Raw genomic sequence first — 57,671 nt, 5'->3', positions numbered from 1 at the left:
CGCCCGTTGATCGTCGTCACGACCACGCCATCCCCGGCGTCGTCGAGCAGGGCCATCGACCACGACGTGGTGCCCGCTTGGTCGCCGAACGCGTCGTACCGCACGACAGCGACGTGGCGCAGCGCCTCCGACAGCCCCAGCCGCAGATCGTCCAGCCCCGCATGCAGCCGCTGCAAGGCCCGCGCGTCGTACTGAGCATGCGAGATCTCCGCCTGGCGCAGCCTTCTGACCTGCCCCAGCGCGATGGCGCCGACGACCAGACCGGCCAGCCCTATGGCCAGTCCGCCGAACGCGAGAACCATGACCGGCACTCCGGACATGCCGGAATCGTAGGCCCTCAAGCGCTCTACGTGATCACTCCACCCCGTTCCGTAGTCGCCGGATCGGTGAGCCCCATGCCCAGAGGCAGCTGGCAACCGTGCCGATGGCGGCGACGAACAGCGTGGGTCGAACGCCCACGAGCTCGGCAGCCTGCCCACCGACGAGCGCTCCGAGTGGCACCGCTCCCCCAGCGATGACCGTCATCGTGGCGGTGACACGCCCTTGCAGGCTTGACGGAACGAGCATCTGCCGCAGGCTGGACTGGCTGATGTTGTAGAGCGGTTGCGCTGCCCCATTGACGAAAGTCGCGGCGAGGATGACCGCGATCGGCGCCAGCGGCAGTGCCAGGTTGCCCAGCCCGGCAATCGCGAGGCCGGCGATCATCGTTGGTCCGAGCCCGAGCCGGCCGCTCACCCGGACCGCGAGAGCCGCGCCGAGGAGGCCGCCCGGCCCCGCGGCGGCGAGGACCAGCCCGAGCTGTGCGGGCGTCAGGTGGAGCTGGCGGGTCAGGTAGAGCACCTGCAGGGCGAGGATCGCTGCGTTGAAGAACGAGTACGTTCCCGCGCTCAGCGCGCTGGCCCGCAGCAGTGGTTCCCGCCAGACCAGCGCGAGGCCGGCGCGGATGGAGCGATCGCGCCCCGCGATCGGGGCGTCAGGGAGCCGGCGGAGGAGCAGTGCGGAGCCGACGTACGAGACCGCGTCGACCAGCAACGCGAACGGCGCGGTCACCACTTGGACCACCAGCCCACCAAGGCCTGGGCCAGCGAGCTGCATGACCGCTCGGGTCTGTGTGAGACGTGCGTTGGCGGCGACGAGGCGCTCTGCCGGCACCAGACTCGGGAGGACGGCCGAGATCGCGATGTTGAAGACCACCGACATCGAGGCCACGACGAACGCGACGCCGAGCAGGATCTCGAGGCTGATCGTGCCGGTGGCGAAGGCGATCGGGATCACCGCGAGGGTGGCGGCGCGGGTGAGGTCGGCGGCGATCAGGAGGCGCCGGCGGCGGGTGCGGTCGACCCACGCTCCGGTCGGGAGGCCGAAGAGAAGCAAGGGCACGCCGGCGACGGCGGTGAGGAGACCCACCTCGGCCGGGCTGGCTTGCAAGGTCACGACCGCGACGAGCGGGAGAGCGATCAGCGACACCTGGTCGCCGAACAGCGAGATGCCGTTCGCCAGCCAGAGTCGGTGGAAGCTCGCGAGCCGCACGACACCCTCCCGCGTCAGGTCGATCCTGACAATTCCGTCAGGGTAAGCCTGACACGGGAGGGGGGCAACTAGGTACAGCTCTCCTTCGCCAGCAGGCTTCCGGTCGCGTCGATCCGGATCCGGCACATGAGCGCGTTCGTCTCTGAGCGGTACTCCACGGTCAACTGGGCTGGCGTGACGGTCGTGTCGATGTCGAAGACGCCGAACGCTCGGCGGAGTTGGCTGTCCAGCCATTCCACGCCGGGCCCGGGGGTCGGCGGGGTGCGGGTTCCGGCGGCGATCGGCGTCGCCATGAACTCGTACAGCGGGTAGCTGGCTGCGCCGTCGATGCGGACCGCGGCTGACCAGTGTTGGTCGCCGGCCACCAGGACGACGCCGGGGATCGCTTGGTCGCGGATGTACTGGAAGATTTCCGCACGTTCGGTCCGGAAGCCGCTCCACGAGTCCGATCCCGTGGTGCCGAACTCGTTGAAGGGCACCGCGGTGACGATGAGCTTGAACGCGCCGGTCGACTGGGACAGCCAGGTCTTCAGAGCGGCTTTCTGCGTCGCGCCGAGCATCGTCTTGGAGGCGTTGTCCACAGCCCCGTTGGGACTGCGGTGGCTACGGACGTCGAGCACGAAGAAGTCCGCTTGGCCAGCGCGGAACGTGTAGTACAGCGCCCCCGGCGTGACGGGGGTCGTGCTGTGTCCGCGTTGGTAAGCGTCGAACGCGGCGCGTGCCGCGGGATAGGGCGCGGCGGCGCCTGCCGACCAGTCGTTGGCGATCTCGTGGTCGTCCCACATGACGAAGGTCGGACGGTTGCCGACGAACCGGCGGAAATGCGTCTGGGACCAGTTCTCGCGGTACTTGCCGAGATATCCAGCCAGGGTCGTCGCCGGCGTGCCGAAGTCGGCGTACATCTGGTCGCCGCCGAAGATGGCGAAGTCCGGGTCGTAGGCGGCTACGTGATCCAGCACGCTGAACGACCTGCCGAGGAACACGCTGGGGTGCTGGAAGTCCGCGCCGTAAACGAACCGGGTCCTGCTGGGTGTGCCGGCTGCTGGCAACGTTCGGAACCGGCCCGTCGTGAGCGGGTCGACCGCGCATCCGGTCACGAGTCGGTAGTCGTACGTCGTCTGCACGGTGAGGCCGGTGAGGCTCAGGACCGCGGTGTGGTCAAGGGCCGGATCGAACGTGACGGGCTGCGTCGTCGTCCACGCGGTCGTTCCGGCGACGCGGTACTGCGCGCGGAGCACGCTCGGGTGGGTCCCTCGGGCCCAGACGCGTACGGACGTGTCGGTCACCGCGCCGAGCCCCGCGCCGATCGACAGGTTCGCCCCCAGCCCGCTCACCACGGCGAGCGCTCCTCCCGCAGGGAAACCGTCGAGCGCCTCACCGGTCGCTCCCACCAGGACGTCCGTACGGCCGGTCGCCGCGCTGCGCCCAACTGCCAGCGCCGCACCGAACCGGTCGCCGGACTCACTGGCGGCCTGGAGCTGACCCTGTTCCATCCGCCGGCCAGCGTCGATCGCGCCGGGGCGACCACCGAAGACGAACACGGAGCCCGCGGACGACGGCGCCGCGTCCGGTCCCTCGCCGGGAGCGCCCGCGACGACGTCGGAGAACCCGTCGGAGTCGAGGTCCGCCACGGCGACCGACGTCCCGAGCGCATCGGAGGCCTCGGGGATGTCGCCCCCGGCGTACTCGGTGAGGACGATCCCCGTCTGGTCGAGAACGAAGAGCGCGCCCGCGTCGGCCGCGGTCGTGGTCGAGGTGACGGAGAGGTCCTCGCCCGGCGCGCCGACGACGATCTCGTCGACGCCGTCGCCGTCGAGGTCGCCCGCCGCGACGGCGGCGCCAAACCGGTCGCCACCTTCGGTGAGCCCCTGAGCCTGGCCCTGCTCGCGCCAGTATCCGCCGGTCAACCCCGGTCCCGGTAGAACCGACACCGCCCCACCAGCGGGTGCCGAGCCGGGCGCCTCGTTCGGTGCGCCGACGACGAGGTCGACGACGTCGTCGCCCGTCACGTCGCCCGTCGCCAGCGCGGCACCGAACGCGTCACCGGCCTCGCTCGCGCCAGCCGCATCGGCCTGGGTACGGAACGTGCCCGCGCCGAGCCCCGTCGCGGAGCCCCGCAGCACCGCGACAGCTCCGCCGGCGGCATCGGAGTTGGGCGCCTCCCCAGGCACGCCGACCGCGAGGTCGACGGTCCCGTCGCCAGTGACGTTGGCCGCGGCGAGCGCGGCGCCGAAGCGGTCGCCGCCCTCGTTCAGCCCGCCGGCGGACGACTGGTCGAAGTACCCCCCGACGCCGAGACCAGACGCGCTGCCACGAAACACGAAGACCAGCCCGGTGTCGACGACACCGTTGAAGTCCTCGGCCGGGGCCCCGACCGCGAGGTCGGCGAATCCGTCACCGTCGTAGTCGCCGGCCGCGAGCGCGGCGCCGAACGCGTCGCCGGCCTCGTCCGCGCCCCCGCCAGCCGCCTGCCCGATCCGCACCCCCGTGGTCGTTCCGGCGGCAGACCCGCGGAACACGTACACCGCGCCGGAACGGACACCGCCGATGTCGTCGTTCGGCGCGCCGACAACCGCGTCGACGTATCCGTCGGCGTCGAAGTCGCCAGAGGCGAGTACCTCGCCGAACCGGTCTCCGGCTCCAGCGGTACCGCCCGCGTTACGGGCAGAGACGAAGGCCCGGCGATAGGAGTCGACCGGGTCGCAGGCGTCCAGCGCGGCCCGGGCTCCGATGGCGGACTCGTTGGCAGAGGAGGTGGGCGTCCCGACCGCCACCACCGACCCGGCCACCACCACACTCGCCACCAACCACAGCGTCATCACCCTCGCCATCACAACGCTCTCCCCTCCACGCCGGGTTGGTCGGCAGGATCAAGGAGCTCCCGTCTCCGATATCTCGTACATATCTTCGACATGCCGATGGCACCGAGTGTGCCACCGACTGATGGCGCTGCGCTGGCGCTGATCAGATGTCGTCGACGTGGTCGATGTTGGCCCGGTCGTCGGTCTGGTCCGACGATGACTCCTCCGCGAACCAGGCGTCGAGGATCTCGATCAGCAGCGGCACGGAGGTGGCGCGGACGCTGAGCGCCAACACATTGGCGTCGTTCCACTTCCGCGCGCCCGTTGCCGTGTACGCGTCCGCGCACAGGGCCGCGCGGACGCCAGGCACCTTGTTGGCCGCGATCGACGCTCCGGTCCCGGTCCAGCAGCAGACGATGGCCTGGTCGGCGTGGCCGGTGGCAACGTCGCGCGCGGCGGCCGAGGCGCTCCAGGCCCAGTCGGCGCGGTCCTCGGCCGTCAGCGCCCCATGGAGCAGCACCGAGTGCCCGCGATTCGTGATCTCCGACGCGAGGACCGACGCGATCCCGTCCGGCATGTCGGACGACAGCGAGACGCGCATCAGGAGGCGTCCTGTTCGCTCTTGTCGCCGGACCAGTCGACGTGGAACGTGCCCTCCGCGTCGATCCGCTTGTACGTGTGCGCACCGAACAGGTCCCGCAGCCCCTGCACCAGCGAGGCCGGCAGCCGGTCGCGGCGCAGGCCGTCGTAGTACGCCAGCGCCGACGCGAAGCCCGGCGCCGGAACGCCAGCGGCCGCCGCGGTCGCGACCACGCGCCGCCAGGCCTCCTGCGCCTCGGACACGGCGGAAGCGAAGTACGGGTCGACCAGCAAGCTCGTGAGGTCCGGCGTCTTCTCGTACGCCTCGCGGATCCGGTCCAGGAACCGCGCCCGGATGATGCAGCCTCCACGCCAGATCGTCGCCATCGCGCCGAGGTCGATGTCCCAGCCGTACTCCGCCGCGCCCGCGCGGATCATGTCGAAGCCCTGCGCGTACGCCACGACCTTCGACGCGTACAACGCCCGCCGCACGTCCTCGACGAACTCCTCGCCGACCGTCACCGAGCCCGCCGGCCCAGGGAGAACGCCGGCAGCCGCCCGGCGCTGCTCAGCGTGGCCCGACAGCGACCGCGCGAACACCGCCTCCGCGATGCCCGACACCGGCGTCCCGAGGTCCAGCGCGATCTGCACCGTCCATCGGCCGGTGCCCTTCTGCTCGGCCTGGTCGAGCACCACGTCCACCAGCGCGCCCGACCCGGTCCGCGGGTCCGGGGTCGCCAGCACCTCGGCGGTGATCTCGATGAGGAACGACTCGAGGTCGCCCTCGTTCCACCCCTGGAACACCTCGGCCAGCTCCGCGGGCGTACGACCGAGCAGCGACCGCATCAGGTCGTACGCCTCGGCGATCAGCTGCATGTCGGCGTACTCGATGCCGTTGTGCACCATCTTCACGAAGTGCCCCGCGCCGTCCGCCCCGACGTGGACGCAGCATGGCGTGCCGTCGACGACCGCCGCGATCGACTCGAGGATCGGGCCGAGTGTGGAGTACGCCTCTCGCGTGCCACCGGGCATGATCGACGGCCCGTTCAGCGCGCCTTCCTCGCCGCCGGAGACGCCGGTGCCGACGAAGTGCAGCCCGCGCTCGCGCAGCGCCGCCTCGCGCCGCCGGGTGTCGGCATAGTGCGCGTTGCCGCCGTCGACGACGATGTCGCCCTCTTCGAGCAGGTCGGCGAGCTCGTCGATCACCGCGTCGGTGCCGGCGCCGGCCTTGACCATGATGATCACCTTGCGCGGCCGCTTCAGGCTCGCGACGAGGTCGGCGAGCGAGTCGGCCGCGACGAACGTTCCCTCCGAGCCGAACTGGGCGACCAGTTCGTCGGTACGCGCCTTCGTGCGGTTGTGGAGGCCGACGACGTGGCCATGGCGGGCGAGGTTGCGGGCCAGGTTGCGCCCCATGACGGCGAGGCCCGTGACGGCGATATCTGCGGTGGCGGTCATGCCCCGATCCTCTCCTCCGAACGCGCGGCCCGCCAGACCGGCCCTCAATCCGAGACGACTCGTAGAAGCGAAGGCATCGCCGGGGCCGGAGGCGGGAGACGAAGCGGGCCGACGCCGGGCGTGATGCTGCCCAACAACGACGGCGCCGACGCGCCCGTACAGGACGGCACGGTGGCTGGCAGGCCGTGGAACGTCAGGAAGCCCAGCAGGGCGAACAGGTAGGCCTCCTTCGCGTCCGACGGAATCCCCAGCGAGTCGATCGGCCGGAACGTCACCCCCGGAGCCAACGCCGCCAGCCGCTCCATCAGGAACAGGTTGCGGACACCGCCGCCCGAGGGCACGACCTCGGTGATCGCGTGCTTGGCCAGGTCGGTCGCGATCGTCCGCGCGGTGAGCTCGGTCAGCGTGGCCAGGACGTCGGCCGCGGACAGAGCGGGGAGCGAACCGAGGTAGCCGGTGTGGAACAGCTCCTTGCCGGTCGACTTCGGCGCTGGCTGGTCGAAGTACGGGTGATCGAGCAGCCGCGCGAGCCACGACTCGTCGACCACGCCGGCCCGGGCATGGGCGCCGTCGCGGTCGAAAGGCTCGCCGAGCAGCGACCGGGCGCACAGGTCGATCAGGGCGTTCGCGGGTCCCACGTCGAAGGCGAGCGGGTCGCCGGCCGGTGGGATCACGGTGAGGTTGGCGATGCCGCCGAGGTTCAACGCCGCGCGCGCCGACGGACCAGGGGGCAGCAGGAGAACGTCGAGGATCGAGGCAAGTGGCGCGCCCTGGCCGCCGACCGCGATGTCACGCGCGCGCAGGTCGGACACCACCGGCAACCCGGTCGAAGCGGCGATCCACGCGGGCTGGCCCAACTGCAGCGTGCCGAGGACGGAGCCGGACCACACCCAGTGGTAGACGGTCTGCCCGTGCGACACCACCAGGTCCGCGCCCCCGACCAGCTCGACCCCGGCGGCAGCCGCCGAAGCGAACGACTGCCCGAGCAATGTGTCCAACCGGCACACGTCCGCGAGTGTCGTCGACGCAGGCGGCAGCATCCCGGACAGCAGCGCGACGACCTCCGGAGAGTGCGGACGTTCGAGGGCGCCGAGCGGTCGCAGGACCACGTCGGCGCCCTCGAGAGCGAGGTCGGCGACCGCGACGTCGATCCCGTCGTACGACGTTCCCGACATCAACCCGACGACTCGCATCCCCCTAGTTTGCAGTTCCCACGAGCCGGGTCATCGCGCGGCGGTAGATCCGCTCCCCGATCAGGCCATAGATGACCCGGAGCGGCAGGGGCAGCTTCGCGAGCATGAACCTCCGCTCGGTCGGTGAAGCCTCGTCCAGCAACGCTCCCAGCGCGACGAACGGCTTCGTCCCCTCCTTCGGGATGCCCTCCTGCGCGCGCTTCCCGATCGCTTCCCACTCGTCCGGCGACAGGTGCTCGGCGACGAGCGGGAGGATCTCGCTCTCCTCCTCGCCCAGGTGCTCGTCCAACGCACCCGAAGCCTGCGCGATCACGTCGGCCAGCTCGTCGCGGACGGACGCCTCCGCCCGAGTACGCCACACAGGCAGCAGCTCGTCGATCCGGCCGAGGAGCACGGCCAGCCGTTCGTGCTGCCCCTCCATCCGGTGGATGAGCTCGGCCTGCAGGCTCACCCGCTCGAGCAGCTTCGGCCAGAGCAGCTCGTCCTCGGCGTGGTGGTGATGGTGCAGCCCGGCCGCGATGTCGGCCAGGTACGAGCCGATGAACTCCGCGCGCTCGGTGTCGCCCTCGGCCACGCCGAGGATGAGCCGTGGCGCCCGGCGAAACTCCCGCCGGAACAGTCGGTGCACGATGATCATGTCCGACGTGTCGGTGCGCTCCATGCTCGCCGTCATTGCTGTCCTCCCCTTGTTCCAGATCCCGCGATCCAGTGTCATCCCACGCGGGAGCCCAGGAGTGCGATTTCCACGACCTGCTCCTCTCCCCGTGCCCGGTGTACGTCCCGACGCTCGCGCACGCGACCTGCAACGACCTTGCGGCCGGCTTGCAAGGGCTGACGAAAGTGCCGGCGAAACGTGCCCAAGGTACGTATCGAGCGGCGGTTCGACCGGATTGACTGCGGTCATGGTCAGGAAGATCCTGCTCGCCGGCGCGCTCGCGCTGGCCCTCGTTCCCACCACGATGGCCTCGGCCAGCCCCACCACCAGCCACGAACCTGGCCGCGTCGAACGTCTCCTCAGCAAGCTGACGCTCGACGAGAAGCTCTCGTTCGTCCACGGGCTGGGTGACCCGCACAGCATGGGTCAGTCCGGCTATCTGCCCGGCGTGCCACGCCTCGGCATCCCGGAGGTCCGCATGGCCGACGGCGCGGCCGGCATCCGCGTCAACGAGCCGGCCACCTCGATGCCCGCGCCGGTGATGCTCGCGTCGGCGTTCGACGCCAACCTCGCGAAGAAGTACGGCGCCGCCGTCGGCCGCGATGGCAAGGCGCTCGGCATGGACGTGCTGCTCGGCCCGACCACCGGCGTGATCCGGATGCCGTACGGCGGCCGCAACTTCGAGTCGTTCAGCGAGGACCCGCTCGTCTCGGCCAACACCGTCGTCGGCCACCTCACCGGCGTGCAGTCGCAGGGCGTGATCGCGACGACGAAGCACTACGCCGAGAACAACCAGGAAGCCAACCGGGACGGTCTGAACGTCAAGGTCGGCGAACAGGCGCTGCGCGAGATCGAGCTACCCGCGTTCGAGGCGGCGGCGAAGGCCGGCAGCGGCGCGTTCATGTGCTCGTACAACAAGGTCAACGGCACCCAGTCGTGCCAGAACGACGACGTGCTGAAGACGATCCTCAAGGAGGAATGGGGATTCCGCGGCCGGGTCATGTCGGACTGGGAAGCCACGCACTCCACCGACTCGATCGTGCACGGGCTGGACATGGAGATGCCGGAAGGCAAGTTCATGGCCGACAAGCTCGAGGAAGCCATCGAGAAGGGCGACCTCCCGATCTCGGCACTCAACGCCTCGGTGACGAGAATCCTCAAGCAGTACGAGCGATTCGGCCTGCTCGACCACAAGCCGAGGCCGAAGCGCGATCAGGAGGGCAACGCGAGGGTCGCGAAGCAGGTTGCCGAACAGGGCGCCGTCCTACTCAAGAACGACCGCGGCACACTGCCACTGAAGGACAACGACGACAGCATCGCCGTGATCGGCCCGACCGCGAAGACCCCGAAGTTCAGCGGCGGCGGCAGCGGCAAGGGCAACCCGGTCAGCGTGAACGCGCCGATCGACACGATCGCCGCCCGCGCCGGCAAGGACCGCGTGACGTACGCACCGGGCGGCGACCTGTTCGGCGCACCGATCCCCGAGGCGTCGCTCGAGCCGAAGCTCCCGATGGAGGCCGACGGCACGATCGGCCTGAACCCGATCGAGCCGTACGTCGGCAAGCTCACCGTGCCCGAGGACGGCGACTACCGGGTCTCGATCCGGCCCGGCCCCGACCAGCTGGTCCAGCTGTACGTCGACGACCGCAACACGATCGGCGGCGCGTACGGGCTCGGCGACCTGTCGCTCGCGATGCACCTGGCCAAGGGTCAGCACGACCTCGTCATCCTCCCGATCGTCGGCCCCAAGCCCAGCAAGATGAAGCTCGGCATGGTGACGCCGGACGAGACCGCCGAGCTGATCCAGGACGCGGCCGCCGTCGCGAAGCAGTCGGACCAGGCCGTCGTGTTCGTGTACGACGAGGAGAGCGAGGGCGCCGACCGACCTGGCCTCGGCCTCACCGCGTACCAGGACGACCTCGTTTCCCAAGTAGCCAAGGCGAATCCGCACACCACCGTCGTGCTCAATACCTGCTCGGCGATCTCGATGCCGTGGCTGAAGGGCGTACGTGCCGTGCTCGACCTGTACTACCCCGGCGAGCAGGGTGCGGAGGCGACGGCGGCGCTGCTGTTCGGTGACGTCGCGCCGGGCGGGCGGCTGACGCAGACGTTCCCCGCGTCGGAGCAGCAGACGCCGGTCGCCGGCGACCCGAAGCGCTACCCGGGCGTGAACAAGGAGGTCGACTACGCCGAGGGCATCGAGGTCGGCTATCGCTGGTACGACAACCACGGCGTCAAGCCGCTGTTCCCGTTCGGCCACGGGCTCACCTACACGTCGTTCGACTACCGGCATCTCTCGGTCGCCCGGAACCCGTTCCGCGGCGGGCTCGAGGTCTCGCTGACCGTGCGCAACACTGGCAAGCGCGCGGGCAAGGCCGTGCCGCAGATCTACCTCGGCGCGAGCCCGAACGTGCAAGCCCAGCAGGCCAAGCGCAAGCTGGTCGGCTACCAGGCGATCACGCTGCGCCCCGGCGAGACGCGCCGCGTCCGGATCCACGTCGACCAGCGGCAGCTGGAGTACTGGAACGCCGGGAAGCACGGCTGGCAGCTCGGCACCGGCAAGCGCACGTTCCACGCCGCCTCGTCGTCGGCGGACCTGCCGCTGACAGCGACTGTTCAGGTCAGATAGGGCTTTGTAAGCTCCACCGCATGCTGGCCTGGCGCGTCCTCGGACCGCTGGAAGTGCTCGACGGGGGCACGCGGATCGACCTCGGTGGTCCGCTCCCCCGTCGGCTCGTCGCCACCCAGCTCGCGGCCGAGGGCCACGCCGTCTCCGACGACCGGCTCGCCGAGGCGATGTGGGACGGCGAGCCGCCTCCGCAGCCGGCGGTCGCGCTGCAGGCGTACGTGTCGCGGCTGCGCAGGGCGCTCGGCCGCGACACCATCGTCCGCTCCGGCGCCGGCTACCAGCTGTCGCCCGACCCGACCGACTCCACCGACGCCGCCGAGTTCGTCGCGGCGATCGGCCGCGGGCAGGCACAGCTCGAGAACGGCCAACAGAGCGCAGCGGTGACGACGTTCACGAACGCCCTCGCGCTCTGGCGTGGTGACCCGTACGCCGACCTGCCCGACGCCGGCACGGCCGGGACGCGGCTCCGCGAGCTCAGGGAGGTCGCCGTCGAGGAACGGCTCGCCGCCCGGCTCGGCGCCGGCGACGCCCCGAACGCGGTGGCCGAGCTCGAAGCAGCGGTCAAGGCCGAGCCGTACCGCGAACGTCGCTGGGCACTGCTGATCCTCGGCCTCTACCGCAGCGGTCGCCAAGCCGAGGCGCTCGCCGCCCTCCGCAGAGTCCGCGCGCTGCTCGCCGACGAGCTCGGCGTCGACCCCGGACCGGACCTCCAGCAGCTCGAGCAGCGCGTCCTCGGCCAGGATCCCCAACTGCTGCTGGCCGAGCCGCGACCGAGCCCACCCACCGGCCACAGGTTGAGCAAGCCGATCTCGTCGTTCGTCGGCCGCGAACGGGACGTCGCGACGCTCACGAATCTCCTTACTCAGCAGCGACTTGTCACGCTCGTCGGACCGGCGGGTGTGGGCAAGACGCGGTTGACGGTCGAGTACACAGTCGCGCGCGACGATCACGACGGACCGTGGTTCGTCCGGCTGGCCGACGTCCAGCGACCCGACGTGGTCGTGCCAGCCGTCGCCGAGGCGATCGGTCTCGCGGGAGTCACCGGCGACCCGCTGCCGCTCGTCGTCCGCGCCCTCGCGGAGACAGAAAGCCTGCTCGTCCTCGACAACTGCGAGCACCTCGTCGATCCCGTTGCCACGTTGGCGATCGAGCTGCTGAACGCGTGTCCCGGCCTCACCATCCTCGCCACCAGTCGCGAGCCGCTCGACGTCGACGGCGAGTCCGTGCTGCAGCTCGCGCCGCTCGAGGCAGCAGCGGCCGTCACTCTGCTCGTCGACCGCGTACGAGCCATGCGCCCGGGCTGGCGTCCGACCGACGACGAGTTGGACGAGGCGCACCAGCTCTGCGCGGCACTCGACGGCGTACCGCTCGCGCTGGAGCTCGCCGCAGCGAGGACCAGGACACTGTCCCTCGGCGAGATCACCGAGCGGCTCGGCAACCGGTTCGCGCTGCTGGGCAGCGTGCCGCGCGGTTCGCTCGCGCCGCACGCGACGCTCGAGACCGCGATCGCGTGGAGCGTCGACCTGCTCTCGCCGACGGATCGCGCGTTCCTGCTGCGGTTGTGGCCGTTCGAAGGCGGCTTCTCCCTCGACGCGGCCGAAGCCGTGTGGGACGGAACGGGCTCCGCGCTCGGCTCGCTGTCGTCGCTGGTGTCGCGGTCGGTGGTCGTCGCCGACACCACCTCAGCGCCGGCGCGCTACCGGCTGCTCGAGACGATCCGCGCGTACTGCCAGGCGACCGACCCCGAGCCCGACGCGACCCGTGAGGCGCACGCCGCCTGGGTCCGTACGCTCACCGCCCGCTGCCCCGAGCTGATGCAGGGGAGCCGAGGCGGCTGGTACACCCGCCTGCTGACGCACGAGCTGCCCAACCTCCGCGCGGGCATCCAGCATGACCTCGAGCTGGCGCCGAACGCCGCACTCCGATCGCTCGGCGATCTGCTCTGGTTCTGGGTGCGGCTCGGCCATACGAGCGAATGCGTCCGGCTGATCGACACCGCCGTCGCCGCCGCCGTCGACCCGCCGAAGCTCGAGGTCTTCCGCGCCCTGCTCGCCAAGATGTCCGCGGTGTACCAGGCCGGCGACCTGGTCACGGCGGTGGCGCCGCGCGACGAGATGTACGCGATCATGGACGGCGCGACCGACCCGGAAGACGTACGCCACCTCGGCTATCTCACCTACTACGACGCGTTCGCGCGGCTGGCTCTCGGCGACTTCGAGGCGCTTCGGGATCGAGCCAGGGCCGCGATCGACATCGGCGAGCGCCTTGGCGACCCCACCATCGTCGCCACCGGGCGGATGCTGCTCGGCACCGGGCTCGCGGACGCGGACCTGGTGCGGAGCGCGCGCGAACTCGCCGCCGCCCACGAGGTGAGCTGGGCGGTCACGATGGCTGACCTGCTGCTCGGGAACGTCCTCCTCGAGCGCTACCAGACCGGCGATCGGTCGGCCGCCAGCGACGCTCAGGCCGCCCTGCACCGGGCAGTGGAGTCGTTCCGGCAGCAGGAGTCGCCGGCGTTCGCCCAAGCGGCCTGCTACGCGAGCGTGCGGCTGCTGGCCCTGACCGGCGACCCGCTCCACGCAGCCCGGCTGTTCGCCGCGGTGGAGCGGCACGCGGCCCGGATGGGCATCCAGCCCGACTGGATGGGTGCCCGGCGCGTGACCACCGACGACCCGTTGGCCGGCCTCGATCCGGACGAACGGCGGGCCGCCGAGCAGGCCGGCCGGGAGCTGTCCTGGTCCGCGATGGTCGACGAAATTTCAGTCTTGACTTATATACGACCCGACTGAATGATGGTCGGCATGACCGACCTCGCCGAGTGGCTGCGCGCGACCGACCGTTCCCTGACGCGCTCGGGGCGGGCGCGTTCGATCGCGCTGCGCCGGACGTTCGCCGACGCGACGCCGGACGAGGTGTGGGCGGCCTGCACCGAGCCCGAACGGCTGGGCCGCTGGCTCGGCGTCGTCGCCGGCGACCTGATCGAGGGCGGCACGGTCACGGTCGACCTCGGCGGGCGGGACGACACCGCGACCTGCGAGGTCGTGCGCTGCGACCAGCCCCGCCGGCTGACGCTGACCTGGCAGTGGCCGGGTGAGGTCGACACCGCACTCGACCTGCGACTGCGCTCCGCCGGCGACGCGGTCGAGCTGCTGCTCGAGCACGTCGCGGCGGACTCCGCCCGGCTGGCGGCGGGCTACGGCGAGGGCTGGGAGAGCGGTCTGTGGAAGCTCGACCGGCTGCTCCGCGGCGAGCCGACGACCGAACCGCCGTGGCCCGAGATCGAGGCCGTTCTCGACCCGCACTGGCAGCCACTGCTCGAGGCCGACGCCGCGACGAACCGCTGGCCGCACGTCGAGGGCGGGACGATCACCGCGCGGTGCGCCTACGCGGCGCCGCCGGCCGAGGTGTGGGCGGCGCTGACCGATCCGGACCGCCTGAGTCGATGGTTCGGCACCGCCAAGGGCGACCTCCGCGAGCACGGCGAGTGGACGGTGACGTTCGACAACGGCTCGGCCCGCGGCACGGTGCGCGAGTGCGTGCCGGGCGAACGGTTCGTCACCAGCTGGCACTGGGACCACGAGCCAGCCGAACGACCCGCCGCCGAGGTCTCCGTCACGCTGACGCCGCAGGGTGACGGCACCGTGCTCGAGCTCCGGCACACCGGCGCCGACGAGGCGTCGGCGAAGGGCCAAGGAGCCGGTTGGTACGCGCATCTCGAGGGCCTCGGCCACGACCTGGACGGTCGCGCGGCGGACGACTGGTATGCCGATTTCACGGTCGCGCTCCAGGTCATGAAGGCCACTTCCGACCGATAGGCTCGCAGCGTGGAGTTCGTCCTCGATCCCGCGCTACGCGACGCGTCCGCCGCCGTCGCGGCCGTCCGCGCGAGCTTCACCGTGGTCGACGACGGCCAGCGCAAGCTCCAACGCCGCTGGTACGACACGTTCGACTGGCGACTGCATCGCGCCGGCTTGGTCCTCGAGCAGGTCGGCACCCAGCTCACCTTGACCCGCGACGACGGCGAGCAGCTCGTTCAGCTCGCGCACGCGCTCGGCGGACCGACGTTCGCCGACGCGCTGCCGGCCGGACCATTGCGCGACCAGCTCGCGCCGATCCTCGGCATCCGCGCGCTGCTTCCGGTCGCCGAGACGACCGGCGTCGCGACCGACCTCCGCGTCCTCAACGCCGACGAGAAGACGGTCGTCCGCCTCACCCACGACGAGTCCTTCCTCACCGTTCAGCCCGTCCGCGGCTACCGGGCGCAGGCCGACAAGGTCACCAAGGCGCTCGACAACGTCGAAGGCGTCGCGCCCCTGCGGGGATCCCGGCTCGCCGCCGTGCTGAACGGATCCGACCGCCAACCAGGCGGCTACACCGGCAAGGTCTCGATCCAGCTCGACCGCGACGACTCCGCCACCCACGCGGTCACCACTATCCTGCTCGACCTGCTCGACACCGCCGAGGCGAACGTCGAGGGCACGGTCGAGGACTGGGACACCGAGTTCCTGCACGACCTGCGCATCGCCGTACGGAGGACGCGCACCGCGCTGAAGCTCTGCGGCGACGCGCTGCCCGACGGCCTTGCCGCGCGGTACGCCACGCAGTTCAAGTGGCTCGGCGACATCACCACGCCGACCCGCGATCTCGACGTGTACGTGCTCGGCTTCGACGCGTTCGGCGGCTCGCCCGACCTCGAACCGTTCCGCGCCTTCCTCGAACACCAACGGGGCATCGCCCAACGCAAGCTCGCCCGGAGCCTGCGGTCCGTACGGTTCGGCAGGCTCCTGCGGACCTGGCGGGACAAGCTGGCCGCGGTCGAGGACACCGGCGAGCTCACCGCCGGCCAGCTCGCCGCCGCACGCATCAAGCATGCCCACCGGCGCGCGGTGAAGCGCGGCTCCGCGATCACCGCGGACTCCCCGGCCGAGTCGCTGCACGATCTGCGCAAGCGCTGCAAGGAGCTGCGCTATCTGCTGGAGTTCTTCGCCTCGCTGCACGATCCGGCGATCCATCGCGGGTTGATCAAGGACCTCAAGGGCCTGCAGGACTGCCTCGGCGAGTTCCAGGACAACGAGGTGCAGGCGCACGCGATCCGTACGTTCGCGGCCGAGATGATGACGGCCGGCAATGCCGCGCCGGAGACGATCCTGGCGATGGGCGAGTTGACGGGGCGCCTCGACCAGGGCCAGCACCACGCCCGGGAGGAGTTCGCGGGTCGTTTCGCCCGGTTCGCGAGCGCGGAGAACACCGACCGTGTCAAGGCGTTGTTGACGGGGAGCACGAAGTGAAGGTCCTCGCGACCTACAACATCAAGGGCGGGGTCGGAAAGACCTCGGCCGCGGTCAACCTCGGCTACCTCGCCGGCCGGGACGGGCTCCGTACGCTGCTGTGGGATCTCGACCCGCAGGGCGCCGCGACGTACATGTTCCGGGTCCGCCCGCGCGTCAAGGGCGGCGGCAAGGCGCTGATCCGCGGCACCCGTGCGATCGACGACGCGATCAAGGGAACGGACTTCGTCAACCTGGACTTGCTTCCGGCGGACTTCACGTACCGCAACATGGATCTCGTCCTGGACGCCACGAAGAAGCCGACGCGCCGGATCTCGCAACTGCTCGCGCCGCTGGCGCGGGACTACGACCTGGTGGTGCTCGACTGCCCGCCGAGCATCTCGCTGGTGTCGGAGAACGTGCTGCACGCCGCCGACACGCTGCTCGTTCCGGTGATCCCGACGACGCTCTCGACGCGGACGTTCGACCAGCTGACGTCGTTCGTCGCGAAGTTCAACGGCCACCAGCCGAACGTGATCGCGTTCTTCTCGATGGTCGACCGGCGCAAGACCCTGCACCGCAACCTGATCGCCTCGCTGTCGGAGGGCCGGTCGGACGTGGCGGAGGCCTCCGTTCCGGCGCTCTCGCAGATCGAGCAGATGGCCGTGCGGCGGGCGCCGGTGGTCGAGTGGGCGCCGCGCAGTCCGGCGGCCAAGGCGTACGAAGCCCTGTGGGCTGAACTGTTCGCTCGCGGCGCTGTCTAAGCTCAACAGCGTGACTGAGCACGACCCCGGCTACCGCGACCTCGGCTACGCCCGACTGGATACGCACAGGCTGCAACGAACCGGTGACCCTGAGGTCGTCTACGGCGCGGGCAAGACCGCCGAGCAGACGATCGGGCTGCTGCGCGCGCTGACCGAGGCGCACCCCGACCGGCCGGCGCTCGCCACGCGACTGTCCGCCGAGTCGCTGGCGACGGTCCGCGCGGCGTTCCCGGAAGCGACGGTCGACGACGTCGCGGGCGCGATCGCCGTCGGGCCGATGCCGACTCCGGTGGGGTTGGTGTGTGTCGTCGCGGCCGGGACGTCGGACGCCTCGGTGGCGGCGGAGGCGACGTTCACCGCGCAGGCGTTCGGCGCCGGCGTCCGGAAGATCGTCGACGTCGGCGTCGCCGGCCTGCACCGGCTGATGGACGTGAAGGACCAGCTCGACGAGGCCGACTGCCTCATCGTCATCGCCGGCATGGAAGGCGCCCTGCCTTCGGTGGTCGGCGGGCTGACCGGCGTGCCGCTGGTCGCGGTGCCGACGAGCGTGGGGTACGGCGCCTCGTTCGGCGGTGTGGCCGCGCTGCTCGCGATGCTGAACTCGTGCGCGCCGGGCGTCGTGGTGACGAACATCGACAACGGATTCGGCGCGGGCGTGTTCGCGGCTCGGGTCGCGCGGCGGGCGGGGAAGCCGGCGTGAACGAGCGGATCGGCTGGCTGGACTGCGCATCCGGGGCCAGCGGCGACATGATGCTCGGCGCGCTCGTGGACGCGGGCGTCCCGTTGGCCGTCATGCAGGCGGCGGTCGACGCGGTGGCGCCGGAGCCGGTGCGGCTGTCCGCCGAGCCCGTGCGGCGGAACGAGCTCGCCGCGACCCACGTACGGGTCGATGGCACCGAGTCCCATCATCACCGGACCTGGACCGACATCGCGAAGCTGCTCGCCTCGGCGCCGCTCGACGAGGCCGTCCGGGAGCGCGCGCACGCGACGTTCCTCGCGCTGGCCGAGGCCGAGGCCAAGGTGCACGGGACGACGACCGACCGCATCCACTTCCACGAGGTCGGCGCGCTGGACGCGATCGCCGACGTGGTGGGGGCATGCGCGGGCTTCGTCCACCTGGGCTTGGCGGAGCTGCACGCCTCGCCCGTGGCGGTGGGGTCCGGCTTCGTGCGGGCGGCGCACGGGCGGCTGCCGGTGCCGGTGCCCGCGGTGGTGGAGCTGTTCGCGGCGGCGGGCGTGCCTTCGTACGCGGGCGACGTCGCGATGGAGCTGTGCACCCCGACCGGCGCGGCGCTGCTGGTGAGCCACGTGACCGCGTGGGGCGCACAGCCGCCGATGGTGGTGTCCGCGCAGGGGTTCGGCGCGGGGACGAAGGAGCTCGAGGGGCGGGCGAACGCGTTGCGGCTGCTCGTCGGTACCGCCTCCGGCGCGGCCGCGAGCGAGCTGGTGCTGGAGACGAACGTCGACGACCTCGACCCGCGGATCTGGCCGGCCGTGCTCGCGCGGCTGCTCGCCGCGGGCGCGGCGGACGCCTGGCTGACCCCGATCCTGATGAAGAAGGGCCGCCCGGCGCACACGTTGTCGGTGTTGGTCGCCGCTCCGTACGCCGACGCCGTGCGGCGGGTGATCTTCACCGAGACGTCGTCGATCGGGCTGCGCTCGTACTCCGTCACCAAGGAGCCGCTCGCTCGGTCGATGCGGTCCGTGCGGCTCGCGGGCGGCGAGGTGCGGGTGAAGGTGGCCTCGTACGACGGCGCGGTGGTGAACGTGCAGCCCGAGTACGACGATGTGCTCGCGCTCGCGGAGGCGACCGGGCAGCCGGTGAAGTCGGTCCTGGCGGAGGCGTCGCGGCTAGCGGCGCAGGAGATCGACGAGCACTGACAGGTCCGCGTTGTCGTGGCCCTGGTCGACGGCCTCGTTCAGCAGGCTCTGCAGCGGCTTGAACAGGTCGGCCGAGACGCCCTGCTCGCCGGCGGCGTCGATGAGGTTGTGGAACGCGGCGGCCTGCATGCCGAGCGGCGAGACGACGTTCTCGGTGTGGTTGCCGGCGTCGACCTGCTGGGCGAACTCGGTGCTGAACGCGGCCATCGCCTTCATCCACGGGTCGAGGAGGTCGCGCATGAACCCTTCGGCCTCGACGCCCGCCGAGCGGATGAGCGCGAGGGCCTGGACCTGGCCGATCGTCTGGCCGTACATGCCGGTGAGCAGCGCGAGGTCGTAGAGCGCGGCGAGGCCGGCGTCGGCGCCGACGTACTTGGTGCCGCCGAGGGCCCGGAGGGTTTTCTCGAGCCGTTCGAAGACCGGCTGCGGGCCGCTGTAGAGGACATAGCCGGCCTCGGTGCCGATCATCGGCGGCACGGCCATGATGCCGCCGTCGAGGTACTCGGCGTGGTGCTTGGTCGCGCGGACGGCGAGATCCCTTGCCTGGTTGGGGGTTCCGTTGGTGAGGTTGACGATGGTCTTGCCTTGGATGGCGTCTTTCGCCTCGTCGAGGATCGCGTGGACGACGTCGTTCGTCACGACGCAGAGCACGAGGGTGTCGCTGGCCTCGATGGCCTGCTCGATGGTGCTGGCCTTGCTGGCGCCCTGCGCGACAAGGGCGTCGGCCTTGGCTTCGGTGCGGTTCCAGACGGTGGTCGCGTAGCCGTTCTTCAGGAAGGCCTTGGCGAGGGCGGAGCCCATCGCGCCGAGGCCGAGGACGGAGATCGTGGTCACGTTCTCGATCCTTGCTCGGCGCTGGCGGGTGGACAAGTACCGACTATTTGGTTCGGTACTTACGAACTGGTAAGAATTGGAGCATGGCGAAGATCGGTGGACCATACGCGTGCGGGCTGGACGCGGCGGCGGACGTGATCGACGGCAAGTGGAAGCCGCGCATCCTGTGGGCGCTGCACTACGGCCCGGTGCGCTTCGGCGAGCTGCGGCGGAAGGTGGCGGGGGTCAGCGAGAAGATGCTGATCCAGCAGCTGCGAGAGCTCGAGCACGACGGGATCGTGCACCGCGAGATCTACCGCGAGGTGCCGCCGAAGGTGGAGTACTCGCTGACGGACCTCGGCCAGTCGTTGAACGAGGCCCTGCTGCCGTTGGGTGACTGGGGCGAGAAGCACATGGCGCACATCGTGGCGGTCCGTGGCTAGTCCGGCGAGCCTGCCGGAGTCACGCCCTCTCGCGAACCCTCCCGTTCGAGACGCTCGCCACGACGACGAGCGGCAGCGCGGTCATCAACATCGTGGCCGGCACGACCAGCCCGGAGTCGTTGAGCGCGAACCCCACGATCGCGGCGACCACCACGGCCTGCAAGGACGGTTTGAGCGTGGGCCAGCTCTCGTACGCCTTGATGAGGCCGTTCGCGCGGAACCAGTCCGGCCGGAACACGGTCACGAAGACGGCGATGAAGACCGGGATCGCGATCAGGCTCAGCACCCCCGCGGCGACCGCGATGCCGAAGCTGGTCTCGAGCTTGCGGAGGAGGGCGGGCCAGAGCTCGCCGTCGAGGATCTGCTGGACGAAGCCGCCGAGGTGGGTACGGTCCGCGGCGGGGCGGAGCCAGTCGGCGACCGCGATGCCGCCGACGACGACCACGGCGGCGAGGCCCGCGAGGATGACGCGCAGCGGGGTGAGGCGGATGTTGGCGACGTTCGCGGCGAGCAGCAGGACGGCCGGGACGAGCGCGAGGACGCCGCCGAAGTCCGCGCCCCAGTCCGGCCAGCCGTCGACCGCCACCGCGAGCAGGCCGACGCCGAGCACGACGCCGCCCTTCGCCAGTCTGCCGTTCACCTGGGTGGCCAGCGCGCCCAGCAGCAGGAGGACGCTGGCGGCGAAGACGGAGAACGCGACGTTCCCGAAGCCGAAGAACCGGCCGGCGAGGATCGGCGAGACGCCGGAGCCGAGCAGCGTGGTGTGCTGGAGGTTCGAGCCGGTGATGACATCCGCGGCGAGCACGACGACGGTGACCGCGGCGACGGTGGCGGGGCCGACGAAGCGGAGGTGCGGCAGGGCGCGGCGGGCCCCGTACGCGAGCGCGGCGACCAGCAGGGCGCAGACCACCACGGCGATCCAGGCGGTGCGGGTCGGCGAGTCCGAGCGCCACCAGCCGATGAGGCCGGCCGCGTACGCCGAGACGGGGAAGGCCGCGCCGAGCAGACCGAGCGCGGCGGCGAGGTGGGACCTGCGGAGGACCGCGGCGCCGAACGCGAGGAGGACGACCGCCGCGATGACGGCGATGAGCGGGATCGCCTGCTCGCGGAGGACCTGGGCGGCGGTGTCGATGCCGGTGAGCTCGCGGGCGGCTTCGGCGGGCTCGGGACGCGGTTTGCCGTTCTCCCACTGGGTGTTGGGCTCGTCGTCGGTCTTGGGGAGAGCGAGGAGCTCGGTGACGGTGGCGCGGAGGTCGGGGAGCTGGACCAGGCCAGGCCAGCGGGTGGAGTGGCTGGTGAGGTAGTCGGTGTCGAAGCCTCGTCCGGTCGCGAGCGCTACGCGGAGGGCCGGTCCGGTGGCGTTCGGCTCGTCGGAGAGGCCGGCGACGAGAACGGTCGTGGGCCTGGTGGTGGCGCCGAGTGCTTGGCCGAGGCGTACGTCGGCTGCCTTGACCGCGGCCTCGCGACCGCTGCCGGCCGGGATCGCGCCGGCGTCGACGACGGTGAGCGGGCAGTCGTCGAGCGCGTCGATGGAGGGCTCCTCGACGTACCTGTCGACGTTGCCCTGCCGGTCGGCGAGGGCGACCGCGGCGCCCCTGCCGACGGCGGTGGCGCAGGTGACCTGCTCGCCCCAGCCGCCCGGGGTGGCTCGATAGCTGAACTGCTGCTGCGCGGCGACAAGCTCGGGCCAGCCCTCGACCTTGCCGCCGACGACGTCGGGTAGCTCGCCGCAGTCTTGGGGGCCGCCGGCCCGGCGGCCGGCGGAGAGGGTGAGCCAGCCGTCGAGCGGGCAGGCGCGTTCGTGCACGGCTCGTACCGTGACGGTGCCGAGGGCGGCGTTGCCGGCGAGCTTGGAGAGGTTGGGCGTCTGCTCGGGAGTGACGTCGGTCCAGCGCAGCCCGGCGATCCCGACAACGAGCACGGGCGCCGGGTCGGCGGCCGCCGCGGGGAGGGTCCCGGCGACCACACCGAGCACGGTGCACACGAGGGCAACGACGATCCGGCGCATCGCCGCTCACCTTAAAGGGCGACCACCGTTTGGTACGTCGTGTACACCGCCAGCGCGGCGCAGACGAGGCCACCGATCGTCTGGATGAGCGAGAGCTTCACGTGCTTGAGCAGCGTTCGGCCGGCCAGCACGGCGAGGCCGCTGACCGTGACGAGCGCGGCGAAGCTGCCCGTGAACACCTCGACCGGCGCGTCGAACCGCGCGCTCATGCCGGCGGTGAGCAGCTGGGACAGGTCGCCCCACTCGGCGGCGAACAGGATCAGGAAGCTCGTCCCCGCCGCGCGCCACCCGCCATTCGCGCCGTCGGTCATCTTCGCCTCGAAGGCGTGCTCCTGCTCGGCCTCGTTCTGGTCCGCCTTGCGCGCGCCCCTGAGCAGCACGAACGCCCCCACCGCGAACAGCGCCGCCGCCACGCCGTGCACGATCACCATCGGCAGCAGCGAGAGCAGCTGCCCGGCCGTGACGGCGACGACGGACTGGATCGCGAACGCGGCACTCACGCCGATCCACACCGGCAGCGCCCGGAACCGTGTCGCGAGCACGAGGGCGGCGACGAACGTCTTGTCGGGGAGCTCGACCGGGAAGATCAGCGCGAAGCTGGTGAACAGGGCGGTCAGATCCATGGCCATTCCAGGCTCGCCCGCCCGGATTCAATTGTCAATGGCTTGCGCAAGTGATTGTTTGCGCAACCGCGCGATCGTGACGGGTCTCACGTCGTGGTTGTCCGGTGGTAGGGCGCTGGTAGCGGGCGACGGGATGGTTCCGGAGTCAGTTCGCCCAACACGGAGGAACAGCGATGATGAAGCTACGGAAGGCCGCCGCGCTCCTGGCGGCGACGTTGGCGCCGGCGGGGCTGCTCGTCGGGATGACAGCCACCCAGGCATCGGCGGCGGTCGACTGTGTGGTCAGCAACCCGGACGCCTACAACGGCTGGGCCTGGACGGTGCGCGCGAAGAACGGCAAGGGCAACGCGACGTTCTACGAGTACGACGAGAAGCTCACGGTGCGCGACACCGACGGCAACGGAGTCCGTACGCAGGCCCAGATCCTGTGGTGCTACAACGGCGCCTGGCGGCACTACGGCTACTACGACAGCGGCCCCAACGAGGGCTCCGTGGACACCGAGACCTACGACCTCAACTTCCGCGACGGGCGCAAGCTCATCATGATCGTCCGCGAGAAGGACGGCACCGACGCGAGCGGCGCCTACTTGATGATCGCTTAGGCCTGGCTGACGCCCCCACCGCACCGGTAAAGTCCGGACCGGACCGTTTGTCCGGACGAAGCGGTGGGGGCGTTGCCGGTTCACTACCGACTGCTCGGACCCGTCGAGGTCCATGCCGAGGGTCGTCCTGTCCACCTCGGTGGTGCGCGGGACGCCAAACTGCTCGCGGTCCTGCTCGTCGAGAACGACAGGATCGTCACGTTCGACCGGGTCGTCGCCGTTCTCTGGGACGAGGATCCGCCGGCCACGGTCCGCCAGCAGGTCCACAACGTCGTCGCCCGCCTGCGCCGGACCCTCGAGGCCGCGGGCGACCCTGACGTCGTACGTACCGACGGTCCCGGCTACCGGCTCGCCGTCGACGGGAGCCAGGTCGACCTCGCCGAGTTCGATCGCCACCTCGAGCGCGCCGCCGACCCCGACCAGGCGGTCGATGCGCTCACCGAGGCGATCGGTCTCTGGCGCGGCCCGGCCCTCGCCGGCCTGACCGGCACCGTCATCGAGGCGATGGCCGCGAGGCTGAACGACCGCCGCGTCGAGGCCGTCGAACGATGGGCCGACGCCCGGCTCGCGAACGGCGACCTCGACGGACTGGCCGACGAACTGCGTGGCTGGCTCGTCGAGCACCCCCTGCGGGAGCACCTGCGCGACCAGCTGATGCGCGTGCTGTACGCGACGGGTTCGAAGGCCGCCGCCCTGCAGGTGTACGACGACGGCCGGCGCTTCCTCGCGGAGGAGCTCGGGCTCGACCCAGGGCCGGCCCTCGCCGACGTTCACGCGCGCATCCTGCGCGACGATCCGGACCTGGCGGTCGTAGGTTCCGCGCAGAGCCTGCGCGTTCCGGCCGAGCTCCCGCCCGCGCTCGCGACGTTCACCGGACGGAACGCCGAGCTCGGCAAGCTCATCGAGGTCCTCCTGACACCGACCCAGGCCGGGCCTGTCGTCGCCGCGGTCAACGGGCTGGGCGGCGTGGGCAAGTCCGCGCTCGCGGTCCAGGCGGCGCACCAGGTGAAGGAGCGCTTCCCGGACGGACAGCTGTACGTCGACCTGCACGGCGCCACCCCCGGCGCGGTCCCGCTCGGCGCCGGCGACGTGCTCGCACGTTTCCTGCGTTCGCTCGGCGTCGACGACACCCGGATCCCGGCCGAACCGCAGGAGGCGGCCGCGAGGTTCCGTACCCTCACCGCCGGCCGCCGGCTGCTCGTCGTCCTGGACGACGTCGCCGACCCGGCCCCGCTGCGCGTTCTGCTTCCCGCGGACTCCGGCTCGACGGTCCTCGTGACGAGCCGGGTCGCGCCGGCCGCGCTCGACGGCGTCCTCCAGCTGCCCCTCGGCGAGCTCCCGGAGGCCGAGGCCGTCGCCCTCCTGGGAGAGCTCGCCGGTCCCGAACGAGTCGCGGCCGAGCCAGCAGCGGCCACCGAGATCGCCCGGCTCTGCGGTGGGTTGCCGCTCGCGCTCCGGATCGCCGGTGCGCGGCTCGCCGTCCGTCCGGACCGGACGCTGGCCTCGTACGTCGCCCTGCTCGCCGACGAACGCCGGCGCCTCGACGCGTTCACCTACGCCGACCTCGACGTCCGAGCGAGCTGCGCGGTGAGCCACGACGCGCTCGGCCCGGACGGGGCACGGCTGTGGGAGCTGCTGGGTCTGCTCGACCTGAACGACTTCGGTGTACGGGTCGCCGCAGCGCTGACGAACCGGCCGTACGACGAGACCGCCCAAGACCTGGACGACCTCGTCGACGCCCAGCTGCTGACCGGGGCCGGAGACCGCTACCGGCTGCACGACCTGCTCAGGTTGTACGCGCGAGAGCAGGCCGCCCGGCTCCCCGCCGAGCTCCGAAATGCCGCGCTGCGACGGGTCGTCCACCACTACCTGGCCACCGCTCGGGAGGTACTGCGCCAGCTGGTGCGTGATCCGTCGCGCCGCCTCGCGATCGGCCCGGCGAGCGCCGAGCTCCAGGCTCCTGCGGCGCAGCTGCCCGACGAGGCCGCGCTGGTCGACTGGATGCGGGCGGAGGCGGCCAACCTGCCGCTCGTCGCGCGGCACGCGGCCCGGCTGGCCGACGACGGCCCGGGTCTGCTCGCCGGATTGGCGGCGGCGCTGGGCCGTACGTTCTCCAGCCAGGGCTTCTGGGCTGTGCTGGTCGAGGTCAACCTGATCGCCATCGAGGCCGCGGGACCCGAGACGCCTCCGGAGTGGCTGGCCCGCGCGCACAACGATCTCGGCAGCGCGTACTCCGACCTCGAGCGGTACGACCGGGCCGAACCCGAGCTCGAGGCAGCGCTGGCGATCTACCGGCAGCTCGGCGACGTGCTCGGGCAGGCGGTCGCACTGAACAACCTCGGGATCTGCTGCCAGCAGGATGGTCGGCTGGACCAGAGCGTGGTGCGGTATCAGGAGGTCCTCGCCATCTACCGGGGCCTTGGTCGCACGGCCGGTGAGGCGACGATCCTCAACAACCTCGGCAACGTGCACCGCAGTGCGGGCCGGCTGGACGAGGCGATCGAGGACTTCCAACGCAGCTTGGCAGCCACGTCGCCCGACGACGACCGGGACCGCGGCATCTCGCTGGTCAACATCGGCGCGACGCACCTGGCAGCCGGCCGGGCCGCGGTCGCGCTCCGCTGGCTCGAGGACGGCACCGAGCTCCTGCGGCGGTCCGGCCACAGCTGGCTGGAAGCGCTTGGCCGCTGGCACCTCGGCGAGACCCACGACGCCCTCGCCCAACCGGCCGCCGCCCGCACCGCCTGGCGCCGCTCGCTGGACCTGCTGGTCGAGACCGACTCCCTCACCACCGCCGAGGCCGACCGCGTCCTCGCCGCGCCCAAGCCCACCCGACCGGCGGTGCTGCGCGACATGTGAGTGTCCGTGGGCGGCGCGCCGCGCCGCCCACGTCGTGTACCGCTACTCAGCAGGCAGGCGCGCCGACGGCGCCGTGACTCACCCAGTTGGCCCAGGGGCTGCCGGACACCCAGGTCTTGCGGATCAGGTCAGCCAGGTTGTTGCGGCTGAACACGTCGATCCGCTGCCCGTTCCACGACACCGCGGCCGGACTCGTGTGCAGGTAGCCGCCGAAGTCGCTGGGTGGGTTGGACGTCCAGTCCGCGCCGTCGGGTGAGTACCAGTGCATGAGGCTGTGGTCGTCGTCGCGTACGAAGATGTCGACCGCGAAGCCACCCCGCGTCGACGCCGACGGCCGGCCGACGATGCTCTGTCCCCGGTCGACCCAGTTGTACCAACCGTTCGCCTTGGTCCACATCAACGACAGCAGGCTGCCGTCCGCCGCCCGCGCGAACACGTTCATCCGCGTCCCGTCCGGACTCGCCACCGCCGCCGGCGCACTCGACGCGGTGATCGAGCCCGCGTTCTCGCCGATGTTGCTCCACGCGGTGGTCCAGCCGGCCACGGTGTCGAAGTGCCGGTAGACGATCTTGTTCGCGGTGTTCTTGGCGAACACGTCGATCCCGTTCGGCCCACGGCTCGTCGCCGCGGGGGACGAGGTGATCGCGTACGTTCCCAGGTCCGCCCACGGGTACCAGCCGTTGCCGGACGTCCACACGATCTTCTTCAGCCGGTTGTCGATGCCCTGTGCGAGCAGGTCGATTCGCCCGGGCTGCAAGGAGATCGCCGCTGGATCGCCCTTCACCTTCGCGTTGCTCGGCAGCGTCGTCCAGCACCCCCAGACGCCGTTGCGGTACGGGCGCGTCTTCACCAGGTTGTCGGTGGTCGTCGCGAACACGTCGAGGCTGTTGACCGCCTGCGACGTCACCGCCAAGCCGGGAAGGTCGACGGGGTCCTCCGGGCCACGGGCGGTCCACCAGGTCGTCTCCCTGCGCGCACCGGCCCAGCTGAAGCTGAAGTGCACGTGGTCGGTGTGCGGGTTGGTGCCGTTGTACGGCTGCCAGCCGGAGCTGGGCTGGTACGCGCGCCAGATCCGCCTGTTCCAGATCATGTACATGATCCCGAAGCGCCTGATCAGCGCATGCGCGGCGCCATCCCTGGTGGCGAGGAGCCAGTTCAGCAGCTCGTTCGCTATGCCTGCTTGAGAAGACGCGGAGACCCGCCAGTCGAGCGCGCGGCCTTCCTTGTGCTCGCTCACTCCAGCTGCGCTGCAGGAGCGGATGATGCCGAGGTTGCCCGTCGACGGATAGGCGGCGACGAGCAGGTTGAGGAAGTCGCGGACGCCGGGTTTCTCCGTCGGCGAGCAGGTGCTCTGCCCGTCGTACGCGGCGTAGCCCTCCGGTGGCCTGTTGAACGACGGGATCGCCGGTGCGGCGAACGCGGTGCGTACGGATCCCGCGCCGACGGCGACGGACGTGGCTGCGGCCAGACCCAGGCCGATGACCGATCTGCGGGAACGCGGTGTGGTTGACACGAAGAACCCCCTAGGAGATCGACAGGGCCGTGAGTCTGGTCGCGGACTCTCACAAGTCGCTAACAAACAGGGCTAGCCTCGGGATCCATGCGACAGTCACGACTGGGTGAGCTCTCGGTGTCCTGCCTCGGCCTCGGCTGCATGGGTATGTCCGACGCGTACGGCGACGCGGACGAGACGGAGTCGATCGCGACCGTTCATGCGGCGATCGATGCGGGCTGCACGTTCCTCGACACCGCCGACATCTATGGCAACGGCGCCAACGAGGAGTTGGTCGGGCGAGCGCTTGCCGGCCGCCGGGACGGCGTGGTCCTGGCGACGAAGTTCGGCTTCCGGCTCGACGGCGCTGGCGTCGACGGGTCGCCGGCGTACGCTGCCGCCGCTCTCGACGCCTCGCTCACGCGGCTCGGCGTCGACCACATCGACCTGTGGTACCTGCACCGCCTCGACCCCGCCGTGCCCGTGGAGGAGACGGTCGGCGCGATGGCCTCGGCCGTCTCGGCCGGGAAGGTGCGGTACCTCGGGCTGTCGGAGGTGTCCGGGCGGACCGTGCGCGCGGCGCACGCAGTGCACCCGATCGCGGCGGTGCAGAGCGAGTGGTCGCTGTGGACGCGCGACCCGGAGTCCGACGTCCTGCCTGCTCTGCGTTCGCTGGGGGTGGGGTTCGTCCCGTTCAGCCCGCTGGGCCGGGGGTTCCTGACCGGCCAGCTCCGTACGCCCGACGACTTCGCGCCGGACGACATGCGGCGCGAGCTGCCCCGGTTCATGGGCGCGAACTTCCAGCGCAACCTCGACCTCGTCGACGCCGTCCGTGGGCTGGCCGCCGCGAAGGGTGTGACGCCGGGCCAGGTCGCGTTGGCGTGGCTCCTCTCCCACGGCGACGACATCGCCCCAATCCCGGGCACGAAGCGCCGCACCAACCTGGCAGAGAACCTCGTCGCGGAGTCGGTGACCCTCACGCCCGCGGAGCTCACCGACCTGAATGCCGTCTTCGGCGCCGACGCCGTGTCCGGCGAGCGGTACGACGAGGACAAGCTGAAGCTGGTCGACCGCGACACCTGAGGGGCCCTAAGGGACAATCGGTCTCCTGATGAGCGAACCGGTGAGCGAGTATCCGACCGTTGAGCCGACCAGCCCCCAGCTGAAGGCGGCGGCGGAGACGTTCGCGCTGCTCGCCGCCCCGACGCGTCTGCACATCGTCTGGCTGCTGGCCAGGCACGAGTACGACGTCGGCACGCTCGCCGAGCACACCGGCGCGTCGGTCGCCGCGGTCAGCCAGCACCTCGCCAAGCTCCGCCTCGCCAGCCTCGTCGCGGCGCGGCGGGACGGCCGCAGGCAGATCTACGCGGTGGAGGACCCGCACGTTCTCACGCTGGTCGACCAGATCTTCGCCCACATCGCGCCCGACGGAACGCTCGCGCCCGACCCGCCCGAGCCTCGCCACCCCGCGCGGAGCTAGGCGCTTCGGTCCCTGGGCAGGCGAACGACGGCGCGGACCCCCGGGGACGCCGACGACAGCGTCACCGAGCCGCCGTGCAGGCGGACCAGCTCCCGGACGATCGCCAAGCCCAGCCCCGCTCCGCCCTCGTCGCGGGCCCGGGCGTCGTCGAGTCGCGTGAAGCGGTCGAACACCCGCTCCAGGTCCGCTTCGGCGATCCCCGGCCCGTCGTCCGCGACCTCGAGCACCGCCCACGGGCCCTCCGCGCGGGCCGTCAAGGCGACCTTGGCAGTGGCGTGCCTTACCGCGTTGTCGGTCAGGTTCGCGATCACCCGCCGCAGCTGGTCCGCCCGTCCATGCAGGGCGAGCGAACGAGGAGCGTCCACCGTCACCGGCACCCGGGCGTCGGCGTAGCGCGGCCCGGCCTCCCGAACGAGCGCGCCCAGGTCGACCGAGTCCGCAGGCGACGGGAGCTCGCCCTCGTCCGCCCGCGCCAACAACAGCAGGTCGTCGGTCAGCCGGCCCAGCCGTTCCACGTCCGCGAGCAGGTCGGCGCTGGTCTCCGTCCAGTCCGTACGCGACGCCAACCGCGACGCCACCTCGAGCTGCGTCCGCATGCTCGCCAACGGCGAACGGAACTCGTGCGCCGCGTCCGCGACGAACGACTCCTGCCGGCGCCGCGCCGCCTCCAGCCGGCCGAGCATGTCGTTCAACGTCACCGCGAGCTTGTGCACCTCGTCCTGGCCGCGCGGTACGGGCAGCCGGCCCTCGGCGTTCGCCCCCGTGATCTCCTCCGCGCCCCGCCGCAGCGACTCCACCGGGCGCAGCGTCAAGCCCACGATCCGCCAGGCGATCAGCGCCAATCCCAACACCAGCAGGGGAAACGCGATCAGCAAGCTGCGCGTGACGATGCGTACGGCGTCCACCACGTCGCTCGACGACAGCGCGACCACGACCGTCCGCGGCCCGTCGTCCCCCGTGACCGAACGAGCGGCGACGCGCAACGGACCACGCAGCCCGAGCCGCTCGCCCTCCACCACGACCACCTTGCCCTGCAGGGCGTTCCGCAGCTCGCCGGCGCGAAGCAGCGGAACGAGCCGATCGGCCGCGGCCGATCCAGCCACGACGCGCTGATCGGGGTCCAGCACCTGGGCGGTCATCCCGCTCCGCCCGACCGGGATCGGGTTCGGCAGCTCGCCGGTCTGGATCAGCGAGGCGATCTCGTCGCTCGTCTCGTCCAGCCCGATGTCCAAGCTGCGTTGCAGAACGAACGACAGCGTCGCGATCAGCACGACGCCACCGATCGCCAGCCCACCGGCCACACCGGCGGAGCCGATCAGGATCAGCCGCGCCCGCAGGCTGGCCGTCCGCCACCAGCGCATCGAAGGTCAGTCCCCGGTGCTCTCGATCAGCCGGTAGCCCGCGCCGCGTACGGTCTCCAGCGCGGACCGGCCGATCTTCCGCCGCAGGTAGCCGACGTACACCTCGACGACGTTCGGGTCGAGGTCCTCGGCGGCATCCCACACGTGGTCGAGCAGCTCGGTCTTCGGCACGACCTCGCCGACGCGGCGGATGAGGTACTCGAGCAGCGAGTACTCCCGCAGCGTCAGCGTGACCTCGGCGCCGGCCAGCGTGACCCGCCGCGTTGCCGGGTCGAGCGCCAGCTCGCCGGCGACCAGGACCGTCGGCCGTTCTGGAGCGCCCCGGCGGAGCAGCGCGCGCAGCCTGGCGAGCAGGACCACGAACGAGAACGGCTTGGTCAGGTAGTCGTCCGCGCCGGCGTCGAGCCCGTCCGCCTGGTCGTACTCGCCGTCCTTGGCCGACAGCATCAGCACCGGCGTCCAGATCTCCTCGGTGCGCAGCGCCTGGACGACGCGGTAGCCGGACAGCCGCGGCAGCATCACGTCGAGCACGATCGCGTCGTACTGCCCGTGCCGCGCCCGCTCCAGCCCGTCGACCCCGTCGAGGGCGATGTCGACCACGAACCCCTCGGCGCCCAGTCCGCGAGCGAGGGCACGGCCGAGCCGCACCTCGTCCTCGACCAGCAGCAAGCGCATGCGGCTCACTTTGGCAGAGTCGAGCGCTCTCAGCGTGCTCACAGGTCCCGTGACGCAGGATGGTAGTCACGGAGGACTGAGGAGGACCTGTGTTCGCATCTCGACCAGCGTTGCGCTGGGTGGTTCCGGCTGGTGTCTTGGCGGCGACGTTCGCGATCGGCCTCGGCGGGTCGCTGTTGAACGCCGACGCGGCCGGCTCGCTGCCACCGAGGACGGCGGGCCAGCTGCTCGTCGACGTCCAGGAAGCCGCTGTCGACGGGTTCTCCGGCACCGTGGTCCAGCGGGCCGACCTCGGCATCCCCGCCCTGCCCTCCATTCAGGGCGGCGGTCCGATGGGCGGCGGCGACACCGAGCTGCAGTCCCTCGTGTCCGGCAGCCACACGTTGCGGGTCTGGTACGGCGGCCCGACGAAGACCCGGATCGCGCTCCTCGGCACGCTCGGCGAGTCCGACATCATCAACAACGGCCGCGACGTCTGGACCTGGTCCAGCCGGGAGAACGCCGCGACGCACATTCGCCTCCCTGCCTCGCCCGACAAGGCGAAAGACAAGCAGGACCTCCCGACCGACCTGCCGAAGACTCCGCAGGAGGCGGCCGAACGTACCCTCGCCGCGCTCGACCCGACCACCAAGGTCACCACGTCCGGCACCGGGCGGGTCGCCGGCCGCGACGTGTACGAGCTGATCCTCACCCCGCGCGACACGAGCTCGCTGGTCGGGCAGATCCGGCTCGCGCTCGACGGCGAGAACAAGATCCCGCTCCGCGTCCAGGTGTTCCCGAAGAGCTCCGGCGAGCCGGCGTTCGAGGTCGCGTTCACCCAGGTGAGCTTCGTCCAGCCGGGTGAGGAGCAGTTCACGTTCAAGCCGCCGGCGGGCGTCAAGGTCACCGAGGAGACCGCACCGTCCGACACTGGCAAGCGCGAGCACGCGACGCCCGAGAAGCCAGAGAAGCAGGGACCGCCGGACGGCATGCGGGTCATCGGCAAGGGCTGGACGTCGGTGCTGGTCGCGAAGACCGGATCGACTCCGAGCGCGAGCGGCGGCGACGGCCCCGAGGACGCGCTGGGTGGCTACCTGACCTCGCTCCCGCGGGCCAGTGGCTCCTGGGGCAGCGGCTACTTGTTGAAGGGCAAGCTGTTCACCGCCCTGCTCACCGACGACGGCCGCCTGGTCGCGGGCCTGGTGACGCCTGAGCGCCTGTACGCCGTGGCTGCCCAGAAGTGAGCACGACGACTCCAGAAGCGATCCGCAGCGAGGGACTCACCAAGCGGTTCCGGTCCGGACAGGTCGCGGTCAACGCCGTCGACCTGTCCGTTCCGCGTGGCGCGGTGTACGGGTTCCTCGGACCGAACGGATCCGGCAAGACCACCACGATCCGGATGCTGCTCGGGCTGATCCGCCCGACCGCCGGCAAGCACGAACTGCTCGACTGGCCGATGCCGTCGGGCGCCGGCCAGGCGCTGCCCCGGATCGGCTCGCTGGTCGAGGGGCCGGCGTTCCACCCGTACCTGAACGGGCTCGACAACCTCCGAAGGCTGGACGCGGGCGACCGTACGGCGGACCCGAGGACGAGCCGGAAGCGGATCGACGAGGCGCTCGAGCGCGTCGGCCTGTTGGCGGCCGCGAAGAAGCGGTACCGCGCGTACTCGCTCGGCATGCGGCAACGCCTCGCGCTCGCGTCGGTCCTGCTGCAGCCGCGCGAGCTGCTGATCCTGGACGAGCCGACCAACGGCCTCGACCCGCAGGGCACGCGCGAGGTGCGGTCGCTGATCTCCGACCTCGCCCGCGGCGGCGCGACCGTGATGCTGTCGACGCACCTGCTGGCCGAGGTCGAACAGATCTGCACCCACGTCGGCGTGATGCACGTCGGCAAGCTGGTCGCGCAGGCACCGCTCGCCGAGCTGCGAGCCGCCGCGGCGCCGCGCGTACGCGTCGAGTCGGATCGGCCGGACGAGGCGCTGGTGACGTTGCGCCGGTTCGGCCTCACCGGGCTGGAACGGATCGGACCGTCCGTCGTCATCGCGTTGCTGGGCGAGGCGCAGCCGGAGAAGCTGGTGCGCGGGCTGGTCGAGGACGACGTTCCGGTCCGCGGCTTCGCGATCGAGGCGCCGGACCTGGAGGAGCTGTTCGTGCAACTCACGGGGGAGGGCTTCGATGTCAGCGGCTGACGTGGCGACCGCGGAGCCCGTACGCGTACGTACGCGGCCGCCGAGCCCGCGGTTCTTCGTCTCCGAGCTGTGGCTGATCTTCGGCCGCCGGCGCAACTGGGCCGGCATGGCCGTGCTCGCCGCGGTGCCGATCATCATCGCGGTCGCGATGCGCCTCAGCAACGACGAGGGCGGCGGCACGTTCTTCGGCTCGATCACCGACAACGGGATGTTCGTCGCGCTCGCCGCGCTGAGCGTCGAGCTGCCACTGTTCCTGCCACTCGCGGTCGGCGCGATCTCCGGCGACGCGATCGCCGGCGAGGCCAACCTCGGCACGCTGCGCAACCTGCTCACCGTGCCCGTCCACCGCACCCGGCTGATCCTCACGAAGTACGCGGCGATCGTGGTGTTCGCGCTCGCCGCCGTCCTGCTGGTGCTCGTGGTCGGCACGCTGATCGGCCTGGCCTTGTTCGGTGGCGGGCCGGTGACGCTGCTGTCCGGGACGCAGGTCTCGCTCTGGGAGGGCCTGTTCCGCGTCCTGCTGGTCGCCCTCTACATGGCGGTCTGCCTGTCGGCCCTAGGCGCGATCGGCCTGTTCATCTCGACGCTGACCGAGCAACCGATCGGCGCCACGATCGCGGCGATGATCCTCACGATCGTCTCGCAGATCCTCGGCCAGATCCCGCAGCTGGACTGGCTGCACCCGTACCTGTTCACGCGCTACTGGCTCGCGTTCGGCGACCTGCTGACCGACCCGATCGCGACGTCGAGCGTCTGGCCGGGCCTTCAACTCTCGGCCGCGTACATCGCGATCTTCGTCGCCGCGTCCTGGGCCCGCTTCGCGTCGAGAGACGTCAGCAGCTGATGGCGCGCCGGTACGCGGACCTGCTCGCGGACCTCCGCACGGCGTACGACGGCGGCGCTTCTCAGCGCGACCAGCTGAGCAAGTACCCCTGGAAGGTCGAGGAACGCGCCGCCTTCCTCGCCCGACTGCGCGAGGCAGGATCCCAACGCCTGTTGGAGATCGGCGCGGGGACCGGGCAGGACAGCGTGTTCTTCACCGAGCACGGGCTCTCGGTCGTGGCGATCGACCTGTCGCCGGCCATGGTCGCCCGCTGCGTCGAGAAGGGCCTCGACGCGCGGGTGTTGGACTTCACCGGGCTGACGTCGGAGTTCCCGGCCGCCTCGTTCGACGCGGTGTGGTCGATGAACTGCCTGCAACACGTACCCACCGCCGACCTGCCCCCGATCGTCGCGCAGATCCGCGCGATGCTCCGCCCGGGCGGCCTCTTCTACTTCGGCTCCTGGGGCGGCGACGGCACCGAGGGCCTGTTGGAGGACGACTCCCACACCCCACCCCGCTTCTTCGCCTGGCGCACGCTGGCCCAACTCGAGAGCGCGCTCGCGGACTCGTTCACGGTCGTGGACACGCACACAGTGTTCCCGGGCACGCGCAACCCCTTCCACGCCCTGACCGCGCGCGCAAAGTGAAGTCGCGGTCAGGACGCCGTGGCGAAGCGGCGGTTGCGGAGTGGTCGTCGCTGGCGATCGATCCAGTCCGGGGGTAAGAACTCGGGTAATCCGTCTCGTGCGATGCGGACTTGCCACGCGCCTTGGTGGATGAGGCGGTGGTGGTAGCCGCAGAGCAGCACCCCGTTGTCCCGAGTAGTCGGACCGCCCTGGCTCCACGGGGTGAGGTGGTGAGCGTGACACCAACCAGGTGGGCGATCACACCCGGGGAACGCGCACCCGCCGTCACGGAGCTCGAGCAACCGGCGGAGCTTCCCTTGGAACAGCCGCTGTTGGGTGTCGGTCAGCAGTGTGACTCTGCCGGGCTGGTCCTCGGGCTTCACCAAGTAGTTGAGGTCCGCCTCGCACATCAGCTGGTCGACGAGTTTGCGCGAGAGTTCGATCCCGGTGTGCAGGGTCCGCCCGCCGGTGTTGGTGAGGGTGACGACGAGTTGGGTGGGGTTCCCGCCATGGGAAGGCACCAACCGCTCGGCCAGGAGTCGGCGGCAGGCCTCGTCCAAAGCATCCACATTGCGCTGCTCGGGGAACCGGGTGTCACGCCCGTCGGGTCCAGGCTGCGGCGCCGCCAACGGATCGAGAACCAGCTTGAGGCGCTCCCCGACCACCTTTGGCAGCCGGGCGGTGACCCGCCACGTCCCCGACGACTCGTCGAAGGACATACGCAGGAACCGGTCGCGTTCGGCGCTGGCCTCTTCCTGCTTGAGCTTCAGTTCCAGGACCTGGTCGGCAAGATCGGGAGCGACGACCTCCAACAGATGGTTCCCGACCTTCGACAAGACCTTCGGGTCGAAGGTGGCTGCGCTCTCTAACAGGGTGGCTTCGACCTCGGAGCGGAGTTCCGGGGTCGAGATCTGCGGCGGCAGCATCGTCACGACCCGCGAGATCACCCGCGCATGCGGAACAGAGATCTCGCCCTCAGCTAACGCCCGCGCGGTCGCAGGAAGCTCGGCGTCGAGGTGGCTGGCGAGCTTCACCATCGCACCCGCCTCAGCCGAAGGAACACGAAGGACGCCGGCAACCCACTGCGCGGTGTTCGCCGCACCCGCCGACACGGCGAGGTTCCGGGAGTCGGCCTCGCGGATCAGCTCGAGCCGGCGGGCTTCGTGCCGGTGGAGGGCGGCCTGGTTGTCGAGGAGTGCGGTGGCGAGTTGGTCATCGGTCATCGACCACGCCGACACCCCATCGGCGGTGTCGATGGTGTTCGAGCAGGTGGTCGATTCCATAGCACAATTCTACCAGCCGAATCGGCCTAATGCTCAACCCGGCAAGGGAAATCCCCGGCATCATCGCCACCACACGAAGCCGCGGGCTCCACCAGCGACGCGAGCACGGCAGCAGACGGAAAGGCAAGCAGGCCTTGCCCGGGGAACTGTTCCGGGGGGCGGGGGCGGCGCGTATGAAACTGGTGGCCGGACCGGGGCGAGTCAAGGGCCGCAAAGCGGTCGCGAAGCGACGCTGCCCGCCTGCGAAGCCGCCGCGGCGCCCTTGACGCGCCCCGGACCGGCCACCACACTCGACCGCCGCCACAGCCCGACCAGCTACTTCACCCAAGCACAGTTGGGCAAAGCAACAGGACGAGCAGAAGCACAGCATCGCCCCCAAGGGGCGATGGCGGAGAGGGGCGACTGTTGGTCGACAGGTCGAAGGGACGGGAGGGCGATGGCTGCCGGGATGGAACGCAGCAACGGCGGCACGCAACGTGGCGGCCGGGGGCGAGGTGGTGGCCGGGGACGAGGTGGCGACCTGTGGCCGGGATGAGGTGGCGACCTGTGGCCGGGGATGAGGTGGCGACCTGTGGCCGGGGATGAGGTGGCGGCCGGGGATGAGGTGGCGACCTGTGGCCGGGGGTGGGTGGCTACCGGCGGCCGGAGATGGGGCCGGCGACCGCGGTGAGGTGGCGACCGGCGCGGCGGCCGGAGATGGGGCCGGGGTGGCGGCCGTCCGGTGGACGAGCGGCACAGGAGCAGTAGCGGCGAGCACGAAGTGAACGACATTCGGCGGATTTTCGTTCTGCTCAGGTAGAGATGGGGGCCGCCAAAGCTGGGAGGAACTGTCGATGCTCCGTCGTCGCTACCTACTACCACTCGTCGCGTTGGCCGCCCTGGGCCTCGCCGTACCCACGACCGCCGCGAATGCCGCACCACAGCACGAGTCGCACCAAAGCTTCCCCAAAGAGTTTCCGCTGCCGAACGCGTTCCTGCCGGAAGGCATCGCGATCGGCCCCGGTGCCACCGCGTACTTCGGCTCGCGTGCCGACGGTGACGTCTACCGGGTCGACCTGCGGACGGGCCGCGGCAAGGTGTTCAGCCAGGGCCCGGGCACGCCGTCCATCGGGCTGAAGAGCGACGGGAAGCGCTGGCTGTTCATCGCCGGCGGGCCGGCGGGGAACGGTCGCGTCGTGGACCTCAGGTCCGGCAAGATCGTCGCGAGCTACCAGTTCACGACCGAGACCGCGACGTTCGTGAACGACGTCGTGCTCACGAAGGATGCCGCCTGGTTCACCGATTCCCAGCGGGCTGTCCTCTACAAGGTGCCGCTCCGGCACGGCAAGCTGCCGAAGCAGCGCGACGTCAAGACCCTGCCGCTGAGCGGCGACTACGTGCACACGCCCGGGTTCAACGCGAACGGCATCGCGCAGACGCCGGACCGCAAGGCGCTGCTGATCGTGCAGTCCAACACCGGGACGCTGTTCCGGGTCAACCCGAGGACTGGCGTCGCCACCACCGTCGACCTCGGCGGGGAGAGCGTGTCGGCCGGGGACGGGCTGCTCGTGCTCGACCGGACCCTGTACGTGGTGCGCAACCAGCTCAACCTGGTCGCGGTCTTCAAGCTGGACAAGTCCGGGCGCGAGGGCAAGCTGGTGAAGAACATCACCGACCCGCGCTTCGACATCCCGACGACGGTCGCGGCGTTCGGTCACCGGCTGTACCTGCCGAACGCCCGCTTCAACACCCCGCCCACGCCGGACACCACCTACAACGCGGTCGCGGTCCGTCGCTAACAGCAGTAGCCGACCCGGCCGGGGCCGTGGTCCTTTCGCTCCTGCCGTTCGGTCCGCACCCAACTGGCGACGTGGCCCTTCGGCCGGAGTGAAGGGGCCACGTTCAAAGCCCCGGCCACGTTGCGCGGAGCGCAACCATGACCCGGCCGGGGCCGTGGTCCTTTCGCTCCGGCCGTTCGGTCCGCACCCAACTGGCGACGTGGCCCTTCGGCCGGAGTGAAGGGGCCACGTTCAAAGCCCCGGCCACGTTGCGCGGAGCGCAACCATGACCCGGCCGGGGCCGTGGTCCTTTCGCTCCGGCCGTTCGGTCCGCACCCAACTGGCGACGTGGCCCTTCGCCGGAGTGAAGGGGCCACGTTCAAAGCCCCGGCCACGTTGCGCGGAGCGCAACCATGACACAGCCGGTACGTTAGCCCGCGTGCAAGCGGGGATCCAAAGACTGACCGGCCCCGGGCGGTGGTGGCGACTCGGTGTCGTCGTGCTCGCGTTCGCGGGACTGGCGTACGGCAGCACGATCGGCACCGACTACCACTTCCCGTTCGGGCCGCTGTCGCAGTACGCCGGGCGGATCGACTCCACCGGCGGCGAGGTCGTGTCGACGTACGTCACCGCCGAGGTCGAGATCCCCGCCCTCCAGGTCACAGAGCCGGGCGGCCCCGCGCCGGTGGCCGAGGTCGAGGTCCAGCTGAAGCAGACGAAGGTCGGCCTCGGGCGCGCGGACATCGAGGGCCACGTCGGCGACATCGTCAAGGATCCGTCGATGCTGCAGGCCCTCGCCCGAGCGCAACGCAAGCTGGAGCCGAACGCGATCCCGTTCAAGAAGCTGTTCCTCAAGCAGGACACCCAGCTCCTCGAGAACGGCAAGGCGATCGGCCCGATGTCCACGAAGGTCCTTGCCACGTGGGTGGTTCGCTGATGGGCGCGGCCGTACGGTGGTGGACCGCCCCGCTGCCGCTGGCCCGGATCGCCTTGCTGCGCGTGGGTTTGTACGCGTTCGCGCTCGTCGACATGACGCTGTTCGTCAACGACGTGATCCCGTACGGATACGCGCCGGAGTTCTACCGACCCCTGTTCATCGGGCAGCTCCTCCATCTCCCGACGCCCACCGAGACGCTCGTCCACGTCCTCCAGGCAGTGCTGATCGTGTCCGCGGTCGTCGCCGCCTCGGGGCGGCTGCCACGCATCGCGGGCTGGGTGGCCGGGCTCTCGTACACGTGGTGGGTCGTGATCTCGATGAGCTACGGGAAGGTCGACCACGACCATCTCGCGATCCTCATCGCGATGCTGGTGCTGCCGACGGTCGGGCGCGCTCCGTTCCGCTCGACGGCGAGTACGGAGGCCGCCGGCTGGGCGTTGCGGTGCATCCAGGTCGCGACGATCGCCACGTACTTCCTGTCGTCGATCGCGAAGATCCGCGCGCACCAGTGGACGTTCGGCTGGCCGAACAGCGCGATCCTCGCGTGGGCGATCATGCGCCGGCCGAATCCCGTCTCCACGCAGCTGCTGCAGTACCCGGCGCTGCTCGTCGTGCTGCAGTACATCTCGTTCACCGCCGAGCTGCTGTCGCCGGTCACGCTGTTCCTCAAGCGGCGCGCGTTGCTGCTGGCCGCGCTGTTCTGGCTCGGGTTCCACGCGATGACGTTCGCGCTGCTCGGCATCCACTTCCTGCCGACCGTCGTGTGCTGGTTGGCGTTCGCGCCGCTCGAACGGTTACTGCCGTTCGTGCACCGGCTCCTTCGGCGCGGCCGACCGGCGGCGGCACCAGCGGATGAGCAGCACGATGACGGTGAGCTGGACGAGCGGGGAGATCGTGTCGAGCAGGCGGGACTGGATGAACTGCAGCCACGCCGGCAGGACGATGGCGCGGCTGCCGGTGTACGCGGCGGCGAGGACCGAGGTCCGCAGCAGTAACAGCTTGTCGAGCTGCGTCGCGGCGACGGCGGCGAGCGGCGCCCAGGCGACGATGTCGTACCAGGGCAACGTGTAGTGCGTGAGCAGCACCCACGCGAGCCCGAGCACCGCGGCGGCGCGTACGGCGTCCGGCGTGGGATCGTCCGGCCCTGCAGGCGGCTTGATCGCCGCCGGGAGCGCGCGATGCAGCAGGATCGAGACGAGCACGATCGAGGTGATCGCGAGCAGCGCGACGACCGTACGCGCCAGTGGGATCGGCAGAATCGTCAAGTGGAGAAGGGAGAAGATCCATCTCCATGGCGTTCCGGTCGAGACGTACCCGACCGCCGCTGTGATCTGATGGAACGCCTCCGGCCCGGCGGTGACGTACGTTCCCACCAGCGCGAGCGCGGCGCCGGCGCAGAGCTCCGCCATCCTGCGCTTGGACTTGCGTAGACCCCACAACAGGGCAAGGCCGAACAGCCCGACGTTCAGCTTCACCGCGCCGCCGAGACCGAGCAGCAGGCCAGCGGCGAACGGCATCCGGCGCGCCACGACGAGCGCCGCGATCGCGAACACCACGGCCTGCGCGTCGTTGTGCGCGCCGCCGACGACTGCGAGCACGAGGACCGGGTTGGCGAGGATGAACAGCGTGGCGCGGGCGCGGTCCTTCGGGTCCTGTCCGGCGAGCACGATCGTGAGCAGGCCGACGCCGACGTACGCGAGCGCGTTGACGAGCTGCAGCCACATCACTGTCGCGTGCGTGGAGTCGCCGCCGAGGAACGACGAGCCCTGCTGCAGCCACGTCGCGATCGGACCATAGACGGAGGTCTTCTCCTGCCAGGGCGCCTCGGTGGCGTTGGCGATCGGGTCGTTGATCAGCCGGCTGAGGTCGGCGGGCGAGAGGACGTACGGGCTGCTGCCGAGCGCGGCGATCCGCCCGTACGCCGCGTACATGAGGATGTCGCCGGAACCCATCGGCGGCACCAGTGTGACCGCGACGATGCCGGCGATGCCCAGCTTCGCGAGGTGGCGCGGCTGCCAGCCGGCAGCGAGCGCCCGGAGCCCCTGGTAGATGCCGATGCCGCCGCACGCGATGGCGGCGACGATCAGGCTGATGATGATCGCCGGATGCGGGTGCGCGTCGATCCAGAACGGTGGATGCCAGCTCTGCCGCTGCGGCAGCGTGACCACCGCGATCGACGGACCGAGGAACCCGACGAGGAAGACCAGCGCGAAGCTGGTCGCGACCAGCACGATCGCGCGGCGGCCCTGCTCGTTCACTTCTGACCCTTGCCGATCACGGCCCTCGGGTTCAGGAGGATGCCGCGCTGGGCGAGGGCGCCGGCGACGTGCAGCCACTGCTTGCCGCGGTGCAGCTGGCCACGCCAGTCGCCGCCGGTGACGCGGTGGTGGAAGTCGACGGGGACCTCTTCGACGCGGAACCCTTTGCGGAGCAGGTCGATCGTGAGGCCGGTCTCGACGCCGAACCCGTACGCGAGTGGCCGCGCTGCCTCGAGCGCCCGCCTGGTGAGGCAGCGCTGGCCGGAGAGTGGGGCCTGGGCCTGCCAGCCGGTCGCGCGGGCGATGCCGTCGCGGGACAGCCGTACGACGAAGCCGTGCCCGCCGCCCTGGCCCGTCGACGGAAGGACGGCGATCGTCATGTCCACCTTGCCGTCGAGCACCGGGGCGACGAGTTCGCCGGCCGCGCTCGCGCTGTCCTCGAGGTCGGCGTCGAGGAACAGCAGGTGGCGTGGGCTCGTCCGTTCCTCGCGGGCGTCGATGGCCTGCACGGCCTGGCTGCCGGTCTCCATCGCGGCCGCCTTACCTCGGGGCCTCGCGTGGGAGACGACGATCGCGCCCGCGTTCTCGGCGAGCCGGGCCGTGTCGTCGCGCGACCCGTCGTCGACGACCAGCACGAGATCCACGCCGGCCACGTCCTTCGCGGCCCGTACGGTGGCGGCGATCCGCTCGGCCTCGTCCTTCGCGGGGATCACCGCGGCGACACGCGGAACGGGCACGGGAGCGGACACGGGACAGAGGTTATCGAGCGCGGCCGGCTACGGCTTCGGCGCCCGCTACCCTGCCCGAGTGCGCCAAGATCGGTTGACGACGTCCTTCCGGGGCGGCACGATCCTCACCGGCCCGCTGTCGAACCCCACCGCCGTCGAGGCCGTCACCGTCTCCGACAGCCGGGTGGTGGCCCTCGAGGCGGGTGGCGGGGAGGTCGTCGATCTGGGCGGCGGGTACCTGCTGCCGGCGTTCCGGGACGGGCACGCGCATCCGCTGTGGGGCGGGATGGAGCTCAACCGGCTGCCGTTGGGCCACTGCACGAGCGCCGCCGAGCTCGTGGCGGCTGTCGGTGCGTACGCCACTTCGAATCCGCAACTGTCGTGGGTGATTGGTGGTCCGTACGATCCCACGCTGCTGCCCGACGGGCTCGGCGACGCCTCGGTGCTCGACGCCGCCTGCCGCGAGCGGCCCGTCGTTCTGTACGCCGCCGATCACCACACGATGTGGGTCAACACGGCGGCGTTGGAGGCGGCCGGAATTACGCGGGAGACGCCGGATCCTCCACTGGGCAAGATCATTCGCTCTGCCGACGGGTCGCCGCGGGGCACGCTGCTGGAGTGGGACGCGCTCGCGCTGGTCGAACGGGTCATGCCGCAACCCAGCCTTGACGAGCACCTCCTCGCGCTCCAACGAGCCTGTGAGCATCTGGCCCGGCACGGGATCGTGTGGGCACAGGAGGCTGCGGCCAAGCCCGCCGAGGTGTTGGCGTACGCGGAGGCCGCGCGGCGTGGCGTTCTGACGTGTCGGTTCAACACGGCGTTCTGGGTCGACCCGGCTTCGTGGCGGGACCAGCGAGCAGAGTTTCTGCAATGCCGTAAGGAGATTTCCGACGTCGGCGCGTTCGTCACGGCTCGTACGGTGAAGTTCTTCGCCGACGGCGTGATCGAGCAGGGCACCGGGCATCTGCTCGCCGAGTACGACGACGAGCCCGGGTCGGTCGGGCTGCCGAACTTCTCCGCTTCGGAGCTGCGGGAGGCGGTCCGCGCCTTCGACGCCGACGGGTTCCAGATCCACATCCACGCGATCGGCGACGCGGCGATCCGCAGCTCGCTGGACGCTCTCGCGTACGCCGCTTCGCACAACGGGCCGTCTTCGCGGCGGCCGGTGATCGCGCACACGCAGCTGCTCGATCCCGCCGATCTGCCGCGCTTCGGTGAGCTCGGCGTGATCGCGAACTTCGAACCGTACTGGGCGAAACTCGACGAGCTGCAGGTCGAGCTGACGTTGCCGCGGATCGGTGTCGAGCGCGGTGATCGGCAGTATCCGATGGCGACGATCGCGCGGCTGGGTGGGCGGATCTCGTTCGGCAGCGACTGGCCGGTCTCGGAGGTGTCGCCGACGATCGGGTGCGCGGTGGCGGCGAGCCGGCAGCTGCACGACGGTACGCCGTCCGACGGCTGGGTGCCGGGCGAGCGCCTCGGGCTGATGGAGGCGCTCGCGGCGTACACGGCCGGGACGGCGTACCAGGCGTTCGACGACGACGCTGGCGAGATCTCGCTAGGTCAGCGGGCCGACTTCGTGCTACTCGACGTCGACCCGCGTACGGCCACGCCGGTCGAGCTCTGGGACGCCCGCGTCCTCGGGACCTGGCTCGGCGGGCGGCTCGTTCACTCGACGTGACGGCCAGACGAGCACGACGAGGCCGGCGAGCGCGAGGCCGGCGAACACCCAGATCGCGGTGGTGACGTCCGGCGCTTCCGGGCTGCCGAAGAGCAGGCTGCGCAGGCCTTCGCTGGAGAAGCGGAACGGGGTCCAGGACCAGAGCAGGACGCGGTAGGCGCTGTTGAGCAGCTCGGGGATCTGGCCCGCGACGGCGGGGGCCATCAGATACAGCGGGGCGAGGATCGCGAGAGCGCGGATGCCCAGCAGGCGTACGACACCGCCCTGGATCGCGGCGAAGCCGAACGCGACGAGGAGCAGGAAGCCCCACGTTCTCGCGTCCAGGTTGAGCGTGGAGTCCCAGAGCGCGACGAACCCGCCGGCCACGCCGGTCGCGACGACCGCGGCCGAGCTGACCTCGACCAGCCTGGCGCCGACGCCGGGCTTGCGGCCAGTGCGGGCTGCCATGAGGGCGAACGCGGCCGCCGCGACGAGACCGGCGATCCACAGCAGCGCACTCGCGGCGAGCGGCGCCGTCCTGCCCGCGGGGCTGGCCGGCTGCTCGGCGGCCTGAACGATCTCGACGGTCGGCGCCCCCCGCTGAGCGCTGGCGGCGGCGAGGCCCTGCGCGGCGCCGGTGAGGATCTGCTGCGCGAGCTGGGTGCCGGTCGGGTTGATCGCGCCGCTCGTACGGACGGTCGCCTTGCCCGGCTCGAGCTCGAGGACGCCGTAGACCTCCTTGTCGGCGAGCAGTTGGCGGGCCTCGTTGGGCGAGGTGAGCGTCCACTCGACGTCGTCGCCGCCTTGCGCGGTGAGCCGTTGCGCGAGCTGGGCGAGCTGCGGCTGGCTGGTGGCGATCGCGAGCGGGACGTCTTTGGGGGCGAGCGTCGCCTGGACGCCGAACGTGAGGAAGCCGAGCACGATCGCGACGAGCGCCCCGACCAGCGCGGCCAGAACCCCGACCGCCACCGGTCGTGGGGCATGCGAGGTAGCCATGGGTCGATCTCCTTGGAGTATTCATCAGGCGTTGAATTCTTGAGCCGAAAGTACTGCGACGCTCGACGGAAGTCAATGAGTGATGAATTCCCGAGTAGCGATGCCGGGCGACCTGGCCCTCGACGACCCCTCCTGCCCGTGATCATGAACGTGATCATGAAGCGGGACCGGCACATGCGACGGCTCAGCCTTCATGATCACGTTCATGATCACCCGCGCCATCCCGCATCACGACTGTGCCCGCGAAGGAGGCGTTCCGGTGAGGTCCGACGTCTCGGGAACGTGCGCGCGTCGGGGGCGGGGACTAGCGGAGGGTGACCTGGCGGCCGGCGAGGCCGGCGCGGGCGCGACGTTCGTCGGAGGTCAGCGGGCCGGTCACGGCGAGCGCGTCGCCCAGGCGGGCGGCGAACGTGGCGGCGGGTTCCTCGAGTGCGGCGGCCGGCGTCGAGGGCGGGAGCTCCCACACCGGCACCGTCAGTCCGTGCGCCCGGAAGGAGCCGACCATCCGGCTCCCCTCGATCAACGCCGACCCGCCGGCCGCGTGCAGCCGGGCGAAGGCGTCCATCACCGCGTCCTCCTCGTGCGGCAGCACCCAGCGCAGGTTCCACTTGTCGCCCGCGTGCACCCAGTACGCCGCGTCGACCGACGACAGCCGCACGGTCGGGTCGATCGCCGCGTTCACCCGTTCGACCGACGACGCGACGGCCGCGACCAGGTCGTCGTCGCCCTCCGGCACCAGGCCCGAGGACCAGTACGAGACGTCCGGATGCACCTCCACCGAGGGCGCGACTGACACGTCGAGCAAGTCCTGCAACCGCGGGGACGAAGAGTCGATCGGCACCTCGGGCACAGTCCCGGCCTTCGCGGCCAAGCCCGCCGCCAGAGCAGCGCCGAGGTCGCGGCTCGCGTCGCCACTCCCAGGAGTCGGCACCTGCGCCCCGAGGTAGACGGTCCCGTCCGGCGCCACCAACGAGGGCCAGGCGAGCGGCAAGACGGTCGCGACAAGCACCGACTGATCCGAGCCCGCCAACCGCAGCGGCGCCGTCGCGGCAGGGACGAACGTACGCAAGGCGACCCAGTCGCACTCACCGGCAAGACCTTCGAACGACCGCGCAGGCGGCAGGTCCCGGACCTCACGCGAAGCGCGGCCGTGGCACTGCTTGTAGCGCTTGCCCGACCCACAGGGGCACGGCTCGCGGAGCCCCACCACGGGCACCTGGTCGGAGGTCAGTTCGGGCCGCCGTCGCGGAGCACGCGCCTTCTTCGCCATTCGAGCGAGGGTAGGGCAGTCGGTTCAGTGACCGTTCCGCAGCCCGAGCCGTCCCATCGCGAGGACGGCGTACACCGTCGTCCCGCCGTCGTGGTGCTTCACGCCCCAGTCGACCGCGAGATCGCGAACGATGGACAGCCCGCGGCCGCCGAGCGCGGTCACCGGCGGATGCAGCTCGCGCGGGTTCGTCGGACCGCCGCCGTCGGCCACGCTGATCTCCAACCCGTCCGGGCCGGACGACCACGAGACCTGCAGCTGACCCGAGGCCAGGGGTCGGGCGTGCCGGAGGGCGTTCCCGATCAGCTCGCTGAGGACCAGCAGAGCGTCGTCGATCCGGTCCGCCGAGACGTGCGCTCGACGCAGATCCATGGCAAGGCGCCGCCTCGCCCTCGGAACGCTGGCCACCTCGAACGGCAATGCCAGCACCGAGGGGGCGGACGACCCACCAACCACAGCCACAGGCACGCCTACTCCTTCACTGACTCGGTCCGCGCCTTCCCCATCGAGCGTCTCAAGTTCGCGCGTTGACCTGACGCATTGCTTCCCTGAGATGGCAGGACAAAAACCTAGCTCGGGCGACAGCATTCGGCGCCCGGTAGTCTCGCCGCTGTGAAGCGGGGAACGATGAGAGCTGCCGGCCTCCTGGCCGCCCTCTTCGCGACGCTGCTCGGACCCGCTCCGGCCGCGTTCGCGGACACTTCCGCGCCTGTGTGCGACAACCAGTTCGGTTCCGCGCCTGTGACGACCGTTCCGTGGCAGCAGAAGCGGCTCCAGTTCGAGCGCGCCTGGCCGTTCTCGGACGGCCGCCGGTCGACGGTCGCGGTCGTCGACACCGGCGTCGACCTGCGGAATCCGCAGCTGAAGGGCATGCGGCTCGGCGGAGGTCACAACTTCGTTACGACTGACGCCGTGCCCGCTTCGCGGGACTGCGACGGGCACGGCACGTTCGTCGCGGGCATCATCAGCGCGCAGCCGGTGCAGGGCACCCCGTTCCTGGGCGTCGCGCCGCTCGCCCGGATCATGCCGGTGCGGTTCACCGAGGGCGTCGACAAGGCCTCGGTGACGGTGCTCGCCAAGGCGATCCGGTGGGCCGTCGACCACAACGCGAACATCATCAACGTGTCGTCGGTCACCCACGGCGACAACGACACGCTCCGCCAGGCCGTGGAGTACGCGCTCGCCCGCGACGTCGTGATCGTCGCGGCCGCGGGCAACGACGGCGAGCAGGGCAACGCGATCAGCTATCCGGCGGCCTACCCCGGCGTCATCGCGGTCGGCGCGACGGACCAGAAGGGTGAGCTGGCCGGGTTCTCCACGTCCTCGTTCCAGATCTCGGTGGCGGCGCCGGGCGCCTCGGTGGTGAGTACCGCTCCGGACACCGGGCATGCCACGGAGAGCGGTACGAGCTTCGCCGCGCCGTTCGTCTCCGGCGTCGCGGCGCTGGTCCGTTCGGCGTACCCGAACCTCTCCGCCGCCGAGGTCAAGCGGCGGCTCGAGGTCACCGCGGACCATCCCGGCGGCAACCTGCCCGACTCGAAGCTGGGGTGGGGCGTGGTGAACCCGTACGAAGCGGTCACCGCGATCGTGCCCTCGGAGGGCCTCCAGCCGACCAAGCGGGCGACCGCGCCGATCCCGCCCATCGCCGGACCGGCCGAGACCGACCAGCGGCCGATCCGCATCGCGCTGATCGCGTTCGGCGGCGCGGCGGCGTTCACGTTGGTCGCACTGATCGCCGTGACGACGTACAAGCGCGGTCAGAAGCGACGCTGGCAGCCGGGGATGGCGTCGACCCCAGTGGACGATCTCTAGCGGCCAACTTGGCCGTCGGCATTGTTGCGGTGGGTTGGCAGGCCAACAATGCGGCGATGGGGCACAACAGCAGAAGGCTCGGCACCATCGCACTCGTCCTGGCGCTCGCGGTCGTCGGTCTTCCGGCCTTCGCGTCGGGCTCCTCCGGATCGTACGTCGCCGATCGCGACACCAAGATCCACATCATGGGCGAGTGGGCCCACCCCGACGACGACACCAGCATCATCGGGCCGTGCGGTGTCTGGCATGACCGCTATGGCGTGAAATGCGGCGTGATCATGGTGACCCGCGGCGAGGGCGGCGGGAACGCGGTGGGCACCGAGCTCGGCCCCGCTCTCGGCCTGCGCCGGGAGAACGAGGACCGCATCGCGCACTACCGGTCCGGAACGGTCGACATCTTCAACCTCGACCGGATCGACTTCTTCTACAACCAGAGCGCGCCGCTGACGCAGTACTTCTGGGACGAAGAGGAGACGCTCCGCCGGGTGACGCGGGTGATTCGGACGACGCAGCCCGAGATCTACATCGGCTTCACGCCGACGCTCAACGCCGGGCACGGCAACCACCAGCAGGCGGGGCGGCTGATCTGGGAGGGCGTGCTCGCGGCAGCGGATCCCTCGCGCTTCCCCGAGCAGCTGCGCGGGCCTGGCGCGTTGAGTACGTGGCAGGTCAAGAAGGTCTTCTCCGGCGGCAACACGGCGGGAACGGGCGGTACGACCGACGCCGCCCACTGCACGACCGGATTCGTCCCGGCCGCCGACAACCTCGACGCGGTCGTGGGCGTGTGGACGGGGTACCCGTCACCGTACCGCTGGCCGGCGGGCAACCTGCAGGGTGTCGCCGCGGGGACGCCGAAGTCGTGGAGCCAGGTCACGAGCGAGGGTCGGGCGGCCTATCCGACGCAGTCGCGGGTGATGTTCAAGGGCGCGGCGGCTCCGACGTGTTCGCGGTTCGGGATGACGCAGTCGTTCGTGCCGTTCCAGCCGAACGTTTCGCCTTCTGGGGTTGCGAATCCGCTGGCTGGTCAGGATGACGCGGTGCTGTTCGGCGCGGTGCGTGCCGATCCGGGTGGGCTGCCGAAGGGCACCTTGGAGTACCTGACGTTCTCCCGCTTCGACAACGTGGCGGGCGCACCGTTCGAGGCTGTGGTGCATCTGCGTTCGGGCTCGGGTTCGCTGCGGCCGGGCAAGGTGGCCTTGACAGTGCCCGCGGGGTGGTCGGTGGACGGGCCGAAGAAGGTCGGCGAGGTGTCCGCCAAGCGCGAGACGCTGGTGCGCTTCACGGTGACGCCGTCGGCCTCAGCCGCGGCGAACGCGAACGCGCGGATCTCGGCGCGGTACACGACCGGGTCGCGATCGGGCTACACGGACAACGTGGTGCGGATCGTGTCGCCGACCGAAGGACGCTTCCAGCGTTGGGGAAACTGGGCGGAGTACGACGCGTGGCTGTCGTCCGTGGCGCCGCAAGCCGCGCGGCTCGGCCGGTCGTCCGCCGCGCAGTCGGTGGTGGTCGGCGGGACGGTGTCGGTCCCGGTCGTGGTGCACAACTGGTCGACGGTCGCGCAGTCCGGAACGGTGTCGCTGGCGGTGCCGGCCGGCTTCACGGCGGACGCTACGTCCAAGCCGTACGCCTCTTTGGCCGCCGGGGCGGAGACCGTGGTCACGTTCTCGTTGACGAACACCGACACTGCGCTGCCGGCGACACAGACCGTCGCGGTGCCGATCACGACGACGTACTCCGCGCCGGCAGGGTCGGGCTCGGAGACGCTGACCCTGTCGATCGTTCCGTCGACGTCGATCGCGAACGCGTCGACAGCGCCAGTGGTCGACGGGGTCGAGTCGCCGGGTGAGTACACCGGTCCGACGTTGGACATCGGGCGCATCTGGCAGAACCCGGGTGGCTGCACGGGCATCGACGACTGTGGTGTCGGCGGCAACACGGCACGGGTGAGCTGGACCGACGATGCCCTGTACTTCTTCGTCAACGTGCGGGACGACTACCAGTCGTACGCGGTGACGCCGGAGGAGTGCATCGGGCACTGGCAGGCGGACTCGGTGGAGATCCTGCTCGACCCGCGCGGTGACTCGTCGGCGCGGCTGAAGGACACGGCGACGACGTTCAAGCTGGGCGTGTTCCCGTACACGAACGATCCGACGAACCGCAACGGGAACGGGAACGGCGCGAACGGGCCGTGCTGGTCGCGTGACGCCGACAACCACCAGGGGTACTCGACCGGACCGCTGGCGTCGACGGTGTCGGACGCGCCGAACGCGCCGGGCGTCCAGGTGGCGTCGACGGCTCAGTGGGTCGGCTCGAACTCGACGACGGTACCGCACGCGTACGCCGGTGGCGGGTACTCGATCGAGGTGAAGATTCCCCTTGCTGTGTTGCCGTCCGCGGTCGATCCGGCGCGGCTGGGACTGAACATCACGCCGTACGACAACGACAACACCGCGGCCGAGGGCACGACCGAGTTGCGGCACATCGACGCGAGCACGCGGCTCGCCTGGTCGGCGTTCGGGTCGGTGCAGTCGGATCCGTACCGATGGGGCCTGGCGTCGCTGCCGGGCTACACGCCGCCCGCGGACCGGCCGGTCGAGCCGTCGCCGCCGAACGTGTCGTCGCCGAACCTGAACGGCGCGTTGTCGCCGCAGACGATCGCGCAGTCGGCGCGCAATGACGTGCCGATCTCCGGTCGGGTGCCGGTCTCGCCTGGGTCGCGGGTGCGGGTTTCGTCCGTACGGCTTGGGAGTTCGTCGTTGTCGTTCACCCTGCACGGGTCGCGCGCGGGTGGGACGGCGCGAACGTTCCTGTGGGCCGGTTCGTTGGGCTTGGGCGCGATTCCGGTGTATCTGACGTCGTGCTCGCTCGCGGCGGATCTGCCGCCGGACTACGGGTTGACGCCGTGCGCGGTGACGGACGGCGGGATCCCGGTGTGGTCGCCGGACCAGAGCGGCCATGTGGTGTCGTCGTTGTCGCAGCCGGTGCGGTCCGGCGAGAAGCGCGTAACGGTGCCGTTGTCGCCGGCACAGCGGGCGAAACTGAAGGCGGACGGCTGGCTGTTGCTGTCGTACGAGACGGCTTCGGACCAGGTCCAGGCGGTGGCCGTGCGGTTGGCTCGATGAGCCCGACGATCCGACCGACATCGCTGCCGGACGAGGTGGACGTAGGGCGTGGCGTGGCGTGGTCGCCTTACCCGGCCAGTGCCCGCTCTACCTGGCGTCCACCCCACGTAAAGGGGCCAATGAGCCTTTTTCATCCTGGTCGGGTCATGAGTGCGTGGATGGCTTTGGCGATGGTGCCGGTTTTGCGTGGGCAGCTGCGATGGCGGTGCAGGATGCGCCAGTGTTTGAAGGGTGCGAAGCCGTGTTCGCAGCGGGCGCGGATGGAGGCCAGGGCTCGGTTGGCGTCGCGGTAGGCGGGTGCGAGGGTTCGGGTCTTGGGGCGTTTGTAGCCGGTGAGTACGCGGGGGCTGTCGGAGCCGGTGTAGCCGAGGTCGCAGAGCAGGGTGAGTTCTGCGCGTTCGCACATGTCGATGACGCCGTGGGTGCGGGCGGCGTGGAGATCTTGGACCGAGCCGGGTAGTCCGTCGGAGATCCACACCAGCTGGCCGTGGGGGTTGACGAGGGCTTGCAGGTTGACGGTGTGGCGTTTGTGTTTGCCGGAGAAGTACAGCCGGTTCAGGTCCGCACGCCGGGCTGTTTCGCGGGCGGCGTCAGCGGCTGGGTTGAGCACTCTCCCGGCTTGTCGGGCGCGTCGTTGCCGTTCGGCTTTGGCTCTGGCCTGGGCTTTGGCGGCGCTGCCGGTCCAGGCCGAGGCTCGGTGCGGGTCGGGCACTCCACGGACCCGGTCGATCGGCACCGCGGTGCCATCGGCGAACGCGAAGTTCGACCCCGACCAGGCCAGCTGCCAGCACGCCTCGACCAGTGTGGGTGCCTGATCGGCGAGCAGCCGGACCGCTTCCTGGATATAGCGCCACGCCGTTGCCACGCCGATCCCGAACCCGGCCGCCAACGCCTCGTATGTCTCGTTCTTGCGCAGATACGCCAACACCAGCAACGCCTGCCGGCCCGGCGACAGCTTGCGCCACCTCGACCCGATCCGCTGGCGATGAGCCCGCAGCAGCTTCGCCAGATAGCACAGCTGGACGGTGGACAGACCCGGAAGGGTGGCAGGATATCTCAGCATGAGGCCCTCTTCGGCTTGAAGTTGATCTTGGCGATCGCACTTCTACCGAAGAGGGCCTCACCACACCCGCCACCACGCCGCCACGATGAAAAAGGCTCAATGACCATGTTTACATGATCATTGGCCCTCGGCGGGGCCGGACCGGTCGAACCCACCGCCGGACGAAAGATCGAGCCTAAGGCGCAGCGGCCGAAATCTAAGGTGCGGCGACCGTGGTGGGCGGTCGTCGGCCGGCGCACAGTCGTGCTGAGGTATCGCGGACAGAGGCCACAACCGGGGGTGGGACAGCGACGTGCAGCCGGATCCGCGACCAGGGAGACGGGTGCGGAGATGTCGGGCGGCAACGTGCGTTGGGGACGGCAGGGGATCGTGGAGCGGCACACCCGTCCGGTGTGCCGAGGAGCGGCGATCCGACCACGTACGGACCCGCCCGCCGTGGTCGTCCAGGTCATCGGCCCGCTGACCGTCGTGCTCGCCGGTCAGGTCCGGCCGCCCGCGGAGGTGGGCAGCCGGAAGGGCCGGACCCTGCTCGCGCTGCTCGCGGTCGAGCGCGGGTGCGTCGTCGGGGTCGACCGGCTGGTCGACGTCGTGTGGGAGGACCGGCCGCCACGGCGGCCGGAAGCCTCGGCCGCGACGCTGGTGAGCCGGCTGCGCGGGGTGCTCGGGCAGTTCGCCGTGGTCGGTGGTCGCAGCGGGTACCGGCTGGGCGAACGGGTTCAGGTCGACCTCTACGAGGTGGTCCGGCTGGTCACCCGTTCGGAGGCGGCGCTGGCCGTGGGCGATCCCGCACACGCGCTCCAGCCGGCGCGGTCGGCGTTGCGTTCCTTGCAGCGTGGGCTGGTGCTCTCCGACCAGGGCTGCGCGGACTGGGCCGAGCCGGCGCGAGCGTTCCACGGTGAGCTCTGCCGGAGGGCGCGGCACGCGGTGGCGGGCGCGGCCTGTGCGGTCGGCGATGTACGGCTCGCGCAGTCCACGGCGATGTCGGCGCTGGTGGTCGACCCGCTCGACGAGACGGCGTGCCGGTTGCTGATGCGCGCACACGCCCGCGCGGGTGAACCAGCGCGGGCGTTGCGTGCGTACGAGAAGTTCCGGCAGTCCCTCGCCGCGGACCTCGGGGTGGACCCGGCGTCGGTGACGAGGGAGCTGCATCTGGCGATCTTGCGGTCGTAGGACCCTACGAGGCGTGCGTGACCTTGAGCGTCAGCGTGTAGTCGCCGTCGCCGTCGGTGAACCGGCGGGTGACGTTGAACGACTGGCCGACGCTCGGGATCTGCTTCTGCACCACGTCGCGGGTGAACACGAACGTCTGGTCGGCGATGTGGTCGTCGTCCATGAAGCCGAGCAGCCACTGCACGACGCCGCCGACGCCGGCGACGACGGCCGCCACCCAGGCGGCCACACCGGTCGCCGCAAGGATGCCCGCCGCTGCCGCGAACGCCGCCGCGACACCCTTGCGGACCTCCTCCTTGTTGCCCTCGTCGTGCTCCCACAGGGCGACGAGCGAGCCGACCTCGCCCTCGGGCAGCGTCTGGGCGGAGCAGTTCTGGCCCCAGATGCAGCCCTCGCCGGAGGCGAACGTGCGGGACTCGCCGTTGTCGACGTCGCTGAACTCCTGGCTGCGCGTCGTGACCGCGGTGTTGTTGCCCAGCGAGCCGAAGATCCAGTACGGCTCGTTCGACGGCCCGAACACGCTGTCGGTCTGCCGGTCGTTGCAGCGGAACGAGGTCGCCTTGATCGTGTAGCGCCCGTTCGCCGGCGCGACCGCCGACTCGGTGGCGACCATCATCTCGGCGCCGGTCTCGCTCAGGACGGAGCGGCTGATGCTCGGGAAGTCGCGCAGGCTGGCACGGCCCGCGTGGATCCCGTGCACGTCGATGTGGTTGACGTTCCGCTGCGTCAAGACGCGCTTGACGATGCCGTCGGCGTCGCGCTCGAGGTCCTTGAGCGCGTACGCCTTGGTGGCGGTGTCGAGCCGGGCGTAGGCCTGCGGGAAGATCTCGTCCCGCACCTGCTGGCTGAGGCCCTTGGCGAGCTTGCCCTGCTCCTTGAGCTTGGCGTCGGTGTAGCCGTTCTTGCGGTACGCGTCGACGATCGTCTGGTCGAGGTCGGTCAGCTTCTCGTTGTCGGCCAGCTTGGCGAACGCCTTGAGCGTGAGCGCGAGCATCCAGTTGCGCTCCTTGTTCGCCGCCAGCTTCCGCCGTACCGTCGCTCCTCGTCCCTGCTTCTGGACGATGGAGTTGAGGATCTGCTCGGGTGACCGTGCGGTCATGGTGCCCACCCCTTCGAGGGTTTCGAGGTATCTGCTTGGTCAGCAGGGTGGGCGCACAGATTTCAGGCCCGTTGCAGCTCAGCTGCAGCGGGCCTGATGACCTCGGGGGGTCAGTTGTCGTCGGGCTTCGGAATGTAGCCGGTCTGGATGAGCTTGGTGCCGACGCGGCGGGAGATGAACGTGCCGCGGCCGGCGGGGAGCGGGGCGCCGCGGATGCCGCCCCAGAGCGCGCCCTCGTCCTTGGTGCCGCTCATGATCAGGCCGGGGCAGCCGAGGTCGCGGATGCGCTGGATGATCGGGTCGTACATCGCCCGGCCCGCACCGCCGAAGCCGCGCGAGATGATCAGATGCAGGCCGATGTCGCGGGCCTGGCTCACCAGGTCGGCGACCGGTGCGAGCGGGTTGCCGGACGAGGTCGCCACCAGGTCGTAGTCGTCCACGATGATGTAGATGTCCGACCCGGACCACCAGGTGCGGTTCTTCAGCTGGTCGGGCGTGACGTCGGGCCCGGGCATCCGCTTGCGGAGCGACGACGCGAGGTCCTTCATCATCGAGCCCGCCGCGTCGGACGAGGCCGCGTACGAGATCAGGTGCTCGGTGTCGATCGCCTCCAGCAGCGAACGCCGGAAGTCGACCATCACGATGCGGGCGTCCTTCGGCTCGTGCCGAGCCACGATGCCCTTGGCGATCACCTCGAGCAGGTTGGACTTTCCGCACTCGTTCGAGCCGAACACGACGAAGTGCGGCTCCTCGTCGAAGTCGAGGTAGACCGGCGCCAGCTCGTCCTCGTCGATGGCGATCGGCACGCCCGACCGGACATCCGCGCCAGCCTTCGGCAGCGACTCGAACGGCAGCTCCAGCGGCAGCAGCCGTACGGGCGGAGCAGCAGGACGCTGCCAAGCCTGCGCGACCGACTCGACCATCGCCTTCACGCCGTCAGCGAGGTCCTCGGCCTCGTGCACGTCGTCCACTCGCGGCAGCGCGGAAAGGAAGTGCAGCCCGTCCGGCGAGAGGCCGCGACCCGGGCGGTTGGCCGGCACGTTCGTCGCCGCCCGCCGGTTGACCTCGGAGTCGTACGCGTCACCGAGCTTGAGCTCCAGCCGGGTCTGGATCACGTCCTTGATCGTGATCCGGAACTCCGACCACTTGTTCGCGGTCAGCACGACGTGGATGCCGTAACCGAGACCGCGCGCAGCGAGCTGGGTGATCGTGGCCTCGAGCGTCTCGTAGTCCTGGCGCAGCGTCATCCAGCCGTCGACGACGAGGAAGACGTCCGGCGCGAACCGGTCCGGCGCGATCCGCCCGGTCCGCCGCAGTCGCCGATACCCGGCGATCGAGTCCACGCCGTGCTCGGTGAACATCACCTCGCGCGACTCCAGCAACGAGGTCAGCTCGCCGATCGTCCTGCGTACGGCGTCGGTCTCGAGCCGGGCCGCGACCCCGCCGACGTGCGGCAGTCCCTGCAGGGCGGACAGCGTGCCGCCACCGAAGTCGAGGCAGTAGAACTGCACCTCGTCCGGCGTGTGCGTCAACGCGAACGAGGACATCAGGCTCCGCAGCAGCGTGCTCTTGCCGCTCTGCGGACCGCCGACGATGCCGACGTGCCCGGCCGCGCCGGACAGGTCGATCCAGAGCGGGTCGCGGCGCTGGTCGTACGGACGGTCCACGATCGCGACCGGCGCGTGCAGCCGCCCGCGGCCGTCCCACTGCACCGTGTTGAGCCCGAGCTCGGCGGAGACCTCGAGCGGCGGCAGCAGCTCGTTGATCGTCGGCGGCTCGTCCAGCGGCGGCAACCAGACCGCGTGCGCCGGCCGACCCTGGTCGCGAAGCTGGTCGACGACCAGGTCGAGCAGCACCTTCTGCGGCTCGGTCGACTCCGGCTGCTGCTCCGGCTCCTGGAGCGCGACCGGCTCCGGCGGCAGCTCCTCGACGGGCTCGGCCTGCGGCTCGACGTAGTCCGTCGTGTACGCGGTGATCTGCGGCTGCCGCTGCACGGGCTCGCCCGCCACCGTGCGCACCGCCTCGACCGCGGCCTGCGCCGCCGGCCGCTTGTAGATGCCCGACACGTACGCGGCGCGGAACTGCACGAGGTTCTCGGTGGCCACCTTGAGGTAGCCGTGTCCGGGCTCGCGCGGCAGCTCGTACGCGTCCGGCACGCCCAGCACCACGCGGCTCTCGCCGGCGGAGAAGGTCCGCAGACCGATCCGGTACGACAGGTGCGTGTCGAGCCCGCGCAGCCGACCCTCCTCCAGTCGCTGCGAGGCGAGCAGCAGGTGCACGCCGAGCGACCGGCCGAGCCGGCCGATCATCACGAACAGCTCGATGAACTCCGGCTTCGCGGTCAGCAGCTCGGAGAACTCGTCGACAACGACCCACAGCGACGGCATCGGGTCGAGCGGCGCGCCCTTCTCGCGCGCCTCCTCGTAGTCGCGCAGCGAGGCGTAGTTGCCGGCGGAGCGGAGCAGCTCCTGCCGGCGGTTCATCTCACCGGCGAGCGCGTCCTGCATGCGGTCGACGAGGATGAGCTCGTCCTCGAGGTTGGTGATCGTCGCCGACACGTGCGGCAGGTCGTCCAGCCCGAGGAACGTCGCACCACCCTTGAAGTCGACCAGCACGAGGTTGAGCACGTCGGACGAGTGCGTCATGGTCAGGCCGAGCACCATCGTCCGGAGCAGCTCGGACTTACCCGAGCCGGTCGCACCGATGACCAACCCGTGCGGGCCCATGCCGCCCTGCGCCGACTCCTTGATGTCCAGCTCGACCGGCACACCTTGTGGCGTCACGCCGAACGGCGTCCGCAGCCGCTCGCGGGAGGGGCGCGGCCGCCAGACGACGGCCGGGTCGATCGCGAACGCGTCCCGGATGCCCAGCAGGTTGGTGAGCGTGAGGTCGGTGAGGACCGGCTTCTCCTCGACCTCGACCTCTTCGGTCGCCTCGACGCCGGCCGGCGTGGTCGAGCGCAGCGGGGCGAGCTGCCGGGCGAGGGACTCCATCTCCGGGACGCTGAGCCGGTCGGCGGTGCCGAGGGACTGCCGACGAGCCTGGCCATCGGCGTCCGTACGGACCACGGCGACGTCGTCGGCGCTCACGTGCAGCCGGAGCATGCCCTCGCCGCCACCGCGGACCGCGGTGCCGGTGAGGTCGAACAGCGTGATGCCGTGCGGCGGCGCGCTCAGCAGCCGCGCGTCGTAGCTCGCGTGGCCGCCGTCGAGGATCACCACGATGTGCGGTTGGTCGGGGATCGGGGCGCCGTTGGCGGTGAAGTACGGCCGGTTCTCGGTGAGGTTGCCGAGGAGTCGTTCGAGCTCCGACAGCGAGGCCGTGACCAGCCGGGCGTTGCCGGCGCCGTCGTACGTCGTGGGGTGCAGTGCGTGCGGGAGCCACTTGGCCCAGTCCCACTCGCCGCGCCGGTCGGGCCCGACGCAGTACGCGGTCATCAGCTCGTGCGGCGCGTGCAGCGACACGAGGTGGCCGAGCATGGCGCGGGCGAGCTCGCGGATCGCGGTCGGGTCACCCTCGAAACGGATGTGCGCGAACCCGCGGAGGGACAGCGAGATCGGAACGTCGGGGACGACGCGGTACGTCTGGATGAACCTGCGCAGCGCGCCGGCGGAGACCGGCTCGAGATCCTCGACCGGTTTCGTCTCCGGGGCGACGAGGTTGAGCACGAACTGCTGCGGCCCGCGGGCCACGCGTATGTGCCCGAAGTCCCGGTCGGCGGCGCGGCGCTCCCAGAGCCGTTTGCTGAGCGGGATCGCCCAGAGGTTGTCGGGATCGGGGTAGCGCC

Annotated in this window: 44 protein-coding genes and 2 pseudogenes (2 of these 46 running past the window's edge); 23 read left to right on the top strand and 23 right to left on the bottom strand. The window is 70.8% G+C overall.

The features are described 5' to 3' along the window. The 7 genes from JOD67_RS06110 to JOD67_RS06080 form a co-directional block, all read right to left on the bottom strand. Window positions 1-320: the 5' portion of a DUF4446 family protein gene (locus tag JOD67_RS06110; RefSeq protein ID WP_205116123.1), read on the bottom strand. Its footprint begins 103 nt before the window's first position; only the first 320 of its 423 coding nucleotides appear in the window; it begins with the start codon at window positions 318-320; its stop codon lies beyond the left edge, outside the window. Window positions 321-354: 34 nt separating this feature from the next. Further along, entirely contained in the window at window positions 355-1,530 is a 1,176-nt protein-coding gene (locus tag JOD67_RS06105) for an MFS transporter (RefSeq protein ID WP_205116120.1), read from the bottom strand. Between the two features lie 68 nt (window positions 1,531-1,598). Beyond that, entirely contained in the window at window positions 1,599-4,361 is a 2,763-nt protein-coding gene (locus tag JOD67_RS06100; protein WP_205116118.1) for an alkaline phosphatase D family protein, read from the bottom strand. A 133-nt stretch (window positions 4,362-4,494) separates the two neighbouring features. Beyond that, window positions 4,495-4,932: an RpiB/LacA/LacB family sugar-phosphate isomerase gene (locus tag JOD67_RS06095; protein WP_275577053.1), complete on the bottom strand. Its 438-nt coding sequence runs from the start codon at window positions 4,930-4,932 to the stop codon at window positions 4,495-4,497. After that, window positions 4,932-6,368 carry an NADP-dependent phosphogluconate dehydrogenase gene (gnd, locus tag JOD67_RS06090; RefSeq protein ID WP_205116117.1) on the bottom strand — a complete coding sequence of 479 codons (1,437 nt, stop codon included), beginning with the start codon at window positions 6,366-6,368 and terminating at the stop codon, window positions 4,932-4,934. The genes JOD67_RS06095 and gnd overlap by 1 nt, the downstream gene beginning before the upstream one ends. A gap of 44 nt (window positions 6,369-6,412) precedes the next feature. Then, a complete protein-coding gene (locus tag JOD67_RS06085) occupies window positions 6,413-7,561 on the bottom strand; it encodes an anhydro-N-acetylmuramic acid kinase (RefSeq protein ID WP_205116114.1) in 1,149 nt (382 codons plus the stop codon). A 4-nt stretch (window positions 7,562-7,565) separates the two neighbouring features. Then, the gene (locus JOD67_RS06080) at window positions 7,566-8,234 is read right to left on the bottom strand and encodes a hemerythrin domain-containing protein (protein ID WP_205116112.1); all 669 of its coding nucleotides are present in this window, start codon (window positions 8,232-8,234) and stop codon (window positions 7,566-7,568) included. Window positions 8,235-8,463: 229 nt separating this feature from the next. Here JOD67_RS06080 and JOD67_RS06075 point away from each other — a divergent pair, with 229 nt between their 5' ends. Genes JOD67_RS06075 through larC form a run of 7 tightly spaced genes read left to right on the top strand, consistent with a single transcriptional unit; the run spans window position 8,464 to window position 18,757 of the window. Further along, on the top strand, window positions 8,464-10,845 hold the full coding sequence (locus JOD67_RS06075) for a beta-glucosidase family protein (protein ID WP_205116111.1): 2,382 nt from the start codon (window positions 8,464-8,466) through the stop codon (window positions 10,843-10,845). Window positions 10,846-10,865: 20 nt separating this feature from the next. Beyond that, window positions 10,866-13,634: an AfsR/SARP family transcriptional regulator gene (locus JOD67_RS06070; RefSeq protein ID WP_205116110.1), complete on the top strand. Its 2,769-nt coding sequence runs from the start codon at window positions 10,866-10,868 to the stop codon at window positions 13,632-13,634. A gap of 12 nt (window positions 13,635-13,646) precedes the next feature. After that, window positions 13,647-14,660 (top strand): SRPBCC domain-containing protein, encoded by a 1,014-nt coding sequence (locus JOD67_RS06065; RefSeq protein WP_205116109.1) that lies wholly within the window; start codon window positions 13,647-13,649, stop codon window positions 14,658-14,660. Between the two features lie 9 nt (window positions 14,661-14,669). Next, a complete protein-coding gene (locus JOD67_RS39880; protein ID WP_205116105.1) occupies window positions 14,670-16,133 on the top strand; it encodes a CHAD domain-containing protein in 1,464 nt (487 codons plus the stop codon). Further along, window positions 16,130-16,876, top strand: coding sequence for a ParA family protein (locus JOD67_RS06055; protein ID WP_205116104.1), 747 nt, complete (start codon window positions 16,130-16,132; stop codon window positions 16,874-16,876). Before JOD67_RS39880 ends, JOD67_RS06055 begins: the two co-directional genes overlap by 4 nt. A 10-nt stretch (window positions 16,877-16,886) precedes the next feature. Then, window positions 16,887-17,576, top strand: coding sequence for a nickel pincer cofactor biosynthesis protein LarB (gene larB, locus JOD67_RS06050; RefSeq protein ID WP_205116103.1), 690 nt, complete (start codon window positions 16,887-16,889; stop codon window positions 17,574-17,576). Continuing rightward, window positions 17,573-18,757 carry a nickel pincer cofactor biosynthesis protein LarC gene (gene larC, locus JOD67_RS06045; protein WP_307782292.1) on the top strand — a complete coding sequence of 395 codons (1,185 nt, stop codon included), beginning with the start codon at window positions 17,573-17,575 and terminating at the stop codon, window positions 18,755-18,757. The genes larB and larC overlap by 4 nt, the downstream gene beginning before the upstream one ends. Here larC and JOD67_RS06040 read toward each other — a convergent pair. Further along, a complete protein-coding gene (locus JOD67_RS06040; RefSeq protein ID WP_205116100.1) occupies window positions 18,728-19,591 on the bottom strand; it encodes an NAD(P)-dependent oxidoreductase in 864 nt (287 codons plus the stop codon). The two genes, larC and JOD67_RS06040, sit on opposite strands and share 30 nt — an antisense overlap. 83 nt (window positions 19,592-19,674) lie before the next feature. Between JOD67_RS06040 and JOD67_RS06035 the strand changes: the two genes are divergently transcribed. Continuing rightward, window positions 19,675-20,013: a winged helix-turn-helix transcriptional regulator gene (locus JOD67_RS06035; RefSeq protein WP_205116099.1), complete on the top strand. Its 339-nt coding sequence runs from the start codon at window positions 19,675-19,677 to the stop codon at window positions 20,011-20,013. Between the two features lie 19 nt (window positions 20,014-20,032). Here the strand turns inward: JOD67_RS06035 and JOD67_RS06030 are convergent, their stop codons facing one another. Together JOD67_RS06030 and JOD67_RS06025 are read right to left on the bottom strand one after the other, a co-directional pair. Then, complete coding sequence (locus JOD67_RS06030) at window positions 20,033-22,021, bottom strand: hypothetical protein (protein ID WP_205116098.1); 1,989 nt, start codon at window positions 22,019-22,021, stop codon at window positions 20,033-20,035. 11 nt (window positions 22,022-22,032) lie between these two features. Next, on the bottom strand, window positions 22,033-22,644 hold the full coding sequence (locus tag JOD67_RS06025; RefSeq protein ID WP_239553738.1) for a TMEM165/GDT1 family protein: 612 nt from the start codon (window positions 22,642-22,644) through the stop codon (window positions 22,033-22,035). 176 nt (window positions 22,645-22,820) lie between these two features. Here JOD67_RS06025 and JOD67_RS06020 point away from each other — a divergent pair, with 176 nt between their 5' ends. Next, a complete protein-coding gene (locus JOD67_RS06020) occupies window positions 22,821-23,246 on the top strand; it encodes a hypothetical protein (protein ID WP_205116096.1) in 426 nt (141 codons plus the stop codon). A gap of 72 nt (window positions 23,247-23,318) precedes the next feature. Then, window positions 23,319-26,105, top strand: coding sequence for an AfsR/SARP family transcriptional regulator (locus JOD67_RS06015; protein WP_205116094.1), 2,787 nt, complete (start codon window positions 23,319-23,321; stop codon window positions 26,103-26,105). A gap of 46 nt (window positions 26,106-26,151) precedes the next feature. Here JOD67_RS06015 and JOD67_RS06010 read toward each other — a convergent pair whose 3' ends face one another. Then, window positions 26,152-27,618: a DUF8189 domain-containing protein gene (locus JOD67_RS06010; RefSeq protein ID WP_205116092.1), complete on the bottom strand. Its 1,467-nt coding sequence runs from the start codon at window positions 27,616-27,618 to the stop codon at window positions 26,152-26,154. Window positions 27,619-27,705: 87 nt separating this feature from the next. On the opposite strand from JOD67_RS06010, the gene JOD67_RS06005 reads away from it, so the two are divergent. Both JOD67_RS06005 and JOD67_RS06000 read left to right on the top strand, forming a co-directional pair. Next, entirely contained in the window at window positions 27,706-28,680 is a 975-nt protein-coding gene (locus JOD67_RS06005) for an aldo/keto reductase (RefSeq protein WP_205116090.1), read from the top strand. Window positions 28,681-28,708: 28 nt separating this feature from the next. Beyond that, window positions 28,709-29,077, top strand: coding sequence for an ArsR/SmtB family transcription factor (locus JOD67_RS06000; protein ID WP_205116087.1), 369 nt, complete (start codon window positions 28,709-28,711; stop codon window positions 29,075-29,077). On the opposite strand, the gene JOD67_RS05995 is transcribed toward JOD67_RS06000, so the two are convergent. Next, on the bottom strand, window positions 29,074-30,438 hold the full coding sequence (locus JOD67_RS05995; protein WP_205116085.1) for an ATP-binding protein: 1,365 nt from the start codon (window positions 30,436-30,438) through the stop codon (window positions 29,074-29,076). The genes JOD67_RS06000 and JOD67_RS05995 overlap by 4 nt on opposite strands. 6 nt (window positions 30,439-30,444) lie before the next feature. Further along, complete coding sequence (locus tag JOD67_RS05990) at window positions 30,445-31,113, bottom strand: response regulator transcription factor (protein ID WP_205116083.1); 669 nt, start codon at window positions 31,111-31,113, stop codon at window positions 30,445-30,447. Between the two features lie 89 nt (window positions 31,114-31,202). On the opposite strand from JOD67_RS05990, the gene JOD67_RS05985 reads away from it, so the two are divergent. The 4 genes from JOD67_RS05985 to JOD67_RS05970 are packed head-to-tail and all read left to right on the top strand — an operon-like array spanning window position 31,203 to window position 34,750. Then, a complete protein-coding gene (locus tag JOD67_RS05985) occupies window positions 31,203-32,336 on the top strand; it encodes a LolA family protein (RefSeq protein WP_205116080.1) in 1,134 nt (377 codons plus the stop codon). Next, window positions 32,333-33,280: an ABC transporter ATP-binding protein gene (locus JOD67_RS05980; RefSeq protein ID WP_205116077.1), complete on the top strand. Its 948-nt coding sequence runs from the start codon at window positions 32,333-32,335 to the stop codon at window positions 33,278-33,280. The genes JOD67_RS05985 and JOD67_RS05980 overlap by 4 nt, the downstream gene beginning before the upstream one ends. After that, window positions 33,267-34,124, top strand: a complete 858-nt coding sequence (locus tag JOD67_RS05975; RefSeq protein ID WP_205116075.1) for an ABC transporter permease — start codon at window positions 33,267-33,269, stop codon at window positions 34,122-34,124. The genes JOD67_RS05980 and JOD67_RS05975 overlap by 14 nt, the downstream gene beginning before the upstream one ends. Further along, a complete protein-coding gene (locus tag JOD67_RS05970) occupies window positions 34,124-34,750 on the top strand; it encodes a class I SAM-dependent methyltransferase (protein WP_205116073.1) in 627 nt (208 codons plus the stop codon). Before JOD67_RS05975 ends, JOD67_RS05970 begins: the two co-directional genes overlap by 1 nt. A gap of 8 nt (window positions 34,751-34,758) precedes the next feature. On the opposite strand, the gene JOD67_RS05965 is transcribed toward JOD67_RS05970, so the two are convergent. Then, entirely contained in the window at window positions 34,759-36,012 is a 1,254-nt protein-coding gene (locus tag JOD67_RS05965) for an HNH endonuclease signature motif containing protein (RefSeq protein WP_205116070.1), read from the bottom strand. Window positions 36,013-36,845: 833 nt separating this feature from the next. Between JOD67_RS05965 and JOD67_RS05960 the strand changes: the two genes are divergently transcribed. From JOD67_RS05960 to JOD67_RS39875, 3 genes are all read left to right on the top strand, one after another. Continuing rightward, window positions 36,846-37,790: an SMP-30/gluconolactonase/LRE family protein gene (locus tag JOD67_RS05960; RefSeq protein WP_205116068.1), complete on the top strand. Its 945-nt coding sequence runs from the start codon at window positions 36,846-36,848 to the stop codon at window positions 37,788-37,790. Window positions 37,791-38,208: 418 nt separating this feature from the next. Beyond that, complete coding sequence (locus JOD67_RS05955; RefSeq protein ID WP_205116066.1) at window positions 38,209-38,706, top strand: hypothetical protein; 498 nt, start codon at window positions 38,209-38,211, stop codon at window positions 38,704-38,706. After that, window positions 38,691-39,701, top strand: a complete 1,011-nt coding sequence (locus JOD67_RS39875; RefSeq protein ID WP_372442321.1) for an HTTM domain-containing protein — start codon at window positions 38,691-38,693, stop codon at window positions 39,699-39,701. The genes JOD67_RS05955 and JOD67_RS39875 overlap by 16 nt, the downstream gene beginning before the upstream one ends. Before the next feature lie 189 nt (window positions 39,702-39,890). Here JOD67_RS39875 and mptB read toward each other — a convergent pair. Beyond that, window positions 39,891-40,874, bottom strand: a pseudogene (gene mptB / locus JOD67_RS41720) (polyprenol phosphomannose-dependent alpha 1,6 mannosyltransferase MptB); the annotation flags it as partial. 86 nt (window positions 40,875-40,960) lie between these two features. Then, a complete protein-coding gene (locus JOD67_RS05945) occupies window positions 40,961-41,713 on the bottom strand; it encodes a glycosyltransferase family 2 protein (RefSeq protein ID WP_205116063.1) in 753 nt (250 codons plus the stop codon). 58 nt (window positions 41,714-41,771) lie between these two features. On the opposite strand from JOD67_RS05945, the gene JOD67_RS05940 reads away from it, so the two are divergent. After that, a complete protein-coding gene (locus JOD67_RS05940) occupies window positions 41,772-43,373 on the top strand; it encodes an amidohydrolase (protein WP_205116062.1) in 1,602 nt (533 codons plus the stop codon). Here the strand turns inward: JOD67_RS05940 and JOD67_RS05935 are convergent. From JOD67_RS05935 to JOD67_RS41055, 3 genes are all read right to left on the bottom strand, one after another. Then, a complete protein-coding gene (locus JOD67_RS05935; RefSeq protein ID WP_205116061.1) occupies window positions 43,275-44,348 on the bottom strand; it encodes an ABC transporter permease in 1,074 nt (357 codons plus the stop codon). The two genes, JOD67_RS05940 and JOD67_RS05935, sit on opposite strands and share 99 nt — an antisense overlap. A 304-nt stretch (window positions 44,349-44,652) precedes the next feature. Continuing rightward, window positions 44,653-45,618: a DUF5926 family protein gene (locus JOD67_RS05930; RefSeq protein ID WP_205116060.1), complete on the bottom strand. Its 966-nt coding sequence runs from the start codon at window positions 45,616-45,618 to the stop codon at window positions 44,653-44,655. A gap of 24 nt (window positions 45,619-45,642) precedes the next feature. Further along, window positions 45,643-46,203: an ATP-binding protein gene (locus tag JOD67_RS41055; protein ID WP_275577051.1), complete on the bottom strand. Its 561-nt coding sequence runs from the start codon at window positions 46,201-46,203 to the stop codon at window positions 45,643-45,645. A 39-nt stretch (window positions 46,204-46,242) separates the two neighbouring features. On the opposite strand from JOD67_RS41055, the gene mycP reads away from it, so the two are divergent. Both mycP and JOD67_RS05915 read left to right on the top strand, forming a co-directional pair. Then, window positions 46,243-47,427: a type VII secretion-associated serine protease mycosin gene (gene mycP, locus JOD67_RS05920; protein ID WP_205116057.1), complete on the top strand. Its 1,185-nt coding sequence runs from the start codon at window positions 46,243-46,245 to the stop codon at window positions 47,425-47,427. A 56-nt stretch (window positions 47,428-47,483) separates the two neighbouring features. Then, window positions 47,484-50,552: a PIG-L family deacetylase gene (locus JOD67_RS05915; protein ID WP_205116051.1), complete on the top strand. Its 3,069-nt coding sequence runs from the start codon at window positions 47,484-47,486 to the stop codon at window positions 50,550-50,552. A 130-nt stretch (window positions 50,553-50,682) separates the two neighbouring features. On the opposite strand, the gene JOD67_RS39870 is transcribed toward JOD67_RS05915, so the two are convergent. Further along, window positions 50,683-51,264: a transposase family protein gene (locus JOD67_RS39870; RefSeq protein WP_372442361.1), complete on the bottom strand. Its 582-nt coding sequence runs from the start codon at window positions 51,262-51,264 to the stop codon at window positions 50,683-50,685. Between the two features lie 6 nt (window positions 51,265-51,270). Next, window positions 51,271-51,615 (bottom strand): annotated as a pseudogene (locus JOD67_RS39865) (helix-turn-helix domain-containing protein); the annotation flags it as partial. Between the two features lie 330 nt (window positions 51,616-51,945). On the opposite strand from JOD67_RS39865, the gene JOD67_RS05905 reads away from it, so the two are divergent. Then, window positions 51,946-52,785, top strand: a complete 840-nt coding sequence (locus JOD67_RS05905; RefSeq protein WP_205116048.1) for an AfsR/SARP family transcriptional regulator — start codon at window positions 51,946-51,948, stop codon at window positions 52,783-52,785. A gap of 4 nt (window positions 52,786-52,789) precedes the next feature. Here JOD67_RS05905 and JOD67_RS05900 read toward each other — a convergent pair whose 3' ends face one another. Beyond that, a complete protein-coding gene (locus JOD67_RS05900; protein ID WP_205116047.1) occupies window positions 52,790-53,884 on the bottom strand; it encodes a hypothetical protein in 1,095 nt (364 codons plus the stop codon). A 110-nt stretch (window positions 53,885-53,994) separates the two neighbouring features. Beyond that, window positions 53,995-57,671, bottom strand: the 3' portion of a protein-coding gene (eccCa, locus tag JOD67_RS05895) for a type VII secretion protein EccCa (protein ID WP_205116046.1). The gene runs 382 nt beyond the window's last position; 3,677 of the gene's 4,059 nt are visible here — the last part of the coding sequence; its start codon lies beyond the right edge, outside the window; the stop codon is at window positions 53,995-53,997.

The sequence above is a fragment of the Tenggerimyces flavus genome (genome assembly GCF_016907715.1).
GTDB classification, from domain to species: Bacteria; Actinomycetota; Actinomycetes; order Propionibacteriales; family Actinopolymorphaceae; genus Tenggerimyces; species Tenggerimyces flavus.
The sequence above is the reverse complement of the archived record's forward strand: the minus strand, read 5'-3'. Positions and strand labels throughout refer to the sequence as shown.

What these genes read in the sequence shown, in the direction of transcription:
- JOD67_RS06100 (WP_205116118.1), bottom strand. Translation starts at nt 4,361, where the DNA reads ATGGCGAGGGTGATGACGCTGTGGTTGGTGGCGAGTGTGGTGGTGGCC.
- JOD67_RS06095 (WP_275577053.1), bottom strand. Translation starts at nt 4,932, where the DNA reads ATGCGCGTCTCGCTGTCGTCCGACATGCCGGACGGGATCGCGTCGGTC.
- gnd (WP_205116117.1), bottom strand. Translation starts at nt 6,368, where the DNA reads ATGACCGCCACCGCAGATATCGCCGTCACGGGCCTCGCCGTCATGGGG.
- JOD67_RS06085 (WP_205116114.1), bottom strand. Translation starts at nt 7,561, where the DNA reads ATGCGAGTCGTCGGGTTGATGTCGGGAACGTCGTACGACGGGATCGAC.
- JOD67_RS06080 (WP_205116112.1), bottom strand. Translation starts at nt 8,234, where the DNA reads ATGACGGCGAGCATGGAGCGCACCGACACGTCGGACATGATCATCGTG.
- JOD67_RS06075 (WP_205116111.1), top strand. Translation starts at nt 8,464, where the DNA reads ATGGTCAGGAAGATCCTGCTCGCCGGCGCGCTCGCGCTGGCCCTCGTT.
- JOD67_RS06070 (WP_205116110.1), top strand. Translation starts at nt 10,866, where the DNA reads ATGCTGGCCTGGCGCGTCCTCGGACCGCTGGAAGTGCTCGACGGGGGC.
- JOD67_RS06065 (WP_205116109.1), top strand. Translation starts at nt 13,647, where the DNA reads ATGACCGACCTCGCCGAGTGGCTGCGCGCGACCGACCGTTCCCTGACG.
- JOD67_RS06035 (WP_205116099.1), top strand. Translation starts at nt 19,675, where the DNA reads ATGGCGAAGATCGGTGGACCATACGCGTGCGGGCTGGACGCGGCGGCG.
- JOD67_RS06030 (WP_205116098.1), bottom strand. Translation starts at nt 22,021, where the DNA reads ATGCGCCGGATCGTCGTTGCCCTCGTGTGCACCGTGCTCGGTGTGGTC.
- JOD67_RS06025 (WP_239553738.1), bottom strand. Translation starts at nt 22,644, where the DNA reads ATGGATCTGACCGCCCTGTTCACCAGCTTCGCGCTGATCTTCCCGGTC.
- JOD67_RS06020 (WP_205116096.1), top strand. Translation starts at nt 22,821, where the DNA reads ATGAAGCTACGGAAGGCCGCCGCGCTCCTGGCGGCGACGTTGGCGCCG.
- JOD67_RS06005 (WP_205116090.1), top strand. Translation starts at nt 27,706, where the DNA reads ATGCGACAGTCACGACTGGGTGAGCTCTCGGTGTCCTGCCTCGGCCTC.
- JOD67_RS06000 (WP_205116087.1), top strand. Translation starts at nt 28,709, where the DNA reads ATGAGCGAACCGGTGAGCGAGTATCCGACCGTTGAGCCGACCAGCCCC.
- JOD67_RS05995 (WP_205116085.1), bottom strand. Translation starts at nt 30,438, where the DNA reads ATGCGCTGGTGGCGGACGGCCAGCCTGCGGGCGCGGCTGATCCTGATC.
- JOD67_RS05990 (WP_205116083.1), bottom strand. Translation starts at nt 31,113, where the DNA reads ATGCGCTTGCTGCTGGTCGAGGACGAGGTGCGGCTCGGCCGTGCCCTC.
- JOD67_RS05975 (WP_205116075.1), top strand. Translation starts at nt 33,267, where the DNA reads ATGTCAGCGGCTGACGTGGCGACCGCGGAGCCCGTACGCGTACGTACG.
- JOD67_RS05970 (WP_205116073.1), top strand. Translation starts at nt 34,124, where the DNA reads ATGGCGCGCCGGTACGCGGACCTGCTCGCGGACCTCCGCACGGCGTAC.
- JOD67_RS05965 (WP_205116070.1), bottom strand. Translation starts at nt 36,012, where the DNA reads ATGGAATCGACCACCTGCTCGAACACCATCGACACCGCCGATGGGGTG.
- JOD67_RS05960 (WP_205116068.1), top strand. Translation starts at nt 36,846, where the DNA reads ATGCTCCGTCGTCGCTACCTACTACCACTCGTCGCGTTGGCCGCCCTG.
- JOD67_RS05935 (WP_205116061.1), bottom strand. Translation starts at nt 44,348, where the DNA reads ATGGCTACCTCGCATGCCCCACGACCGGTGGCGGTCGGGGTTCTGGCC.
- JOD67_RS05930 (WP_205116060.1), bottom strand. Translation starts at nt 45,618, where the DNA reads ATGGCGAAGAAGGCGCGTGCTCCGCGACGGCGGCCCGAACTGACCTCC.
- JOD67_RS41055 (WP_275577051.1), bottom strand. Translation starts at nt 46,203, where the DNA reads ATGCTGTCGCCCGAGCTAGGTTTTTGTCCTGCCATCTCAGGGAAGCAA.
- mycP (WP_205116057.1), top strand. Translation starts at nt 46,243, where the DNA reads ATGAGAGCTGCCGGCCTCCTGGCCGCCCTCTTCGCGACGCTGCTCGGA.
- JOD67_RS05915 (WP_205116051.1), top strand. Translation starts at nt 47,484, where the DNA reads ATGGGGCACAACAGCAGAAGGCTCGGCACCATCGCACTCGTCCTGGCG.
- JOD67_RS05905 (WP_205116048.1), top strand. Translation starts at nt 51,946, where the DNA reads ATGTCGGGCGGCAACGTGCGTTGGGGACGGCAGGGGATCGTGGAGCGG.
- JOD67_RS05900 (WP_205116047.1), bottom strand. Translation starts at nt 53,884, where the DNA reads ATGACCGCACGGTCACCCGAGCAGATCCTCAACTCCATCGTCCAGAAG.